This is a genomic window from Brenneria salicis ATCC 15712 = DSM 30166, assembly GCF_003315515.1.
In the GTDB taxonomy this organism is placed as follows: domain Bacteria; phylum Pseudomonadota; class Gammaproteobacteria; order Enterobacterales; family Enterobacteriaceae; genus Brenneria; species Brenneria salicis.
This window is the reverse complement of the sequence record NZ_QNRY01000006.1, coordinates 57672-114132: the sequence shown is the minus strand read 5'-3', so window position 1 is coordinate 114132 and position 56461 is coordinate 57672. Positions and strand designations below refer to the sequence as shown.

62 protein-coding genes and 2 pseudogenes (1 of these 64 running past the window's edge) are annotated in these 56461 nt (G+C 51.7%); 54 read left to right on the top strand and 10 right to left on the bottom strand.

What is annotated here, in order from left to right; translation table 11 throughout:
• Window positions 1-104 precede the first annotated feature (104 nt).
• Together DES54_RS05075 and DES54_RS05070 are read right to left on the bottom strand one after the other, a co-directional pair.
• Window positions 105-476, bottom strand: coding sequence for a hypothetical protein (locus DES54_RS05075; RefSeq protein WP_113865512.1), 372 nt, complete (start codon window positions 474-476; stop codon window positions 105-107).
• 7 nt (window positions 477-483) lie between these two features.
• On the bottom strand, window positions 484-984 hold the full coding sequence (locus DES54_RS05070; RefSeq protein ID WP_169050414.1) for a helix-turn-helix domain-containing protein: 501 nt from the start codon (window positions 982-984) through the stop codon (window positions 484-486).
• A gap of 148 nt (window positions 985-1132) precedes the next feature.
• On the opposite strand from DES54_RS05070, the gene DES54_RS05065 reads away from it, so the two are divergent.
• From DES54_RS05065 to DES54_RS04840, 46 genes and pseudogenes are all read left to right on the top strand, one after another.
• Window positions 1133-1342, top strand: a complete 210-nt coding sequence (locus DES54_RS05065) for a helix-turn-helix domain-containing protein (protein WP_113865510.1) — start codon at window positions 1133-1135, stop codon at window positions 1340-1342.
• A 23-nt stretch (window positions 1343-1365) separates the two neighbouring features.
• Window positions 1366-3336: a transposase domain-containing protein gene (locus DES54_RS05060; RefSeq protein ID WP_113865509.1), complete on the top strand. Its 1971-nt coding sequence runs from the start codon at window positions 1366-1368 to the stop codon at window positions 3334-3336.
• A 12-nt stretch (window positions 3337-3348) separates the two neighbouring features.
• Entirely contained in the window at window positions 3349-3807 is a 459-nt protein-coding gene (locus tag DES54_RS18845) for a TniB family NTP-binding protein (protein WP_240634936.1), read from the top strand.
• Between the two features lie 3 nt (window positions 3808-3810).
• Complete coding sequence (locus DES54_RS18840; RefSeq protein ID WP_240634935.1) at window positions 3811-4305, top strand: AAA family ATPase; 495 nt, start codon at window positions 3811-3813, stop codon at window positions 4303-4305.
• A complete protein-coding gene (locus DES54_RS05050; RefSeq protein WP_113865508.1) occupies window positions 4302-4499 on the top strand; it encodes a Kil protein family in 198 nt (65 codons plus the stop codon). The genes DES54_RS18840 and DES54_RS05050 overlap by 4 nt, the downstream gene beginning before the upstream one ends.
• A 258-nt stretch (window positions 4500-4757) precedes the next feature.
• The gene (locus tag DES54_RS05045) at window positions 4758-4994 is read left to right on the top strand and encodes a hypothetical protein (protein WP_113865507.1); all 237 of its coding nucleotides are present in this window, start codon (window positions 4758-4760) and stop codon (window positions 4992-4994) included.
• 7 nt (window positions 4995-5001) lie between these two features.
• Complete coding sequence (locus tag DES54_RS05040; protein ID WP_113865506.1) at window positions 5002-5211, top strand: hypothetical protein; 210 nt, start codon at window positions 5002-5004, stop codon at window positions 5209-5211.
• An 8-nt stretch (window positions 5212-5219) separates the two neighbouring features.
• Window positions 5220-5663: a hypothetical protein gene (locus DES54_RS05035; protein ID WP_113865505.1), complete on the top strand. Its 444-nt coding sequence runs from the start codon at window positions 5220-5222 to the stop codon at window positions 5661-5663.
• Window positions 5660-6274, top strand: a complete 615-nt coding sequence (locus DES54_RS05030; protein WP_113865504.1) for a DUF3164 family protein — start codon at window positions 5660-5662, stop codon at window positions 6272-6274. Before DES54_RS05035 ends, DES54_RS05030 begins: the two co-directional genes overlap by 4 nt.
• 2 nt (window positions 6275-6276) lie before the next feature.
• A complete protein-coding gene (locus DES54_RS05025; protein ID WP_113865503.1) occupies window positions 6277-6471 on the top strand; it encodes a hypothetical protein in 195 nt (64 codons plus the stop codon).
• A gap of 86 nt (window positions 6472-6557) precedes the next feature.
• The gene (locus DES54_RS05020) at window positions 6558-7085 is read left to right on the top strand and encodes a gp16 family protein (RefSeq protein ID WP_113865502.1); all 528 of its coding nucleotides are present in this window, start codon (window positions 6558-6560) and stop codon (window positions 7083-7085) included.
• Entirely contained in the window at window positions 7082-7612 is a 531-nt protein-coding gene (locus DES54_RS05015; protein WP_113865501.1) for an HI_1489 N-terminal domain-containing protein, read from the top strand. Before DES54_RS05020 ends, DES54_RS05015 begins: the two co-directional genes overlap by 4 nt.
• Window positions 7602-7994 carry a Mor transcription activator family protein gene (locus DES54_RS05010; protein WP_113865500.1) on the top strand — a complete coding sequence of 131 codons (393 nt, stop codon included), beginning with the start codon at window positions 7602-7604 and terminating at the stop codon, window positions 7992-7994. Before DES54_RS05015 ends, DES54_RS05010 begins: the two co-directional genes overlap by 11 nt.
• Before the next feature lie 9 nt (window positions 7995-8003).
• Window positions 8004-8492, top strand: coding sequence for a hypothetical protein (locus tag DES54_RS05005; RefSeq protein ID WP_113865499.1), 489 nt, complete (start codon window positions 8004-8006; stop codon window positions 8490-8492).
• Between the two features lie 113 nt (window positions 8493-8605).
• The gene (locus tag DES54_RS05000) at window positions 8606-9187 is read left to right on the top strand and encodes a glycoside hydrolase family 108 protein (protein WP_113865498.1); all 582 of its coding nucleotides are present in this window, start codon (window positions 8606-8608) and stop codon (window positions 9185-9187) included.
• Between the two features lie 2 nt (window positions 9188-9189).
• Entirely contained in the window at window positions 9190-9426 is a 237-nt protein-coding gene (locus tag DES54_RS04995) for a hypothetical protein (RefSeq protein WP_113865497.1), read from the top strand.
• Window positions 9401-9775, top strand: coding sequence for a hypothetical protein (locus DES54_RS04990; protein WP_113865496.1), 375 nt, complete (start codon window positions 9401-9403; stop codon window positions 9773-9775). The genes DES54_RS04995 and DES54_RS04990 overlap by 26 nt, the downstream gene beginning before the upstream one ends.
• Complete coding sequence (locus tag DES54_RS04985) at window positions 9763-10365, top strand: hypothetical protein (protein WP_113865495.1); 603 nt, start codon at window positions 9763-9765, stop codon at window positions 10363-10365. Before DES54_RS04990 ends, DES54_RS04985 begins: the two co-directional genes overlap by 13 nt.
• Window positions 10365-10595, top strand: coding sequence for a TraR/DksA family transcriptional regulator (locus DES54_RS04980; protein ID WP_211185867.1), 231 nt, complete (start codon window positions 10365-10367; stop codon window positions 10593-10595). Before DES54_RS04985 ends, DES54_RS04980 begins: the two co-directional genes overlap by 1 nt.
• Window positions 10576-10878, top strand: coding sequence for a DUF2730 family protein (locus tag DES54_RS04975; RefSeq protein WP_113865493.1), 303 nt, complete (start codon window positions 10576-10578; stop codon window positions 10876-10878). Before DES54_RS04980 ends, DES54_RS04975 begins: the two co-directional genes overlap by 20 nt.
• Before the next feature lie 10 nt (window positions 10879-10888).
• Window positions 10889-11176, top strand: coding sequence for a VpaChn25_0724 family phage protein (locus DES54_RS04970; RefSeq protein ID WP_113865521.1), 288 nt, complete (start codon window positions 10889-10891; stop codon window positions 11174-11176).
• A gap of 2 nt (window positions 11177-11178) precedes the next feature.
• Window positions 11179-11766, top strand: coding sequence for a DUF3486 family protein (locus DES54_RS04965; protein ID WP_113865492.1), 588 nt, complete (start codon window positions 11179-11181; stop codon window positions 11764-11766).
• Window positions 11766-13337, top strand: a complete 1572-nt coding sequence (locus tag DES54_RS04960; protein ID WP_113865491.1) for a terminase large subunit domain-containing protein — start codon at window positions 11766-11768, stop codon at window positions 13335-13337. The genes DES54_RS04965 and DES54_RS04960 overlap by 1 nt, the downstream gene beginning before the upstream one ends.
• Window positions 13337-14917: a DUF935 domain-containing protein gene (locus DES54_RS04955; RefSeq protein WP_113865490.1), complete on the top strand. Its 1581-nt coding sequence runs from the start codon at window positions 13337-13339 to the stop codon at window positions 14915-14917. Before DES54_RS04960 ends, DES54_RS04955 begins: the two co-directional genes overlap by 1 nt.
• Window positions 14918-15112: 195 nt before the next feature.
• Window positions 15113-15556 (top strand): hypothetical protein, encoded by a 444-nt coding sequence (locus DES54_RS04945; RefSeq protein WP_240634934.1) that lies wholly within the window; start codon window positions 15113-15115, stop codon window positions 15554-15556.
• Window positions 15557-15660: 104 nt separating this feature from the next.
• Window positions 15661-16503 carry a phage head morphogenesis protein gene (locus tag DES54_RS04940; RefSeq protein WP_113865488.1) on the top strand — a complete coding sequence of 281 codons (843 nt, stop codon included), beginning with the start codon at window positions 15661-15663 and terminating at the stop codon, window positions 16501-16503.
• A 212-nt stretch (window positions 16504-16715) separates the two neighbouring features.
• On the top strand, window positions 16716-17681 hold the full coding sequence (locus DES54_RS04935; RefSeq protein ID WP_240634933.1) for a phage protease: 966 nt from the start codon (window positions 16716-16718) through the stop codon (window positions 17679-17681).
• Window positions 17681-18595, top strand: a complete 915-nt coding sequence (locus tag DES54_RS04930) for a Mu-like prophage major head subunit gpT family protein (protein WP_113865486.1) — start codon at window positions 17681-17683, stop codon at window positions 18593-18595. Before DES54_RS04935 ends, DES54_RS04930 begins: the two co-directional genes overlap by 1 nt.
• A gap of 80 nt (window positions 18596-18675) precedes the next feature.
• Window positions 18676-19161 (top strand): hypothetical protein, encoded by a 486-nt coding sequence (locus DES54_RS04925; protein ID WP_113865485.1) that lies wholly within the window; start codon window positions 18676-18678, stop codon window positions 19159-19161.
• Window positions 19161-19595: a gp436 family protein gene (locus DES54_RS04920; RefSeq protein WP_211185864.1), complete on the top strand. Its 435-nt coding sequence runs from the start codon at window positions 19161-19163 to the stop codon at window positions 19593-19595. The genes DES54_RS04925 and DES54_RS04920 overlap by 1 nt, the downstream gene beginning before the upstream one ends.
• Window positions 19595-20137 carry a phage virion morphogenesis protein gene (locus DES54_RS04915; RefSeq protein WP_113865483.1) on the top strand — a complete coding sequence of 181 codons (543 nt, stop codon included), beginning with the start codon at window positions 19595-19597 and terminating at the stop codon, window positions 20135-20137. The genes DES54_RS04920 and DES54_RS04915 overlap by 1 nt, the downstream gene beginning before the upstream one ends.
• Window positions 20134-20754, top strand: a complete 621-nt coding sequence (locus tag DES54_RS04910; RefSeq protein ID WP_113865482.1) for a hypothetical protein — start codon at window positions 20134-20136, stop codon at window positions 20752-20754. The genes DES54_RS04915 and DES54_RS04910 overlap by 4 nt, the downstream gene beginning before the upstream one ends.
• Complete coding sequence (locus DES54_RS04905) at window positions 20735-20923, top strand: DUF2635 domain-containing protein (protein ID WP_113865481.1); 189 nt, start codon at window positions 20735-20737, stop codon at window positions 20921-20923. Before DES54_RS04910 ends, DES54_RS04905 begins: the two co-directional genes overlap by 20 nt.
• Before the next feature lie 2 nt (window positions 20924-20925).
• Window positions 20926-22404, top strand: coding sequence for a phage tail sheath subtilisin-like domain-containing protein (locus DES54_RS04900; protein WP_113865480.1), 1479 nt, complete (start codon window positions 20926-20928; stop codon window positions 22402-22404).
• A 9-nt stretch (window positions 22405-22413) separates the two neighbouring features.
• The gene (locus DES54_RS04895; protein WP_095835522.1) at window positions 22414-22764 is read left to right on the top strand and encodes a phage tail tube protein; all 351 of its coding nucleotides are present in this window, start codon (window positions 22414-22416) and stop codon (window positions 22762-22764) included.
• Window positions 22765-22766: 2 nt separating this feature from the next.
• On the top strand, window positions 22767-23150 hold the full coding sequence (locus DES54_RS04890) for a phage tail assembly protein (RefSeq protein ID WP_113865479.1): 384 nt from the start codon (window positions 22767-22769) through the stop codon (window positions 23148-23150).
• Between the two features lie 98 nt (window positions 23151-23248).
• Window positions 23249-25030 (top strand): phage tail tape measure protein, encoded by a 1782-nt coding sequence (locus DES54_RS04885; protein WP_113865478.1) that lies wholly within the window; start codon window positions 23249-23251, stop codon window positions 25028-25030.
• On the top strand, window positions 25030-26289 hold the full coding sequence (locus DES54_RS04880; protein ID WP_113865477.1) for a DNA circularization protein: 1260 nt from the start codon (window positions 25030-25032) through the stop codon (window positions 26287-26289). Before DES54_RS04885 ends, DES54_RS04880 begins: the two co-directional genes overlap by 1 nt.
• A complete protein-coding gene (locus DES54_RS04875; RefSeq protein ID WP_113865476.1) occupies window positions 26282-27364 on the top strand; it encodes a phage baseplate assembly protein in 1083 nt (360 codons plus the stop codon). The genes DES54_RS04880 and DES54_RS04875 overlap by 8 nt, the downstream gene beginning before the upstream one ends.
• Window positions 27355-27894 (top strand): phage baseplate assembly protein V, encoded by a 540-nt coding sequence (locus DES54_RS04870; protein WP_113865475.1) that lies wholly within the window; start codon window positions 27355-27357, stop codon window positions 27892-27894. Before DES54_RS04875 ends, DES54_RS04870 begins: the two co-directional genes overlap by 10 nt.
• Window positions 27891-28340 carry a phage GP46 family protein gene (locus tag DES54_RS04865; protein WP_113865474.1) on the top strand — a complete coding sequence of 150 codons (450 nt, stop codon included), beginning with the start codon at window positions 27891-27893 and terminating at the stop codon, window positions 28338-28340. The genes DES54_RS04870 and DES54_RS04865 overlap by 4 nt, the downstream gene beginning before the upstream one ends.
• Window positions 28330-29403, top strand: a complete 1074-nt coding sequence (locus DES54_RS04860; RefSeq protein WP_113865473.1) for a baseplate J/gp47 family protein — start codon at window positions 28330-28332, stop codon at window positions 29401-29403. The genes DES54_RS04865 and DES54_RS04860 overlap by 11 nt, the downstream gene beginning before the upstream one ends.
• The gene (locus DES54_RS04855) at window positions 29388-29972 is read left to right on the top strand and encodes a YmfQ family protein (protein ID WP_113865472.1); all 585 of its coding nucleotides are present in this window, start codon (window positions 29388-29390) and stop codon (window positions 29970-29972) included. The genes DES54_RS04860 and DES54_RS04855 overlap by 16 nt, the downstream gene beginning before the upstream one ends.
• Before the next feature lie 2 nt (window positions 29973-29974).
• A complete protein-coding gene (locus DES54_RS04850) occupies window positions 29975-30733 on the top strand; it encodes a tail fiber protein (RefSeq protein WP_113865471.1) in 759 nt (252 codons plus the stop codon).
• Window positions 30733-31614: a tail fiber assembly protein gene (locus DES54_RS04845; protein ID WP_113865470.1), complete on the top strand. Its 882-nt coding sequence runs from the start codon at window positions 30733-30735 to the stop codon at window positions 31612-31614. Before DES54_RS04850 ends, DES54_RS04845 begins: the two co-directional genes overlap by 1 nt.
• Before the next feature lie 9 nt (window positions 31615-31623).
• A pseudogene (locus DES54_RS04840) lies at window positions 31624-31845 on the top strand (hypothetical protein); the annotation flags it as partial.
• A gap of 2247 nt (window positions 31846-34092) precedes the next feature.
• Here DES54_RS04840 and DES54_RS04835 read toward each other — a convergent pair.
• The 7 genes from DES54_RS04835 to DES54_RS04805 all read right to left on the bottom strand — a co-directional run bounded on the left by DES54_RS04835 (window position 34093) and on the right by DES54_RS04805 (window position 41886).
• Window positions 34093-36297: a LamG-like jellyroll fold domain-containing protein gene (locus DES54_RS04835; RefSeq protein ID WP_205680178.1), complete on the bottom strand. Its 2205-nt coding sequence runs from the start codon at window positions 36295-36297 to the stop codon at window positions 34093-34095.
• A gap of 142 nt (window positions 36298-36439) precedes the next feature.
• Entirely contained in the window at window positions 36440-37210 is a 771-nt protein-coding gene (locus DES54_RS04830; protein ID WP_113865469.1) for a DedA family protein, read from the bottom strand.
• Between the two features lie 120 nt (window positions 37211-37330).
• Window positions 37331-38026 carry an ABC transporter ATP-binding protein gene (locus DES54_RS04825; protein ID WP_113865468.1) on the bottom strand — a complete coding sequence of 232 codons (696 nt, stop codon included), beginning with the start codon at window positions 38024-38026 and terminating at the stop codon, window positions 37331-37333.
• The gene (locus tag DES54_RS04820) at window positions 38019-38798 is read right to left on the bottom strand and encodes an ABC transporter ATP-binding protein (RefSeq protein WP_113865467.1); all 780 of its coding nucleotides are present in this window, start codon (window positions 38796-38798) and stop codon (window positions 38019-38021) included. The genes DES54_RS04825 and DES54_RS04820 overlap by 8 nt, the downstream gene beginning before the upstream one ends.
• Complete coding sequence (locus tag DES54_RS04815) at window positions 38788-39831, bottom strand: branched-chain amino acid ABC transporter permease (RefSeq protein WP_113865466.1); 1044 nt, start codon at window positions 39829-39831, stop codon at window positions 38788-38790. Before DES54_RS04815 ends, DES54_RS04820 begins: the two co-directional genes overlap by 11 nt.
• Window positions 39831-40730, bottom strand: coding sequence for a branched-chain amino acid ABC transporter permease (locus DES54_RS04810; protein WP_113865465.1), 900 nt, complete (start codon window positions 40728-40730; stop codon window positions 39831-39833). Before DES54_RS04810 ends, DES54_RS04815 begins: the two co-directional genes overlap by 1 nt.
• A 19-nt stretch (window positions 40731-40749) precedes the next feature.
• Window positions 40750-41886 (bottom strand): ABC transporter substrate-binding protein, encoded by a 1137-nt coding sequence (locus DES54_RS04805; RefSeq protein ID WP_113865519.1) that lies wholly within the window; start codon window positions 41884-41886, stop codon window positions 40750-40752.
• A 609-nt stretch (window positions 41887-42495) separates the two neighbouring features.
• Between DES54_RS04805 and DES54_RS04795 the strand changes: the two are divergent.
• From DES54_RS04795 to rluA, 4 genes and pseudogenes are all read left to right on the top strand, one after another.
• Window positions 42496-44080 (top strand): annotated as a pseudogene (locus tag DES54_RS04795) (sensor domain-containing diguanylate cyclase).
• Between the two features lie 165 nt (window positions 44081-44245).
• Window positions 44246-46612 (top strand): DNA polymerase II, encoded by a 2367-nt coding sequence (locus DES54_RS04790; protein WP_113865463.1) that lies wholly within the window; start codon window positions 44246-44248, stop codon window positions 46610-46612.
• Between the two features lie 125 nt (window positions 46613-46737).
• Window positions 46738-49641, top strand: coding sequence for an RNA polymerase-associated protein RapA (gene rapA / locus DES54_RS04785; protein WP_113865462.1), 2904 nt, complete (start codon window positions 46738-46740; stop codon window positions 49639-49641).
• Window positions 49642-49719: 78 nt separating this feature from the next.
• Window positions 49720-50373 carry a bifunctional tRNA pseudouridine(32) synthase/23S rRNA pseudouridine(746) synthase RluA gene (gene rluA / locus DES54_RS04780; protein WP_113865461.1) on the top strand — a complete coding sequence of 218 codons (654 nt, stop codon included), beginning with the start codon at window positions 49720-49722 and terminating at the stop codon, window positions 50371-50373.
• 121 nt (window positions 50374-50494) lie between these two features.
• Here the strand turns inward: rluA and djlA are convergent, their stop codons facing one another.
• Complete coding sequence (gene djlA / locus DES54_RS04775; RefSeq protein WP_113865460.1) at window positions 50495-51367, bottom strand: co-chaperone DjlA; 873 nt, start codon at window positions 51365-51367, stop codon at window positions 50495-50497.
• Between the two features lie 150 nt (window positions 51368-51517).
• Between djlA and lptD the strand changes: the two genes are divergently transcribed.
• From lptD to rsmA, 4 genes are all read left to right on the top strand, one after another.
• Window positions 51518-53914, top strand: a complete 2397-nt coding sequence (lptD, locus tag DES54_RS04770) for an LPS assembly protein LptD (protein WP_205680177.1) — start codon at window positions 51518-51520, stop codon at window positions 53912-53914.
• Window positions 53915-54010: 96 nt separating this feature from the next.
• The gene (gene surA, locus DES54_RS04765) at window positions 54011-55303 is read left to right on the top strand and encodes a peptidylprolyl isomerase SurA (RefSeq protein ID WP_113865459.1); all 1293 of its coding nucleotides are present in this window, start codon (window positions 54011-54013) and stop codon (window positions 55301-55303) included.
• Window positions 55303-56304 carry a 4-hydroxythreonine-4-phosphate dehydrogenase PdxA gene (gene pdxA / locus DES54_RS04760; RefSeq protein ID WP_113865458.1) on the top strand — a complete coding sequence of 334 codons (1002 nt, stop codon included), beginning with the start codon at window positions 55303-55305 and terminating at the stop codon, window positions 56302-56304. The genes surA and pdxA overlap by 1 nt, the downstream gene beginning before the upstream one ends.
• A protein-coding gene (gene rsmA, locus DES54_RS04755; RefSeq protein ID WP_113865457.1) for a 16S rRNA (adenine(1518)-N(6)/adenine(1519)-N(6))-dimethyltransferase RsmA crosses the window boundary here: on the top strand, window positions 56297-56461 show its 5' portion. Its footprint extends 654 nt past the window's final position; 165 of the gene's 819 nt are visible here — the first part of the coding sequence; its start codon is at window positions 56297-56299; its stop codon lies beyond the right edge, outside the window. Before pdxA ends, rsmA begins: the two co-directional genes overlap by 8 nt.

Here is a 56461-nt window from a genome sequence, read left to right as displayed (position 1 = left end):
TGAATGCTATGATCGGCATAACTCAGTCCGGTTGGTGATTTGTTTTGATTTGGCGATTGATCAGATCGCTCAAACCGGATTGAGTTCCCTTCAGTGATCTACTATTAGGCGCAGTTATTTAGATGTCGCGGGATTAGGTGATAACTGGGAACGCTATACCGGGATTTAAGAACACCATACCATTTAGCAAAACCTCGTTGAATGCTCATGCCCGATGCAGTTTCTTTTTCAGCCAAACTTTTCACTATTTCTTGAATTTTTCTTGCTTGGGCCGATGTTATATGTTCTTCCGTCGGGGTTATTTTATTAATGCTTCTTTGCGGTGAGTTAAAGTTTAATATAACGTCCTTACTATCATTAATAACAAAATTCTTATTACCTACAACATGGACATTGTTTTTAGATTGTCCAGTGGTTGGTGTTGTGTGTTCTTTAAATAAACGGATTATTTTTTCTTTATCATCGCTGTGCGTCATTTTTCACCTATCCTATTGATTTGAATAGCTTTAATATAACATCTCTTCTTTTGTCTTTTTGGTTGTTTACTTCTAATTCATAAATGGCAGAAATTAATTCAGCCTTTTTTGATGAATCCATGATTCTCCCTGTGGCAATAAGAGCTTCATCCAATAACTCAATGGATCTGCGTAAAGATTCAATATCAATTGGGGTGTCTGTTTTTTTTACGATACCTGTTAAATCGTCCTTGCTTTCAGAATCCTCACCTGTCGCTAACCAATTAATAGATACCCCGGCAGCTCTAGCCATTGCGACGAGGCGTCCGACTGTTGGTTCAGTCTCGCCTTTTACGTACTTTCTTACGACACCTTCCGAGACGCCAGAACGTTTAGCGAAAGATAGTACGGACTCATCGCCAATAGACTCCCATAATCTGTCTGCAAAACTTGTCATTGTGGAATCAATAATGCCAAGTTTTTTTGCATTCGTGTCAACATCTTTGCATTCCTTTCTACTACCCGTCATTCGCGGCCTCATGAAAAATAATGGCGAAATATGATTCGCAACAAAGTAAAGAGAGCAGCTTGACATTCGTCATATATTACGAAATACTTTATTTACACGCTCCGATAAACGGCAAAGATTATCGGCCATAACCGCAAAGGATCACATAATGACGGTAAACAAGCAAGATTGGCACCCGGCTGACATCCGGGCCGCTTTGTCAAAGAAAGGTACGAATTTACGCCAAATATCTAGAAAAGCAGGATTGGCGCCTGACACTTTAAGAAATGCATTGGTTCGTCCTTGGCCAAAAGGTGAGCGTTTGATTGCTCAAGTGATTGGTGTAGATCCTGCATCAATATGGCCCAGCCGTTATTAAGCGCCAAGACGGAGGAATACAACATGTGGCTTTCGGTAAAAGAATGTGTTGGTTTACCTGATCTTCCTGATACGCGACAGGGAGTTTTTTACAAGGCTAACACTGAAAAATGGCAGAGGAGAAGTCGTTCATCGGGTAAAGGATATGAATATCATATATCTAGCCTTCCATTGAAAGCTCGTGCTTTTGTTATAAAACAACGCGGTGAAATTCAAATCGCTGGAGCTGTATACAAAGTTCCACGAAAATCTCTCACAGAAAGCTATTGTCGCGAAGCGCTCTGGTATCACTGGGATGCCGCAACTGAGAAACAGCGCCAATCTGCTAAGAAAAAGACAGAAGCAGTACAGGCAATCTCTGCATTAGTCGATACCAACGTTGATGTTGTAACTGCATTTAATGCTGTTGCTGAGACACATAGTACGTCCGTTGCATCAGCCCGGCGCTGGTATTACGCCACTCGTAACTATGACCGAACTGATTGGCCTGCTGTGCTGTTGGGTCAGTACGGCAAGAGTCTCGAAACCCGCCGTAAAAAGGAGGCCGATTGCGATCCCGTCGCATGGGATTTCTTCTGTGCTGACTACCTGCGGCCGGAACGTCCGGCGCTCAGAACCGCTTACGCTCGTCTTGAGGAAGCCGCTGCCGCCAATGGTTGGGCTATTCCCAGCCTGTCATCCGTTCGTCGCAAACTTGAACGTGAGATACCCGTAGAACAGCGCGTGTTGTTGCGCGAGGGTGAACACGCCGCTATGCGTTTGTTCCCGTCACAAGAGCGTACTGTCGAAGACTTAGCCGCGATGGAATGGGTGAACGGCGACGGCTATCAACATAACGTGTTCGTGCGCTGGTTTAACGGTGAAATTCTGCGTCCAAAAACATGGATTTGGCAGGATATCCGCACCCGCAAGATATTGGCCTGGCGTACTGACGTCAGCGAAAACAGTGATTCGATCCGCCTGTCTCTGTCAGACATGATTGAGCGCTACGGCATTCCTCGCAAGCTGACCATCGATAACACAATGGCGGCGGCAAACAAGTGGACAACCGGCGGCGTTCCTAACCGTTACCGCTTCAAAGTTAAAGAAGATGACCCGAAAGGCATCATTCCCTTGCTGGGCATCGAGCTGCATTGGACGAGCGTGATGTTTGGGCGCGGTCATGGCCAGGCGAAACCTATTGAACGTGCATTCTCTCATGGTGGCCTGGGGGAAACGGTAGATAAACACCCTGCGTTAGCCGGTGCCCATACAGGCCCGAACCCGATGGATAAGCCGGATAATTACGGTGACCGGGTTATCGAGGCTGAGGATTTTTTAAAGGTATTGGCCGAGGGGATCGCCTTCTGGAACCGCCGTCCTAACCGCAAAACCGAAGTGTGCCGGGGGATGTTGTCGTTCGACCAGGCGTTTGAAGAAAGCTATCAGCAAGCCGCTATTCGCAAGGCGACCCCAGAGCAGCGCCGGTTGTTACTGCTGCCTGCCGAAGCGGTACGCATCAGTGAATCCGGTACGTTTGTGATGGAAGCGGGCGGCAAAGTTCAGGCGCGTAAAAACCGGTACTTTAACGAGCGTTTACTGGGGCTTAAACCTAACAAGGTTGTGGTGCGTTTCGACCCGCAAAACCTGCATCAAAGTGTGCTGTGTTACACGTTGGATGGTCGCTTTATCTGTGAAGCGACTTGTATTGAGAAAACCGGCTTTGGCGATACTCAGGCGGCACGTGAGCATAAGCGTAACCGCACACAATTTGTTAAACGTACCAAAGAAGCCGCAACCGCTGCCCGTCGTATGTCGGCGCTGGAAGCGGCCGAGCTGATGCCCGATACCGTCCCACCGGCTCCACCTGAATCACGGGTTGTTGAAATCCTGCGCCCTGCGGGAAATACCCTGCGGCGGCATATTGTTGAAGAGGATATTGATGACGAATCAGACGATGCCTTTGGCAATGCTGTGAGTGAATTCTATAGCGTATTTCAAAATAAGCAGATTTAACGGAGATAAATTATGAATAACGTAATTGATTTAGACCAGCAGCAAGAAAAAATTAACGATATTCGTGCAACTGTTCGTAATGTCGTTGAAAACTCTAATGTGACCTATGCAGCGGTAGCGCGTGAAATTGGTGTATCCAGCGGCCAGCTTTCACAGTTTATTAATGATGGCTATCGTGGTGATAATAATTCACTCGCTAATAAGCTAACGGTTTGGCTTGATAACCGTTCACGTCGCACTAATGAAATGCCGATAGCCCCGGATTTTATCGCTACCCGCACGGTGAAACAAATCTGGAATGCGCTGCAATATGCACAACTTGCGCAGTGCATCACCGTTATTTACGGTAATTCTGGTGTTGGTAAAACTCGCGCCCTGCAACAGTTCGCAATTGAACGGCCAAACGTCTGGCTTATTACCGTTTCCCCGTCGCGCTCCAGCCTGAGCGAATGCCTGTATGAGCTGGCGTGAGAGTTGGGGATCGGCGATGCGCCGCGCCGTTCTGGTCAGTTGGGCCGTGCTATTCGTCGGAAGCTGCGTGGCACCAACGGCATTGTGCTGATTGATGAAGCCGATCACCTGGATTATTCCGTTCTTGAGGAACTACGCATTTTGCAGGAAGAAACCGGCGTTGGCCTGGCGCTGGTTGGAAATCATCAGGTTTACGGGAAATTAACCGGCGGTAATAGCCGCAATATGGATTTTGCCCGGTTATTTAGCCGTATCGCTAAAAAAGTTTCCATTCTAAAAACCAAAAAGGCGGATGTTGACGCGATAGCCGATGCCTGGGGTTTAAATAAAAACGCTGAACGTGAATTAATTCATGCGTTATCAGAGAAGCCAGGCGCATTAAGAACGATATCGCATACGTTGCGGCTGGCTGCGATGTTTGCGCACGGTAAAAACGAACCGTTATCCGACGGCCATATTCGTGAGGCCATTAAAGATTTAGAGGGGTTTTCATCATGATCAACCCAACGAAATTGGTTAATGCACTCGGCTGGCTGCAACGCCGCAATATTGAAGTCAAGCATGTCAACGTCAGCCGTTCGCGCCCTATCGTTGAAGTGTTTGCGCCCGATGCCGACCTGATGCGCAAGGCGCACCATTATCATGTGGTTTCGGCGGCGACGATCCAGGACTGCATTATCTATTGGAGATAGACAACGTGTTAATTGCCTATGCGTGGGCAAGTGGTGTTATTGAATTTGGAAATAATCTACCCGATTACGCAACCTTAATTTTAGCGGGGGAACCCAACAAATTACGTAAGGCGGTAAATAGCCACGCCAGAAAGTTAAATAGCGGTGTGCTATTGGTTCCAGGCATGGCTGAATCTAATAACAGGCATTCGGCGTATAGCGAATTGCACTGTTTCTCTAAACAAGTGAAACAAATTTACAAATGCAATGGGAGTTAGGATGGCTAATAAACAAGTGCAAGTTATGAAATTGAATATGATTATCACCTCCACACCGGATGGTATGGCCACAAGTATCGATATTGAGGGTGATTCAGTATTTCATGATTTTATCCACAAATATAAGGAACTGCTGGAAGGGTTTCATACTCATGCAGTCGATATTTGTGTTGATCATGCCAATACACAGAATCTAATCGAAATCCCGATTAATCAAAAGCCACGGTATTGGAACTGAGGCCGCTATGAATAAGGACAGGAAAAAGAAATTATCTGATTTATTTCAGAAGATAGAAAAGATTAAAGGCGACTTAGAAGATATCTGCGCCGCCGAACAAGCCGATGTTGATGCTTTCATGGCTGATATCAGTGACGGCGTTCTTGATATAGAAGAGTCGTGTGATGCATTGGAACGTGCTTGTGACAACTTAAACGAAGTTATTTTATTTAACTGAGGTTAATTATGAATAAAAGATTGGAAAACTCACCGCTGCCGTGGCGTATTCGTCTGCCTAAAGGCGCGTATGGTTGGGATATCGTCAGCGATTCAATGACGGTATGTATGATGTCAAATCACCCGTCTCATCAAAAGAGGGCAGAGGCGGACGCCAGGCGCATTATCGCCTGCGTCAATGCTTGCGACGGAATTAGTACCGAAAATCTAATTGATAACGTTCCATTAAAGCAGGGTCTTTCTGGACTGAACCAACGCATTCGGGATGCTGAAAAACAAAGGGACGACGCATTACAGCGTGTTGCTCAGTTAGAACAGGTTCTGGATGGTTTACCTCAAGATGCCATCGCTGGCGGATGGACTGCTAAGGGCATCAGTGAGTATGCAAAGAATCTTGAAGAGAAACTTGCCAATCAGCAGGCCAACGTAAATAAAAATGGCGGTGAAAAATGAATAAAGAAACTATACCAGCAGGCTACCGCATGAATTCCCTTGGCCATCTGGTGCCGGAGGAATTAATCAAGCCTATCGATAAGCTGCGCGATGATGTTGTGCTTAATATCGTTAATAAGGCGAAGGAACAGCGCCAGGCAATGGCTGAATTCAAGATTGAGTCGATGGCTGAAATCGCCGACTTTGTTGATCTGTCTGCCAGTGAGTACGGTGTAGAGTACGGCGGGGCCAAAGGGAACGTGCTGTTGAGCAGTTTTGACGGCCGTTATCAAGTACGCCGAGCCGTTGGCGATCATCGCGTCTTTGATGAGCGCATCCAGGCGGCAAAAAAGATTCTGGATGATTTGGTTATTCGCTGGGGAGCCGATGCCGATCCTAAAATAAAAGCGATCATCAACCATGCTTTCCGCGTGAACAAACAAGGTCGGATTGATGTTAATCAGGTGCTTAGCTTGCGCCAGATTGATATCGATGATCCAGAATGGCAATCCGCTATGTCTGCTATCGCTGACTCTATACAGGTATCCGGCACCAGCCAGTATCTGCGCATTTATGAGCGCAAACAGGATGGCCAGTATCAACAAATCAGCCTCGATATTGCAAAGGTGTGATGATGAACGCAAAAGAGTTTAACCGGAAATATTCTGTCGGTTCACGTTTTATCTATCTTACCGGCCCGGCTTATTTGGGCGGCAAGGTAGTAAGAACCAAAGATATCGCACGGGATTTTGAAAAGTCCGGGGCAATTGTGGAAATTAGTCTGGCTCCTTTTTTTGTGAAGTTGTCTTCACTGAAACCGGCCGATTAATTAACTAAATACTTTCATTCTGATTTATATGGCGTAAACCCGTCGGCATCGGCTTACGCCAAAATCAATATATTACGAGGTGAACTATGGATAAGCCGCAATTAATCAGGCTGATTCACGTCGCAAAAGGAAAGCTGAAAATTGACGATGAAACCTACCGAACATTATTAGCCAATATCGCCAACGGTAAAACCAGTTGCAGCGAAATGAACCACAAAGAATTAGAAAGTGTTTATTCCGCACTGCGTGAAAAAGGGTTTAAACGCAGTTTTAAAAAGACGCCAGCGAAAGTTAAAACGGCGGAAATAGCGAAAATCCGCGCCATCTGGATCACCATGCATCGGCACGGTTTCGTTAAAAATGGCGATGACGCGGCGCTTAATGCTTATGTAAAGCGTATGACTGCGGCGCTAAATAACGGCCAGGGCGTAGAGGAATTGAGTTGGTTAAGTTACTCATTGGCGTATCGCGTTCTTGAGAGCATCAAACAATGGCATATCCGGCTGATGCTTAAAGACCTGGCCGCAAAGCAGATCCCCCGCCCGTTAAACAAATATGGTGAAGAAGCGCGTGATTACGACGTGATTGCCAATGCATATGAGGCCCGCAAATGAAAATTGCACGTTGCCCGGTTTGCCATTCCGACCTGCATCTTGATGCCATCATGGAAGACGATGCGGCGCGGGAACTGCTTACCGTATTAACGAAATTACCCGGCGGCGCGGCCAAAGCCATGGTTGCCTATATCGGCTTGTTCCGCCCGGAAAAGTCGAATCTGTCAAATTCCCGCGCGGTAAAGCTGGTTAACGAAGTGCTGGAGCAACACCAGCCCGGCCGCGTTCTGACGCATGCATTGAGCGAAACCGTTGAACGGATTCGGGCCAAGCGCAATAACGGGGATAGAAAGCCGCTCAGCAATCACAGTTATTTACGTGAGGTTTATCGCACGTCTGAGCAGTTGTTTGCGCAGAGCAGCAATGTGGCGGCGCGGGAGAAAGATGCAAACAACCGGGTTATAGACCAGGAGAAAAGCCGGGATGATTATTTATCGCATATGCACAGCCTTGGCCAGGATGTTTCGAAACTTCCGGGCGGCATTGAGTGGCTGGAACGTAACGGAGGCGCGCATCATGGCGGATAATCTGGATATGTTTGATGATAAACAGGATGATAGCATCCTCGATCATCTTGATGATGATAGCGAACGTTCCCGTTTCCCTGCATTGCTGGCTGAACTGAATGCGTTGCTGCGCCTTGAACTGGAACGGCTGGGCTGTGACCCGCGCTACTCGCTGGAACTGGTGGTTGCCATCAGCAAGCAGATCGGCGGTATGCAAGTCTATTTCCCGCGTGGCCAGGTGCTGGAATTCCTTGTTCGGGACATGAAAATTTGGCGAGATTTTGACGGCCACAATGTGCCGGAACTGGTTGAACGCTACCAGGTGACCTATAAAACGGTGTATAAAGCTATCAAACGGATGCGTAGGATTGAGCATCGCAAGCATCAGATGCCACTTTTCTAAGGATATAACATGCGGAAAATACTTCTTGGATTATTACTGTGTTCAACACTGCCGACAATGGCGTTTGCGAAAGATCTAACGTCGGTAGATGAAATGATCCGCCAGTTGAATTCATCTCAAATGACGGATGATGAGCTATGGAAGGACGATGTAAGTCCTAATGGTGCAAAGATAAAGATTGCTAAAAAAGATGGTAATATCTTTACAGTTGGTACTAATTTTCTTGAAGTGATGCAGGTTCTTGACGCAGTAAAATATAATTCTGAATATTTAGTTCTTAAGTCAAATTTGATTTGTATCATGATATCAAGTGCGGCGATTGGTGGTGAACTAGGAAAGAAAGGACAAAGTAAGGTTATTGACACTGTATCTTCAGCTGCAAAAGTATCACCTGTTGGAACCTTTAATATAGTAGATGGTTTTGAGTTTTATAGCTCAATAAAGACAGAGGATAACACTCCCATAATTACATGCGGGATTATGAAAAGACCTATTTAATTTCTCAATAAATCCCATTTCCAATGAAGCCGGTTAATCCGGCTTTTTTTATGCCTGCCGCACTATGAACACTACTGATTTTTTTATCCAGCGAGTGTCTCAGAGGTGCAACAGTGAGCCAATTTATTCCCACTCCCGCCTTTACTCATGCCGTTACTTTTGTGCTCGGCAAAGAAGGCGGCTATGTCAACGACCCCACTGATAAAGGCGGCGAAACCAAGTTCGGCGTTTCCGACCTGCGCGACGGTGTCGCAGACGGCATGACGGACATTGACGGCGATAAAAAGCCCGACGTCCGTATTAAAGATTTAACCCTCGAACAAGCCAGCCAGATTTATTACCGCGACTACTGGTATCCGGCGTACTGCAATGACTGGCCGGATGGCATTTCCCTGATCGTCTTTGATTCCGCCGTGCAGCATGGCGTAAAAAAGGCGCTGCAATTGTTGCAAGACGCGGCGGGCGTAACGGCTGACGGCATTGTCGGACCGAAGACCACAGCGGCGGTTATCAGTGCCGACCCGGAATGGTTGCTGACCCGCTATCTGTTACGCCGTGCGCGTTATTACGCGGACATCATCAAGTCGAATACCTCCCAGGGTAAATACCTTAACGGCTGGTTCAACCGCCTCGACAGCGTCACTAACGCCGCCAGGGAAGTTGTCGGCGGCTCTGAGTCTGTATCGAGAGCCTAACCATGGGTAAGGGCTGGGAGTCTTCTATGCGCCGTGGCCGTCGTGATCGCCTCACCCGTGAGGTGCTTCACAGAATGGCCAACGGCCCAAAACCAGAGCCAACGGATTACCGGGGCTGTGACGGCACCCATGCCAGTTATTACATGAAGGGTTGGAACTCTGTAGACCTGCGCGACATTGTTTTTCAATGCCAGCGTTACAAGGAAATACAACGTGAACGTGAACAAAATATTCAGTAGCAAATGGTTTTGGGCCGCCTGTTCAGCATTAGTGATTGCTGTCGCGGTGAGCGGCATCATCTTCTACGGGCTAGCGGGCGGTTTGATAACCACCCTTTGCTTTATTGGCTCAATCATCCTTTTCTATCATCGCGGCCACCCGGCGTTTTTGCCTGATAAAGAGCCGTTCATCTTCATGTATCAAATCGCGCTGGGCGTTGTCGGTTGCGGTACATTCTGCGTCGCCTGGCTTTTGTGCCTAGCTTATGTCGGTATCGAATACGGCTCCTTGTTTTTCCTGGTCGCAGGCTTTACCTACCTGGTTTTACATAGAACGGCAAAAGTGTGGGGAGTCCCATGGATCCGATAACCATTTCATCTATCGCCGGTGTTTTGCTGAAAGCTGGCCCGTCCGTTCTGCGCACCGTCGGCGGCTGGTTCGGCAGCGATGCAGCTAAAACAGCCGATTCCGTCGCCGGGATCGTTGAAAGTGTTAACAGCGCCGTTAACCCGCAAGACCAACAGCGTGTGTTAGAGAACGCTCTGGCTAATCTTCCCGCTGAGCAACTGGTTCAGCTTGAGTCCCTGAAAGTCCAGTTGCAGCAAATCCAGCTTGAACGGGAAAAAGCTACGTTGGCAGATCAGCAGGCCGCGCAGCACGAACAGCAGGAAACCATCAGGAACGGGGATAACGCAACAGACGAATATGTCCGCCAGACCCGCCCGAAAATGGCGAGGCTCTCGCTGTATAGCTCAATCGGCTATGTGCTGTTAATGACGCTGGGGCAGCAAGCCGGTGCCATCGCTTCCGCCGCTGGTCATGCGATAAGTATGCCCGCCCCGGATTGGGATATTGCGCTGATGCTATGTACCCCGGCGCTGGGCTATCTGGGATTCCGAACGCTTGACGGCTTTGCCCGTTTCAGCAAATCCAGCAAAGACAAGGTATCGATTAAATAATGGATGATTTTGATCGCGCCAGTTCGCTGGGAATTGATGAGCGGGAACGGGTGTTAAATGCCCATTTAAACCGTATTAAAGAAGCGCCGATTGAATACGGCTTTTGTAATGACTGTGGGGATGATATTCCCGCCGACCGGCTGGCCGCGTCCCCCGATGCCGTTTGCTGTGTGACGTGTCAGGAAATCAGAGAATTGCGGGAGGCACAGCGTGGAGTGGCAAAGCATTAAAGAGTATTGGGGCATGATTTGGGCGCTGGTGATGACGGCCGTAAACCTGGTGATGTTCCTGTTAGCGAAAACCTACGCCAAGCGCGAAGAGATGGATTCATTAACCCACCGGGTATCAGCGATGGAAACCGTTATTGCATCAATGCCGAATCAAAAAGAGCTTCATGCGCTTCAGTTGGAAATGAGTAACTTGCGGGGTGACTTGAAAGCACTGGCCCCAAAGCTGGCGCAAGTTCAACGGATTAGCGATTTGTTACTGGAAAATGAGTTAAAGGAAAAGTGAGGCTATGGCCATGCGTGAAATTCTTGATAGCGATCAGCGGTTAGTTATCTTGCGCTCACTGCTTGATGCGGGCGATAGCGCCAACGAATCGGTGCTGCAAACCTGCTTGTTGGCCTACGGCCACCGCGTTTCCCGTGATGCGGTGCGCACTCATTTAAGCTGGCTGTCCGAACAAGGGCTTATCGACCTTGACGACGTCGCCGGGTGTTTCGTTGCAGCAATCACCGGGCGCGGTGACGATGTGGCGCGCGGGCTTTCCGTGGTGCCGGGCGTTAAAAAACCACGGGCGCGGGGGTAACTATGGCCGATGAACGCCCGACCCGTGGCCGTCCTTCCAAGATTGATTTGTTGCCGCCCGTTATCCGCGATGCCCTGCATCAGATGCTGCGAGATAAACAGTACACGCAAGAACAGATCCGCGAGGCGATCAACGAACTGATTGACGAGCACAATCTACCTGACGATATGCAGCTTAGCCGCACCGGCCTGAACCGCTACGCCAGCCGGATGGAAAAGATTGGTTCGCGCATTCGCGCATCGCGGGAAATGGCAGATGTGTGGGTTGCCCGGCTGGGAACGTCACCGACCACCGACGTCGGTAAATTGTTGATGGAGTTTGTGAAGACGCTGGCGTTTGAGACGTCTATGACCCTTGCCGAAGAGTCAGAAGAAGGCAAGAAAGCCGTTGAACCAAAAGCCTTGGGACAATTGGCGCTTGTCGCTCAACGCCTGGAATCCGCAGCGATGGCCAGCCATAAACGCGAAAAAGAGATCCGCCAGGCGTTTGCAGAAGAAGCGGCGGCGCAGACGGAGAAAATCGTCTCACAAGCAGGGCTATCGGCGGACAAAGTCGCCGATATAAAGAAACAAATATTGGGGATCGCCTGATGCTACTAGCCAGTTTAAACGCCGTTGCCAACGGCATTATCGGCGGGGAGGACTTCAATGAAAATGAAGTCCTCCTCGGTTATCAGCGCCGATGGATTGCCGACGAGTCGCCGCTCAAGATTGCGCAAAAGTCGCGACGGACGGGTATCACCTGGGCGGAAGCCGCCGATGCGTCACTGACCGCCGCTAAAGCAAAGTCGGCGGGCGGCACTAACCATTTCTATGTCGGCTCAAATAAAGAAATGGCCCGTGAGTTTATTGACGCGGCGGCGATGTGGGCCAAAGCCTATGACCTGGCGGCTGAAGACGTTTGTGAAGAAGTCTTGAAGGACGGTGATAAAGACATACTGACCTTTGTCATTTACTTTGCCAGCGGTTTCAAAGTTCAGGCGCTATCAAGTAAACCCAGTAACTTACGTGGTATGCAGGGTAACGTCACCATTGATGAAGCCGCATTCCATGAACGTCTGGCCGAAGCGCTTAAAGCCGCGCTGGCGCTGACGATGTGGGGGGCGAAAGTCCGGCTTATCAGCACACACAACGGCGTTGAAAACCTGTTTAATGAGCTGATACAGGACAGTCTTGCCGGGAAGAAACGCTATTCCGTTCATACAATCACGCTTGATGATGCGTGTAACGATGGCCTGTATAAGCGCATTTGCCAGGTGAAAGGTCTGGTGTGGAGTCAGGAAGCGGAAGACCAGTGGAAAGCCGATTTGCTGCGCGATACCGCCACCCAGGAAGATGCCCTTGAAGAATACTATTGCGTTCCCAAAAACGGCGGCGGCACCTATTTACCGCGCTCCATCCGGGAGCGGGCAGCGCGTGGCACTGGCCCCGTGCTGCGCTTTACCGGCACGGCGGAATACAACGCCCTCCCCGAATCCTTCCGCGCACTGGATATGCAGGAGTGGCTAGAGCAAACCGTATTGCCGGTGCTCAACCAGTTACCTGTCACCCTGCGCCATGCGCTGGGTGAGGACTTTGCCCGATCCGGTCACCTCACTGTGTTCGCGCCCATTACCGTCAACGAGAACACCACCCGCACGGTGCCGTTCCTGGTCGAGTTGGCCAACGTACCTTACAAGCAGCAGGAACAGGCGCTTTACTTCATCTGTGACCGTCTGCCACGTCGTGATGGCATCAAGCTCGATGGCCGGGGCAATGGTAACTATCTGGCGGAGCAAGCCGCCGAACGCTACGGCAATGAAGTGGAAGTGGTAATGCCGTCCGTCGCCCACTACCGGGAGAACATGCCGCGCTTCAAAGCAGCGTTCGAAGACGATGAATTGGTGGTGCCGAAGCATGAGGATGTGGTTAACGACCTGGGCCAGATTGTGGTGTTGCGCGGTGTTCCGGGCATTGACGACAAAGAGAATAAAGGGAGCGATGGGCATAAGCGGCATGGTGATAGCGCTTATGCCATCTTCCTGGCGTTCCTCGCCAGCAAAGAAGATTGCCGCCGCTACGAGCTGCATCGACTAAATAAACCCGAACGGCCGGACGAACGTGAAGAGCGCCGCCAGATACGGATCACCCGTGGGCTGAAAAATCAACGAGGGCTTCTGTAATGTTAAATAAAGTCACCGGGGCAATCCGTAAGTTGCTCCACCCGGACACCGGGGAGTCGGTAAACGTCAGCAAAGAGGAATTGCAGCAGGAACAGACCCGCGCCCATTCTACCGGTATGCGTCGGGCTAATGCCGGTATCAGCGTCGCCAGTACACTTACCCCCCAGCGCCTGGCCGGAGTATTGCGTAACGCAGCGGATGGCTCTGCGCTGGATTATTTTATCCTGGCGGAAGAGATGGAAGAGCGCGACCTACATTATTCCAGCGTTCTACGTACCCGCAAGCTGACCGTGGCCGGTCTCCATCCAACGGTAGAAGCCGCATCCGATGATGAAAACGACGTCAAACTGGCTGATGCGGTGCGCGTCATGATGGAACGGCCGCAAATCCCTGAACTGTTATTCGACCTGTTGGATGGCCTGGGGAAAGGTATCGCGGTAGCGGAAATCCTATGGGATACGTCAACGGTTCCCTGGATGCCGCGCGACTATTCATGGGTTGATCCGCGCTTCCTCAAAATGGACGCCGATACGTTGCGCCAGGTGCATGTGTTAACCGAGGCGGAGCCGTTCAATGGCGAACCGCTGACGGCGTATAAGTACATCATTCACCAGCCCCGTCTGAAGTCCGGCTTGCCGTTGCGTAACGGCCTTGCTCGCCTGGTCGCCGTTATGTACATGCTGAAGTCATTCACCGTTAGGGACTGGTGGGCATTCGGCGAGAAGTTCGGCTTACCGATTGTCATCGGTAAATACGGCCCGAACGCCAGCCCGGAAGACATTAAGACACTGCTGAATGCTATCGCGTCGCTGGCGTCGGATGCGGGTTGCGCGATCCCGTCTTCCATGCTGGTCGATATGGTTGAAACCGCCAGCCGCCAGGGCGGAGGCGATCTGTTCGAGGGTATGGCGGAATGGTGTGATGCGCAGACCAGTAAAGCAGTGCTGGGCCAGACCATGACAACGGACGACGGCAGCAGCCAGAGCCAGGCAACCGTACATAATCAGGTGCGTATGGACATTGCAAAATGGGATGCGCGTCAGCTTGAGAACACGCTGAACGAATTCCTTATCCGCCCGTTCATCATGCTCAACTACGGCGTACAGGAAAATTACCCGCGCGTTTGTTTACGCATCAATGAACCGGAAGACCTGAAGGCGCTGGTTGAGTCGCTGGCTCCGCTGATTGACCGGGGCATGAAAGTGCAGATGTCGGAGCTGCGCGACAAGTTCGGCCTGGCCGAACCCGAAGAAGGCGCGGAAATCCTTCAACCAGCTAGTACCGCCGCAAACAGTTATGCCATGTTGCCTGCGCTGAACCGGGAGCAAATCGCGCTCAACCGCACATCGCCCCCGGACGATATCGACCAGCTAACCGCCGCCGCCATCGGCGACTGGCAGCGCGTCGGCACAGCGTTTACTAATCCTGTGTTAGCGCTGGCAAATGAAGTGGATAGCTATGAATCGTTTCTTGCCCGGTTGCCGGAGCTGCAAGACAGCCTTGACGCCGGTGAATTTGTTGATCAACTGGCGCGGCTCTGTTTCCAGGCGCGCGGATTGGGGGATGTGAGTGATGTTTAAGAAGATTAAATCCCGTCGTTGCCGCATATATCATAAATATCAATTTGCGCGGGCATTTTTTAAAAACGCACGCCCAGGGGTTGTGATGGGCGTTATTGCTGGACGTCAGCAAGTGAATCAATACATGTCCGGTGAATGGTGGGATAAGGATCCTGTCGCTACAGCCCGAAATATCCATAGACATTGGGGGTGCTTGTGAACGCCATCACAAAAGACCAATGGGCGAAGATTGGCGAAGAGCTTCAGAGCTATTTCGTTAGTGTTGAATTCAAGTACCAGGATACGGTGATTACCGTCCACCGTGAGCGTTCCGGTGAAAGCCGTACCGTCTTATCTGTTTATTTTGATGGAAAAATCTGTCTGGGGTGGGGTTTTGAAAGCCTCGATAGTTATAACCCTATAACCAAACTTTTCTGGTGCGAGAAGAAACAACGCTATTACTCACCCAAACGTGTCGCAGAGATTGAGAAGGCATTCGGTAAACGGGCCGCTAAGAAATACTATCCTAAGCTGCATGAATCTAAGTCTTACCGTACTCCTTGCTTTTCCAGTTCAACCAGCCTTATCCGGCAGTTCAAAAAAGTCGATGGGCTGAGTTGGATTAGCGAGACGATAAAGGATACCGCCGATGCGAACTAAATATGTACGCCGTGAGCGGCTGGATTTCCATCGGCCCGAATACTGGCCGGTGAAACACCATACTTATTTTGCTCAAGTCCATGGCTATTATTACGGTAGAAAGCATGTCTAATAAAATCCCCGACATCATCCCCAAAGAGTCCCTTGCCTGGTTCAAAGCCAAAAAGCTGAAACCAGGCTTTGACTATCGTGACGTCTGGCTCGAAGAGCATAGCTCCGCGTTCACCGTCGCCAAGATGACAAACTTGGATTTGCTGAGCGACGTGAAAGAGCTGCTGACCCAGGCACTCGAAGAAGGCCAAACCTTCCGGGAGTTCCAGAAAGCATTAGAGCCTAAGCTGGTGAAGAGAGGTTGGTGGGGTGTTCGTGAGATGGTTGACCCGCTGACGGGTGAAAACAAAACGGTGCAACTCGGCAGCGACCAGCGGCTGCGTACCATCTACGACACCAATATGCGCACCGCCCGCGCCGCTGGCCAGTGGCAACGCATCGAGCGAACCAAACGCGCCATGCCGTATCTGCTGTATACACTAGGGCCGTCGCGTGAGCATCGTGTTGATCATCTTAAATGGGCGAATACCTGTTTACCCGTTGATGATCCGTTCTGGCTGACGCATTCCGGGCCGAACGGCTGGGGCTGTAAATGCGGCGTTCGCCAGGTGAGCAAGTACGAGTATGACGAGATGGTGAAGAATGGCGTCACGTCAACCGAACCGGTTTATGAAGACGGCCAACCAACCGGCCAGGTCACGCGTACTAAGGTGCCGCTGAAGACCCAGGCACCGCCGGTTAAAAATGTGAAATGGCTGAACAAGCGAACGGGTGAAGAAGAACTGATTCCCAAAGGCATTGATCCGGGTTGGAACTATAACCCCGGCATCAGCCGCCGGACTGCGCTTGAGCATCAGCTTAATGTCAAACAACAGGCATTCGATGCCGACCAATAACCTTATCTGTTAGTCTTCATAAAACCGCCGTGGTGACGTTATCGCCGTCTGTGATACGATGGCGCAAGGAAATTTTGTTAAACGTTTCTGTGCGTTTTTAAACATGGTTTAAACGCGGTTCCTCCCCCCAGTTAGAGTGAAGGCGGTTAATCCGCCTTTCTTCCCCTCGCAACGCACACTGTCCGTCAGTATTCCTGATTACGGACGACATGATGAATCCCCAGCTTGAACTGTTGGCTCTGTGCTTTGAATTGCCGCAGTTGGATAACGACAAACTCCCGGAATGGCTTCCCGTTATTCCCGCAGGTCAATTCACTGGCCGTGATGGCCGTGTTTGGGTGACCACCAATCCCGATGATGTGATTGCGTCTTCTTTCCGCTATCCGAAATTGCCGATTGATATTGAGCACGCTACAGAGCTGAAAGGCCCGAAGGGTGATGAAGCCCCGGCATATGGTTGGATTGATGCCTTGCGCTCTGGTGCTGACGGCAGTATTGAGGCGCACGTTGAATGGACGGCCGATGGCGAAGCCCTGATTCGTGGCAAAAAATACCTGTTTTACAGCCCCGCTTTTTTCTTTACCGCCGATGGCCAGGTGACTCGCTTGTCCAGCGTCGGACTCACTAACAAGCCAAACCTGGCTTTTCCCGCTCTTAACTCGGAGAACACCGATATGACCATCCCTGTCCAGCTTGTGACAGTGCTGGGACTGTCTGCCACCGCGTCAGTTGATGACGCTGTGAAAGCCATCCAGCAAATCAAAACCAGTGAACAGGTGGCGCTGAACCGTGCCGAAAATCCTGATTTGACAAAGTTCATTCCCGTTGAGACGCATCGACTAGCGTTGAACCGAGCGACTGAAGCCGAAGGCAAACTGAAGGCGCAGGCTGATAAGGAAGCCGAAGCTCTGGTGGATTTGGCGATCAAGGAAGGGAAAGTGGCCCCGGCCAACAAGGATATGTATCTGGCGACGTGCCGCAGCGAAGAAGGCCGCAAGCAGTTTACCGAGTTCGTCAAAGTTGCGCCTGTGATTGCCAGTGGCGACCCGACCAAAAAACCGAATCCGGCCAAAACCAACCAGGAACTGACCGATGTGGAGCTGGCGACGTGCCGCGCTATGGGCATCAGCAAAGAACAGTTCCTGGCAGCAAAAGCTAAACAAGAGGAACAGCAATAATGGCGACTCCATCAGCAGAAGTTTTACACGCGCTCACCACCTCGCTGAGCGCAGCCTATACCGCAGGGCTTGCCGGTGTTAAGCCGCAATACCTGCGTATCGCCACTGAAGTCCCGTCTAGCACTGCATCTAATACCTATGGCTGGTTGTCCGATCTGCCGGGAATTGTGGAATGGATTGGTGAACGTCAGCTCGCGGTGTTGAGCCAACGTGGTTACACCATTTCCAACAAAACGTGGGAAAGCTCAATTCGTGTAAAACGGGAAAGCATTGAAGACGACCAGATTGGGCAATACAGCATCATTGCTCAGGGGTACGGTCGCAAAGTCGGCATTTTCCCGGATACGCTGGCATTCAAGTTGCTGTCCGAAGGGTTCACCACGCAGTGCTTTGACGACCAGTATTTCTTTGATACCGACCATCCGATGGCGGGCGGCACCTACAGCAATGTCGTGGGCGATATCACTACAGATACGGGAGAACCCTGGTTCCTGATTGATGAATCTCAGGTTCTGAAACCCATTCTGTACCAGAACCGCCGTCCATTTAAATTCACGTCTTTGGATGATCTCGACAACGAACACACGTTCAAGAATAACGAATTCCTGTACGGGGTTGATGGCCGTAGCAACGTCGGCTATGGCTTCTGGCAGACCGCCGTAGGTTCGCGAGCGCCGCTGACGGTAGCGAACTACGAAAAAGCCGTGGAAATCCTCCAAGGGATGAAACGCGATGACGGTGAACCATTGGGTATCACCCCGACCACGCTGGTTGTGGGCCGCCAAAATCGGGCGGCAGCAAAAAAGGTTATTGATGCGCAGTTGATCGATGGCGGGGATTCCAACATCTACTACAAGGATGTTGACATCGTAAACAGCCCGTTCATCACGACCCCAGTGGCCGCTGGCGGCTAAGCCGCTTAATCAATTCACTATTAACCTGATTTTATCGGGCGTTTAAACGCCCGATAAATAGACGCTAAAGAGGATGGAAAATGAGTGGAGCGAAAAACAAAACAGCGAGCCAGCAAAAGGCTACGGATAGCACTGTCACGGTTCCAGCGCCGGAAGTGGCACCGCTTACTGAAGGCAACAGTGACGGACATGAACCGGCAATCGTATTGCCAGGGCATTACATCCCGGTGGGTTCGCAATCCATCGTCGTCACAGGCAATGACCCCGTAGCTGATCCGGTGCTGTCAGCATCCGACGCCGCCAACGTAATGGGGGTAGAAGTGCTGTTGGTGCAAGCTGTATCAAAGGAAGGCTTCTATCGTTGCGGCCGCTTCTGGCCGTTCGACGGCGTGCATGTGTTCGTCAGTGACGATCCGGACAGCGATAACGCCGAAAGCGTTGCCGACGATGGTACGCCGGTTCAGCCCTTTATTAGCCGTGCCGTTGCAGAACGGCTGAAGGGTGAGCCGCAATTGCGCGTTACTGTCGTGCAAACCACCGACGAACCAGCGACCGAGGATAAGTGATGCACTACGCCACCCGTGAAGATTTGCTGGTCGCCGATGGCTCTTATGTCTGGAACGTGGCGATCAACAGGGAAACCAATGAACTGGATGAAGCCGCAATTGCGCAAGCGCTGGAAGACACCGACGAGGAAATTAATTCGTTGCTGTCGCGCCGGTACAAGCTGCCGCTGGAAACCACGGTTCCCCGCATTCTGAACCGGGTGGCCGTATCCATCGCTTTTTATTGGCTGGCTGACCGCGACAACGTGGCCACCGAGCTGGTGCGCAAGCGCTATGAAGATGCCATCAAAACGCTGAAGGAAATCGCCAGCGGTCAGCGCGATATCGGCCTGCCGACGCTGGAACAGCCTACCGAGGGGGAAAGCGGCAAAGTGTTCATGACCGGCGAAAACCCGCGATTGTTCACCCGCAACAACCTGAAAGGCGTCCTGTAATGGGGATCCAGGTCGAAGTGATGGGGGCGGAAAAGCTCGCGCAGATCCGCCAGGCAATGGAGAAATTGGCCGATAGCAGCCTACGGGCTGAACTGCTGGAAAGCATCGGTGCCGTTGCTGAATCCCAGACCCGCCGCCGCATCACTGATGAGAAAGAATCGCCCGGCGGTACGGCATGGCAAGACTGGTCTGAAGGCTATGCCAAGACCCGCCACGGCAATCAGAGCCTGTTGCAAGGCAATGGCGATCTGCTTGATAGCGTGATCTCCATCGTTGAACGCAACCAAGTACGTGTCGGCTCCCCGTTGCGGTATGCGGGCGTCCATCAGGACGGGTACAGCGGCAGCGTTGCGATTAGTGCGCATCAGCGCTTGATTAAGAAGGCTTTCGGCCGGGTACTCAAACATCCGGTATGGCAAAGCGTGAAGGCGCATAGCCGCATGATGAACATCCCCCAGCGTGAATGGCTGGGGCTGTCAAACAGCAATAGCGAAGAGCTGTTGCACGTTATTGGCGACTTCTGGAAGGAGGTATTGCCGTGAGTGAACGCCCTAACCTGGTCACACTTGGCAGCACAATATCCGCCGCTGAACGGATTGTTGCCTGGCTTCAGCCGGTTCTACAAGGGAACAATCCCGACCAGGTGCCGGTGGTTGAGCGTCATATAGGCCAGTTCAATACCCCTGAAGAGGTCAAGCGTCACCTATCCGACAAGAACGGCAGCATCCGCATCGCCGCTTTGCGCGCCCGCGACATTCATCACCAGGCGGGCGGAGTGATCGGCACCGTCACCTGGTGCGCTTATGTGATGGCCACCGATTACTGGGGCTATGGCCGCGATCTGCGTGCCGAAGTTATGGTCGCCAGGCTGGTCAAGCGCATCGCCAGCCCACTGGCAGCAAAGGAAATGGGCGCGGAGCGCAAAGCGGACACGATATCAGCGGACAACATCTACAGCGGCAGTCTCGACAATCTGGGGCTGACCATGTGGGCGGTGATGTGGAGTCAGGAATTCAAACTGGATGAAGAAACGGATATCAGCGAATTGCCTGATTTCCTCAGACTGGGGATGACAGCCACGCCACGCGGCGGTGTCCCTGTAATTGAAGCCGTGATCCCCGTAAGAGGACAGGAAAACAATGAAGACCAAACACCTTAAGCCCAAGGGCGGCGTCAAAGTACGTAAGCCGGCCGGCACTTACTTAAAAGACGACGGCGAAGATTTACCGCTGTCATCCTACTGGTTGCGGCGCATCGCCGAAGGTGACCTTGAAGTCACTGACGTCGTCACCGTCCCGGCCACCAAATCAACCAAGGCGGAGAAATAACCATGGCGTTAGGCACTATTCCCAATGATATCCGGGTGCCGCTGGTCTATATCGAAATCGATAATTCCATGGCGCTCGACAGCGCCCCGGCGCAGCAACACAAGATTCTGGTGATCGGCCAGCAACTGGCTACCGGCACAGCCGCGCCGTTGACGCAGAACCGCATCACCAGCGACAGCACGGCCGACAATCTATATGGTCGCGGATCCATGCTGGCGGAAATGCTGAAGACGTTGCGCAAGGGCAACAGCTATACCGAAACCTGGGCTATGGGTATTGAAGACCTGGCGGCAGGCAACGCGGCCAGCGCTGAAATTGTGGTGACCGGCCCGGCAACCGCTGCCGGTACACTGGCGCTGTTAGTGTGTGGCGTAACAGTGCAGGTCGGCGTCAGTGCGGCGGATACCGCTGAAACGGTGGCGGCGGCGATTGTGTCCGCTGTCAATGCGGTGGTGACATTACCGGTCACAGCCGCCGTGAAAGCCGATGCAGCAGGTACGGTGGTGCTCACGGCAAAATGGAAAGGCCAGACGACCAATGACCTCGACGTGCGCGTCAATTACTACGTCGGCGAGCAGACACCGGCCGGGCTAAGTGTAACGACGACGGCGTTTACCGGCGGCACCGGCACCCCGGATATTGCGGCGGTGGTTGCGTCTCTGGGAGATGAGTGGTTTAACCATATCGTTTGCCCGTTTAACGATGTGGCCAGCCTGAACACCCTGCGCGATGAATTGCTCAATCGCTGGGGGCCGTTGAAGATGATTGAAGCCATCGCCTACACCGCCGTTCGTGGCACTCATGCCGCCACCGGCACCTGGGGCGGCAATCGTAACGACTTCCTGATCACATCGATGGGAACCAACATTTCCCCGCAACCCGCTTATTTGTGGGCTGCCGCTTACGCGGGTATTGCGGCGTATTACCTGGCGATTGACCCGGCGCGGCCGCTTCAGACGCTGGCCTTGCCTGGCATTCTTGCCCCGGCAAAGGAAGTGCGCTGGGATATGGTCGAGCGCAATCTTCATCTGTTCGATGGCGTAGCGACTCATTACGTCGATGCGGGCGGAAATGTCTGCATCGAGCGGGAAATTACGACCTATCGCGTGAACAGCTTTGGCGATGCGGATACGTCCTATCTGGATATCACGTCCCCGGCAACGCTGGGCCATATTCGTTACGTCATCAAGAACCGGTTCACTAATCGCTATCCCCGCCACAAGCTCGCCGATGATGATGTGCTGGACGTACTGGAACCCGGTCAGCCGGTCATGACGCCCAAACTGTGTACGCAGGAGCTGATTGATATATTCCTTACAGAACTGGAGCCAGCCGGGTTAGTCGAGGATTTTGACGACTACAAAGAAACGCTATCCGTGGTGCGTGATACCGCAGACCGCAACCGTCTAAATTTTATTATCCATCCGAACATTGTTAACCAGTTGCGGGTTCTGGCTGGTCTGATTCAGTTCAAGCTCTAAGGGGGCAGCATGATTTTAGGCGAAGCAGCCATTCGCGTGAATGGCCGGGAAATAAAGACCAAAGGCACGTCAACGCTGAACCCTGGCGGCTACGCCCGCACTGCGCATAACGGCGCGGGTAAGACCTGGGGCATGTCCCGCAAGCGTGTTAACCCGTCTGTGCAACTTACTATCGCGGCAGCGGAAGATATGGACGTGATCGAGATCAGCGGCTGGGAAGAAGTGACGGTGATGTTTGAAGGCGATAACGGACTGAGCTACATGATGACCGGCGCGGCGGCGGAAAACCCCAGCGAACTGTCCGAGTCTGACGGGCAAATTTCAGTCACATTTATCGGCGCCAAGTGCGTGAAGGTGTAAGCATGGCAAAGATGACGGTAACGCTGATTCATGGTCTGGTGACAGGCAAAGGCACGGCAGATGAAGCCCGGCATATGGTTGTAGATCTGCGCGAACTGGATACCAAGGATGTGATTGACTCCCAGCTCGCCAGTGAGCGCGTGGTTATCGGCGAGAACGGCAAAGCTCATGCCTATTGCTCCGAAGTGATGATGGGGCTGGAAATGCTGCGCCGCCAGATTGCGTCTATCGGGGATATCCCCGGCCCGTTGAGTCTGAAGCAGCTTTATCAACTTCACCCCAAGGATTTGGATTTGCTGACGGAAAAGGCATCCGATATGGACGACCTGCTGACGGAGGTAAGCAACCGGGGGCGAACTGATGCCGCTGGCGGCGGCGCTGACTAACCTACTCGTTAACCTTTCCACACGATTCAGTGTGTCATACCTGGAACAGTTGCCATTGCGGCAACTGTTCCGCATCACCGAACAACTGAGGAAGCAGCATGGCCAAGCGCCTCGACACTGAAATCATCATCAACCTGGCGGGCAATCTTACCGCCAAAGCCCGCCAGTACGGGGCCAATATGTCGGAGTTCGCACGCCGGAACGAACGGGCAATGTCCGTTGTTAAGGCCACCAGTGCGGCGGCTGGGCGCGGGCTGGATATGCTGGGAAACCGCTATACCGGCATGATTGCGGGATTTGCGGGCGGTGCTATGTTGAACAATTATAAGCAGTTAGATCGCCGTCTGACACGAATGGGCATTACAGCTGGTAAAACTCGGGAAGAAATAGCCGAGATATTTAATCTTTCTCAAGATGTCGCTATTAAATTCAGAGTCGATACCAGTGAGATCCAAGGGGCCAGCGAGGTGATTAATACTCGAACTGGAGATTTGGATTTTGCGTTAAAAAACAGGGAAAACATCGGTATGGCTATCGCTGGTTCAGGCGCATCAGGCGAGGATATCGGTGGCCTTATTGCTGAATATAAGAAGTTACTTATTCTTACTGAAAAGGAAGTAGGAAAGGCTCTGGGTGGCATGAATGAACTTGGAAAAACCGGGGCATTTGAACTAAACAATGCTGCAAAACTATTGCCTCCAGCAATATCTATGTACTCAGCCGCTGGGGCCAGTGGCATTGACGCTGCTATGGAAGTGATGGCCGTTGCTGAAGCGGCAATGGACTTACGAGCAAATGACGTTTTAGCAGCATCAACGGTAACAGCTTTTATTCGAGATCTTCAATCCCCAAACGTATTGAAATCGCTGAAAGCTAACGGTATTAGAGTTTTTGATAAAGATGGAAAAATTCGTTCTTTACCGCAGATTCTTGATGAAACAGCACAGCGATCATCCCGAAACGGTGTGGAGAAGCAAGGTGGTTATCTATCTGGTGCAGGTTTTGGACAAGAAAGTATGGACTTGATCAAAGCTGTTAGTGGTCAAACAGGTAGGGAAAAACTGAAAGCATATATGGGCGTTGTTCCTGACGAAAAAAGTCTATTAGAAGATGCCAAATATGCTGCCCAAGACTTCACCTCCGCTTTGCAAAGTATGACTACCACCTGGGAGAAATTTGCTAATAGCCAGCTTGCCGCGCCCGTGCAAGATCTGGCCGACGCACTTAACTCGGTAGACCAGGAAACAGTCCAGAACTGGCTGGAGATTGGCAAGAACGTGGCGTTGGCTACAGGTGGATTCCTTGCAGCTCGCAAGGCATTTCAAATCGGTAAAGGCGCTTATGACTTCCTGCGTCCGGGTAAGAAAGGCATTCCCGCAGGAGTGGCCGACGTATTTGGATCCGGTGTTATGCCGGTCTATGTCACCAATATGGGCGTGGGCGGCATGGGGAATGGTGGGCCGGGTGTCCCAGACTTACCAGGTAGTAACAAAAGTAAGTACGACAAGGGCGGCGTGCTCGGCATGGCCATCAATACCGCATCAGAAATCACCTCATTGGTTCCTTTCCCAAAGAATGATGAAGAACGTGCCGCTCTCATCAAACGGGCGCAGGATAACAGCAACCGCAAAACAATGTGGGATGACATTAAGAAATGGCTGACAGCGCCGCCGGTGCCGCCGTCATCACCACAGTGGGATGCATTGCACCCCAACATGATGGGAACCTATCCCTATATTCCCCAGCCGCTTCAACAGCTACAGGGTGAAATCGAGGTCACGGTTAAAGATGACCGAGTGCAGGTCAGCAAGGTCAAAATCAATACGCCTGGCGTAACCATGAGTGCGCAAACCGGCATCAGTAATGTGGAGCAAGACTAATGGCCACAACAAAATGGGAAGACCTGCGCGATGCATCGTTTCGTAACGTTCCTTTTTACTTTGTCGATGTTGAAGGCACGGGCGGCCGTCGAGCTATTCCCCATGCTTACCCCAAGAAAGAAGTCGGTTGGACGGAAGACCACGGCGCGGTACTGACACAGCAGCAGATTAACGCCATCCTGCTGGGCAGTGACTATCAAACCCAGCTTAATCGCTTGCTGTCAGCGTTGAATACGGCTGGGCCGGGTGAGCTGGTGCATCCGTGGTTCGGAGCACAACAGGTACAAATCGGCAAGGTAACGCACAAGCTCAGTACCGAACAAGGCGGCATTGCGTATGTGTCGTTTGAGGTATTCGAAGCCGGTGAACAGCTTTTTCCCACGCAGACCGAAGACACAACGGCCACGGCGTTGAGTGCGTCCGACAGCGTCAAAGAAGCCCTGGCCAACGGCGATTACTTTGCAGCGCTGGATGGCGTCGGCAACATGGTAGATACGCTACTGGATGACCTGGACGGCTTTGTCACTAATCTGCCCTCTATCCCGGATGCGGTGAACGAATGGATGGATAGGCTGAACCGCTTTAAAGACCAGGCGGGCATTATCGCCGCCGCGCCAGGCGAGTTAATCCGCGACGTAACCGGCATCATTAGCGATATAAAAGACCTGGTCACAGAGCCGCCATGGGCGTTGAGCGTTTATGACCAATTGCGCGACAAGTGGGACGGTGAACGGGCTGCCCAGGCGGCGACTAAATCCCTGGCAGATAACATCGTGGTCAACGTTGAAACCGGCTTTGCCAGCAGCGTTACCCGTTCCTCGACCATCGAAATTTCAGATGCAATGCAAACCAATATCGATGAGTTCCAGCGATTGGTGATTGTCTCTTCCCTGGTATCCCAGGCGGAAACCGTGGCCAGCATGACATTTGAAACCAGCCAGGACGCTGAAAATACTGGCGACGCACTGGCGGAACGGCTGGGTGAGCAAGCAATAGATGCCGTTGAATCCGGCCAGCGCGAGCTTTGGCGTAGCCTGCGCGATCTGCGATTTGCCGTCGTTAACGACGTGCGTATTCGTAGCATCCAGCTCCCGGAGCTAAGGCGCATATCGACTACGCAGACGACGCCGGTGATGCTGTTAGCCTGGCGCGAACTGGGCGATGCCGAACAGAGCGATGCGCTGGTCACGCGTAACCGCCTGCGCCATCCGTCATTTATTCTTCCTTCTCAGGTTATAGAGGTCATTGATAGTGAGTGAAGAGCTGACACTGAACGTGGACGGTAAAATCTGGGGCGGCTGGACGGAAATGACGATTAACCGCTCGCTTGAAAGCATTGCCGGTGAGTTTGATCTTACTATCACCGCGCGATGGTCTGCCGCCGCGCCGCGCTCTATCAAGCCGGGGATGGTGTGTTATGTCTCTATCGGCAGTGACCGCGTGATGACGGGATACATCGACGACTTCATCCCCAGCTATGACGCGGAAAATGTTTCGTTGCGCGTGCTGGGGCGAGACAAGACCGGCGATCTGGTCGATAGCTCAGTGGTTGATACGTCTGGTCAGTGGCGTGGACAGACGCTTGGCCAACTGGCGGCGACCATCTGCAAGCCCTATGGTATCGAGGTTATCAACGAAACCGACACCGGCGAAGCCTTTGGCAGCATCACGCTCGAACAAGGTGAAACCGGGTTCGAACTGCTTGACCGGCTGGCGAAACAGCGCGGCGTGTTGATAACGTCTGATGCATGGGGTCGGCTGGTTATCACCCGCGCATCAACGACCCGCGCCGGTGTTTCTCTGGTACTGGGTGACAATATACTGGCCGCGCGCGGCCGCTTCAGTTGGCGCGAACGGGCCAGCCAATACATTGTTAAAGGCTCCGCCGCTGCCGGTGGCGCAACCTGGGACGATCAGCCTGTCAAAGTAGTCGGAGGCCGCCAGGTCATCGTCACCGATTCAGAGATAACCCGCTATCGCCCTAAAATCCTTGTGAATGAAGATAACCTCACTGTTGGCGGGGCCAGCGCCCGTGGTGAGTGGTACAAAACCCGGATGTTGGGCGAAGCCAATACAACTGAAATCACTGTGGCGGGCTGGCGGGAGAACGGCGCAACCGGCCCGTTGTGGCAGGTAAACCGGCTGATCCCCGTCAAAGACGTTATTCAACAAATGGACGTGACATGGCTGATTAAAACCGTGTCATTTATGGAGAGCGATAACGGCCGTCAGACGGTGTTAACGCTGGTGCCGCCTGAATCCATGGATATGCCGCGCCAGAATGCCAAGAAGAAGAAAGGGAAAAAATCCAGCGTGGGGATGACATGGGACTGAAAGAAGGCAATTTTTCCCGCTCTATCAGCGCTATCGGTCGGCGTCTGCGCCTGATGGTTGACCGGGCCGTGGTGCGTATCGTGACCGATAGCCTGGGGCGGCAGAATCTACAGGTTCAGAGCCTGGCAGATGAAACCAATGACAACGTAGAGCGATTCCAGAATTATGGCCTGTCGTCCGTGCCACCTGCCGGTTCTGAAGCGGTGGTGGTGGCTATCGGTGGTCGCCGTTCCGGCATGGTGGCCATCGCCGTCGAGGATAAAACCTGTCGGCCGAAAGGGCTGGATCCCGGTGACGTTTGCGTGTATCACAGTGAGGGCCACACCATTACCCTCAAGCAAGACGGCGTCATAGAGATAAGGGGGAAAAAGGTTAATCTGGTTGCTGAAGAGTCCTGTGACATTGTTAGTCCACTGATTAATGTCACCGGCCCCACCCACTTCAGTGAAGATATTACGGTTAGCGGAAAAAGTTTCCTCGACCACACTCATTTGGATGGTGAAGGTGCGCAAACAACGACACCGATATGACCATCAGAGTAAATTGGCACTTGCCCGCTGGCGGCGATATTGAAATAGAACACAATGGCCTTTCGTCTGACGAGGGCCTTGTTTCTTTAGTGCTGATTTGCTTATTCACCGATGCCCGCGCGGCAGACAGCGACGAATTATCCGACGGTACAGATGACCGTCGCGGCTGGCCCGGCGATTCTTATAGTGATTTTCCATGGGGTTCAAAGCTCTGGCTGATTGAGCGAGAAAAGCTCACAGAAGCCGTGCGCCTGCGTGCGGAAAACTATGCCAACCTTTCGATGCAACCATTAATCAACTTCGGCTATGCGCGTACCGCGACGGTAATTGCCACTATTCCGCGCATGAATTGGTTGGCGCTGAGTATTGTGCTGACTCGGCCAGATAAATCCGCGCTGACAGTAGAAATAAAGAAACGCTGGGAGGCGATATCCAATGGCGTATAACGTCCCGACCACTCGCCAGCTTATTCGCACCGGTATTCAAGACTTAGAGATTGAATTAAATCAGCAGTTGCCGATTGTCGGTGTTGAACGCGCATTAAATACGGCATTCAGTGGCGCATTGCGTGATTTATATGACCATCAAACGTGGATTAAAAATCAAATTATTCCGTCTGATAAATCAGATGACGAAACTATTGTTGATACCGCAAGAAATGAAGGCGTTATTCGTAAAGCGGCGGAGTATGCATCCGGCCCTGTAATATTCACCGGCACTAATCCGTTGCCGCTGGATACAGAAATGCAAACGGATGACGGCATTGTTTATTACGTTACGGCTACTGAAGACCCAGCGAACGGTCAGGTGCGCGTAACGGTACAAGCGGAAGATGTCGGCACTGGCGGCAATCTGGCTAGCGGTGAAGTGCTGACGTTGATATCGCCTGTCTCTGGCGTTAACAGTGAAGGCACGGTGGCGTCAGAGGGCGTGAGCGGTGGCGCGGATATTGAAACCATCAGCGAATTACTCACCCGTCTGTTATACCGCAAGCGCAACCCCCCACTGGGCGGCGCACTGCATGATTACGTTATCTGGGCCACGGAGACGGCGGGCGTTAGCCGCGCCTGGGCGTTTGATAGTTGGCACGGACTAAGTACCGTTGGTCTGGCATGGGTTTATGACCAGCGCGAAGACATCATCCCGACTGAAACGGACAGAAATACTATGTTCGCCTATCTGTACCGGCATCAGGATCCAGCCACCGGCGACTGGGTGGGCAAGCCTGGTGGGATTGAAGTCTGGCCAATTCCGTTAACGCTAAAGCCCGTCGATATGGAAATCCGCATCGTGCCGGATACGGAAGCCACTCGCAACGCGACACAAAGCAATCTAACGGCGTTGTTCCGCTCTGTCTCGCCGGGCGACACATTGCTGCTTTCTTCCATTCGTACCGCCATCGGCTCGGCTACGGGCGTGACGGACTACGAGCTAGACCTTACGACAAATCAGAGCAGTGAAAACTATGAGCTGATTACGATGGGGGCGATCACATGGCGCATAGTGTAGACGAATGGCATGACGTTCTTCAGCAGTTGATGCCGCGCGGCAAAGCATGGCCACGCGACCAGACAGCCGCTTTAACCTCGCTTTTAAGGGGCTTTAGCGCCCGTTTACAGGCGGCTGAAGCCAATGCCGACTTGCTGCTTAACGAGATGCGGCCGGAAACAACAGAATTAATGTTGGAAGAGTGGGAAGACTATTTAGGCTTGCCGGAATGTAATGCCATTCCTGATGGCTTTGAACGCCGTCGTGATGTTGTGGTTGAGAAATATCACAGAAAAGGCGGATTAGCGCCCTGGCAGATTGAACAGGCAGTTAAAGATGCGTTGGGATTTACTATCCAGGTAACGGAAATATTACCGCATCATTGCCTGCGAAATATTATGTACCCCATTTATTCACGTAAATATCGATTCATTATGCAGGTCACGGTAACGGATATGCCGATGATTCGATTTAAAACCATCAGTAATGTGTTAACGCCGTTAATAAGTTATCAGGCTCAAATTCTGGAATGTTTCTTAAGACGCTATCGCCTGGGCGGTCACGATTATGATTTTCAGTACGAGGTTTAATTATGTATCACTTGGATAATGATTCCAGCGTTGTCGATATGCCTCAGACGGCCCCTGTCTTATTTACCGAGCGCCGTTGGTTTACCGAGGGCGGCGATGGTATTCAGCCGAGCTACCCCGGCGCTGATTGGTTTAATATTATTCAGATGGAAATGTTAAACGTCTTGGCGCTTGCCGGTATTACACCGGATAAAAATCAGCATGACCAGTTCGCCCAGGCTATACGCTTTTTTTCATCTGATTATATGTTGATGCCAGGTATTCCATTACCCTGGAGCCGTCCCTCCATTCCCGCCCGGTATGGAGATCGGTATGCTTTTATGGTCGGGCAATCATTTAGTGGAACGGCGTTCCCGCTATTGGCAGAAGCCTACCCGGATTTAATTATTCCTGACATGCGCGCGATGACGATAAAAGGTACGCCGATATCAGGCCGTGAGGTATTGAGCTATGAAGCGGATGGCGTAATTAGTCACGCCCACGGCGTTGAAATTGATGAAACTGATTTAGGCACTAAAACGACGTCAGAAAACGGCGCACACGTTCATACATTCGGTATAACCGGTGATAGTTTTTCTATTGATAACATATATAGGGAAACAATCACGGGAGGAAATAATAGGTCAACAAACTCATCCGGTGCCCATATACATAATATCGTGCTGGGTGCTCACAAACACGTTGCCACAATTCTGGCGACAGGCAATACCGAAAACACGGTAAAAAACCGGGCGTTTAACTATATTGTGAGGTTGTATTAATGGCTAAGTTTGAATTCTCTGGGGATCCACGCGTCTTGTGGGTTTATTCATATGATGAAAATGGTGTCTATGTGGGGAATAGTTTTTATTTTATCCCTCCATATACCGGCTTGCCTGCTAATACAACTAACATCCCATGTGAACCCGGTTCCGGTAAAACCGGTGTGTTTAATGGTGAGTCATGGGAATACGTTGATGATAATCGCGGTACGCAATACTGGAACGCTCGCGGCCGTGGCTTTGTTATTTCCACTATTCAGGAATTATTGCCAGTTTGGGCGATTATGACTCCGCCGCCAGTACCGGATGATGGCTATGTATTATTGTTTGTTGATGGGGAATGGACGCAAGTTGAAGACAAAACCGGCCAGGCATATTACGACAGCAACGGTAATAAAAACCTTGTTCCCAATGCCTATTTTACGCTCCCTGATGGCTATACGTTCGCGGCTCCGCCAGATGCTAAGCCCACGTTCGTCCCGCAATGGGACGGTAACGAATGGGTTTATGTAAAAGACTTGCGCGGTCAGATTGCCTACACAACTGAAACAAAAGAAGCGATGGTTATTGCCGAACTGGGTTCATTACCCGCTGGTTATACGCTATTAGTCCCAGGTCAGTTTGATGAATGGGACGGCGTCGCCTGGGTTAAAAATGAAGAAAGCGAACATGCTTATTATGTTGACCTAGCCGAACGTCAAAAGGTCAAGTTATTAACCACCGCCACCGAACAAATATCTATTCTGACGTATGCCGTTAATAACGGGATCGCATCAGAAAGCGAAACAACCGCATTGCAATTATGGGAGACGTACCGCGTCGAATTAAATCGCGTTGATACGTCAACCGCCCCTGATATCACCTGGCCGGAAAAACCTTAAGGAGTCGCCATGTTTCATTTAGATAATCAAAGCGGCGTTCCCGAAATGCCTGAAGTGAATCAATTACAAAGCAATACACCGCGATGGTTCGGTGAGAGTGATGAACAAGGCGGGATTAGCTGGCCAGGTGCAGACTGGTTTAATATTGTTCAGGCTGAATTATTAAATATTCTGGCTGAAGCGGAAATCGCTCCTGATAAACAGAATCAATCGCAATTGCTTTTTGCAATTATTAAACTGGCAGGAAAGGTTCTGGACGATGGTTTAAAATCACCTGATGTAGACAAATTGCTGGGAACTCGTGGAGACATTCCGCAACGATATCGTAACGATGCAGTTAAAGATATCCGCGATTTTAAAGGGATTGATGACTGGGATGGTTCTAATGGCACCAATAACCACGCGGCGTTTGTTGCCGCTACTGCTGTTCGCCCTTGCAAAGTATATTTGCCAAAAACAAAAACTGGTATTTATTACCTAAATGGCTCATCGGAATTGACGAATGTTGATGGAGTTGAATATATCGCTGACCCAGGGGTAAGTATCTATACGTCAGCTGATAATATCAATAACATCATTAGAAAACCGGGCGCTAAATCAAATAGGGATTTACCGGTTGAGGTCGACGGCGCATCACGATTCACGCATCGCCTCGGCTCACAGATGTTCAAATATCCGTCAGATCGGGATTTGATTGATATGGGTAATGTCGGTGATATTTACATACCGGAGAAATTAACGTTTTCTGCGCATGATCCACAATACTTTGCTCTGTCTGACTCATGGCCGACTGCTGATATTAGTTTTTCTTCTAATCCATCTGATTTCGGCATCTCACTTACAAATTCAACAGCAAACTCAATCCGTTTTTCTGTCCCTGCATCATCATTTATTGGCGTGATGTTCTCTGCGGTTCCCGGAGATTTTTTGCAAGCGTCTTGTCGCGATGGGGGAAATTTCCCCGCCATCGCAATTGAGATAGAGGGCGGTTGGATTATAGTACGCCAGGCGTCAAGTAATTCCGTTATCGCTGTCAATGAACGCTGGAGTACGACATACCAAAAAGAAACTGAATATCCGACGAAAAATCTTGATATAGCGCCGTATAGATTTGGCAATTCAAGCCTGGGTATTGTTATTTTTGACAGCCAGTGTTTCGGTATCATCGTTAACGGCGTCGTCGTGTGCAGACATAATACCGTACGTCCAATTTTGTCGGCGGGCTGGGCCTGTGGTTATGAAAATAGCACTAGTAACGGCGGCATATGTACAATCCAATATCCAACTCGAATTCGGGGCAAAAAACAGTTTGGTATCCCCCCTGTTAAATTGGTTACTGTTGGCGATAGTACAGGGGATCGTAATGTGACAATGCAGTCACAGTTTGAATTTGCTGCGCAATATCTAGCTGGAGTTGGAGGGTGCCAAGTTACTGATTTACTAAATTTGGCTGTACGTGGCGAGACAGCAGCACAACAAGCAACTCGGCTCTTGGAAACAACTATTTCAGGATATGATTTTTGCTTGATACAGGTCGGCATTAACGATATTCAGACGCAGTCCGGCTATGATTCATTTGCTGAAACGGTCTTGAGTATGGTTAATTACTGCAAATCGCATAGTGTAATTCCGATTGTCGGTATTCCAGCTATGTTCTATATCCGCGCAGATATCACTACAACAGGTATTATGACTGACCATATCGGGCAGGACGCTGCCAATTCCCATCGCGGCACGCTGTATCGTTTGAAATTGATGCAATTATTAGGGGAACAAGGGGTGTTTTTCAATTTAATGAGCCATGATGCGTATGGATTAGTTACCCCTCGTCTGCTGGTAGATGCTCGGCGTTTTGTTGACCCGGTTATGATGGATAATATTCATCAAACCACGTTTGGTTCGATGCTCATGGGAATGTCGTGGGCGCGGTCAATCGCTGCGTTTTTCACAAAATCTAACCGGGATGGTTTACGAAAGTCTGCTGTTGTTGGTGCAGGGACAACAGGTTATTTGCGGTTGCCACCACGTTATTTCAATGACGGAATGGGAGCTACATCCACGCCGATTTATACAGTTCATGATGATGGACATAGTGTGACGTTGTCATATTATCTTTCACGGGATAATGTTGAATGGACAGCAGATCAGTTGCTGGGCTCATTCCCGGAACGGCTACGACCAGTTACCGACCAGTCATTTACGGTTCAACCACGAGACATAACCTTAGCTCCCATTTCTAATGCTATCGCGACGGTTTCCATTCTAAAAGAGGGAACAGTTAAAGTGCTCGGAGCTCCTAGCACTTCTATCGAAACTGTGTTTCTACCTTTCAGTATCACATACGCGATTTGATTCGTTTAAAATTATAATTTTCAACGGCGCTTCACATTATCAAAGTACATGAAGCGCTTTTCCATTTTCCGCGACGCGCTACAATCGTCCCGTCACGGCCTGATGTGATTAGATCCGATTAAAGCGTTATTTGCTGCCTGCGCTCAACGCGGCAATCTCATCATGGCTAAGCGCGCCATGCCAGACCTTAAAATAGTCATAACGCCCTGCGGTGTAGGGATCTGCTTGATATTGCGAACGTCCGAGGTAGGCGTCATTCCCCGGCCCCAGATGATAGGGCGCCAGCATAAACGTGTCATTGCTGCCCACCACCACGCCATCGATATACAGGGTGCAGCGGTTTCCCGCCACCGTAACAGCAAGATGAACCCATTGACCCAGCGGCATGTCCACATTCGACACCACACGCTGCGTGTTATAACTATGAACCGTCGTGATACCAAACTCCGGCCTGCCCTCGCCGCCTTCCAACGTTAACATCATCCACCGGCGCGGGCCTGAGCCAATATCGAACACTCTCGCCCATCTTCTGCGCTCATCCGCGTAAAATCGCGTTTCAATCGTTAAGTCGGCCAGCGAGACAAACAGATCTTGCGGCAGACGAATATAACCATCAACGCCATTGAGCACCACGGCACTGCCGCTCACGCCGCTTCCCCATCCCGCTCCGCCGATCAGTTCGCCATTCCCCGCGTTTTCACTACGGTTCACCGCAACCTGGCCGGATGCCTCATCAAAATCAAGCTGGAAAATCGTCTTCGCTTTTGTGCCGACACCGACAATTTCTGAAGCGGCGCTTTCCACGCCATCGATGATGGCGGTCACCGCATAAAAATATTCAGGCGCATTTGCAATATCCGTATCTTCATAGGTCAGCAGATCTGCGATATCGTCGGCTATCGTCACAAAATCGCCATCAATCGCGGTGGCCTGTTTAACCTGATAGAGTTGCGCATCAACCACGCCCCACCAGGATAACACCACGCGATCGCCGCGCAGGTAGGCCGTCAGCCCTGAAGGAGAAGGAGAAGACGTCTGCTGTTCACGCGAAAATAGCAGCGTGCCGAAACCAAGCTGATCGCCGTTGCGATTGTTGGTTTCCGGATACATCCGTTTAGCCTGCTGAGCGACATAGGGCGCGGCGATGCCTTTACGCATCGCGTAGTGATGGTAAACGCACGCCCAGGTCGGTCGTGCGCTGCCCAGCCCGGCGGGAGAAACGCCTACCGCCAATCCGTGCCGATTGCGATAGTCGAGCCACGGCATAGTATAAAACTCGCCGCTCTCATCTTGCAGATTAGATTTGGCGACATATTCCGCCCCAGCCAGAAAACGGTTATTGTCGTAGCCGTACATATCATCGCCCTGATTCCAGGCCATTTCGCAGAATGCGGCGGCAAGGCTGATCCCCAGCGTACAATGCCCCTGATCGCGCCCGCTCTCCTGCCACTGCCCCAGATAACCAGAGTGGACATGATAAACCGCCTGTAGCGCCGCGCCATTGCCTTGTCCGTATTTATAATAATTCAGCGCCTCTTCATAGATATCCTGCCTGTCGCACAAGATGCCTGTCGCCAGAATGCAGGCGAGTGCGCTCTGGTCCCAATTCGCCCAGTAGTTAGTAATTTCCGCATCATTATGTTCACGAAGAAAACGTGACGAAAGCGGGTAGAAGATGGTAAGCAGCATGTCCTGAAAGCGCGTCAATTCGGCGGACGACCACCCCTGATAGGTACGCATAATTTCACCGACATTGGCGAACTGATAACCGTAGATGCCCGCCGCCAGATAGCGGTCGGCATTACCGGTGAGGGTCTTTAGCGTGGATGACCAGGCATTGAGGTAAGCAATCGCCTGATCCCCGTAGCGTGCGTCCTGAGAGATTTTCCAGCGGAGCGCCAGTTGATAAGCCCGTTGAATATCGATATACAGTTGCGCGGAATTGCTGCCGCTGCCGCCGCGAACCACCGTTTCCAGTGGTCGTGGCGCGCGATCAGTCTGAGAGAAGCCGTCCGAGAGTAACGCGTTCCAACCATCCGGCCAGGGTTGTGCGGAAACCGCGATTTTCTTTCGGATTAGCGCAAAATCATCTTCCGTGTGCAGCAGACCGGGGTGAACGAAAGTCCGTTCAGCCGCGGCAGCTTGCGCGCTGGAAAGCGCAAAGGCGAGACTGCCTGTCGGTAAGATCCGTCCGTACAGCGTTCCCATCAACGCGGCGGAAATGCCGCCTTTCAAAAGCTGCCGACGACGAGGCATAGTAACGGCGTCCGCTTTCTGAGGTTCATCCCGATCGCTGACATGAGTCCGAAAATCCTTTTCTATCACAATCATTATCTCCATTAACCAGGATGGCGGCGCTGTCGCCGACCATCGCTTGATTATCGATGTTTTCCCAACGGTGTCGCTGCGAACGCTTTGCTTGCGCCATCCTGTGAGTAAAACATTTCCCTTTTTACATTTCCTTTTTTACCTGTCACCCATTCAGCACCTGCCACAACAGGTGACGATAAATCGGCATCAGTGGATGCATGATCAGCATTGCCAGTGAAAGCCCCATCGCCGCCAGCGTCAATGGAGCGGCCCAGCGCAAACGGCTAAGCGGCAACCTCGTGCTGAACCAGTCACGTTTTTTGCGCCTGTCGCCGCGCCACCAGCGCCAGCTTAACCACGCCCCGGTCCACACCAGCAATGCGGTCACCAACAGCAACCCTTTAAAACCGGCGCTGGCGACGCCCGCCGGAATATCAATGGCGACGCCTGCCAGAATACCCGGCAAAAAATACACCGGCGGCCACAACAGACAACCGATAATATTCGGCACGGCAAACCGGTAAGGCGGCAATCCCAGCATACCGGCGACCATCGGGATCAGCGGACGCGTCGGGCCGACGAATCGTCCGATCAACACCGTAGGTATAGGGTGTTGATGCAACGCATGCTCTGTTTTACTGAGCAGCGTTTGATGCTTTTTCAGGAAAGACCAGCGGTGCAATGGCCGTTTAAATCGTCTGCCGATGAAATAGGAAATCCAGTCTCCAAGCAAACAACCGACAACCCCCGCGGCCCACGCGGAATATAATCCCATCTGACCGCTGCCGATCAGCGCGCCCAACGTTGCCATCAAGAGCGTACCCGGCAGCAACAGACCAACCAGTGCAAGCGATTCCAGAAAGGCAACCAGCATAACGGCGATCAGCGCGTACGCTAATGATTGGGTCACCAGATGATCCAGCCACGCTTCCATAAATCCTTACTCAACGTTGGTAAAAGATGGATTGTCTGGATCTTAGCAGAAACCGTCAACTGGTCATTTTCAGATTGCTATATCCCCTTTTACATAGTTGCAGGGAATAAGCGAAAAAATCTAGCCCCCCAAATACATCTTCTTCACTTCCGGGTTAGCCAGAATATCCTGCGCCTGGCCCTGTAGCACAATCTTGCCGTTTTCCAGCACATAAGCGCGATCAGCGATTTTCAGCGCGGCCGTGGCATTTTGCTCAACAAGCAGAATAGTGATATTTTCCTTCTGTAACTGTTTAATAATATTAAACATTTCTCCCACTATCTTTGGCGCCAACCCCAGACTGGGCTCGTCCAACATCAATAACACCGGCTCGCTCATTAATGCTCTGGCTATCGCCAGCATTTGCTGTTCGCCACCGCTCATGGTACCGGCCAACTGGCTGCGCCGTTCTTTCAAGCGCGGAAACAACGCGTACATTTTCTCTTTCAGGAACTCGAAATTAACCGGGTTGTTGTAGGCCCCCATGCGCAGGTTTTCTTCAATGGTCAAATTGGTGAAAACTTTGCGTCCTTCCGGAACCAACGCCAGACCTTTGCGCACAATTTGATGGGTCAGGCTGTTGGAAATATCTTCGTTCAGGAAATTGACGTTGCCGGTCGATTTCACCAGATTGATAATGCCGTTCAACGTTGAGGTTTTCCCCGCGCCATTACTGCCGATCAGCGTAACGATTTCGCTGTTGTTCACCTCAATGTCGATGCCTTTTAACCCCTGAATCAATCCATAAAATACCTGTAGATCATTGGCTTTAAGCATAATCCACATCTCCAAGATAGGCGGCAATCACCTCTTTATTATTAATTGCCTCATGAGTGGTGCCACTGAACAGTGGCTTGCCGTAATCCAGAACCAGCACGCGTTCGCACAAGGCATTAACGAATGACATATCATGCTCAATCAATAACACCGTTAACTGATAATCCTTACGCATTTTAAAAATCAGTTGCGCCAGTTCATTGGTTTCTCTGGGGTTCATCCCGGCGGCCGGTTCATCCAGCAATAATAATGCCGGCGACGTCGCCAACGCGCGGGCGATTTCCACTTTACGCTGGTTGCCATAACTCAGGTTGGTCGCCAGTGAATCGGCATGTTCGGCAATGCCGATATAGTCCAGAATTTCCATAGCCTGCGCTTTTGCCTTTTTCTCAGCGGAGAAAAAGCGACCCATATGCAACGCGGCCTCAATAAACGAATAATGAATGGCGCGATCAAATCCAATGAGTACATTTTCCAGTACCGTCATGGAATTAAATAAACGAATATTCTGGAAAGTCCGGGCAATACCACGGTTCACCACCTGATTCGGTTTCAAACCGGTAATGGTTTCCCGCCCCAACATCACTTTTCCTGAGGTGGGTTTGTAATTCGAGGTGATAACATTAAATAAGGTGGTTTTCCCAGCCCCATTCGGCCCGATCAGGCCAAATATTTCCGCCTGCTGGAGAGAAAAACTGACGCCGTCAATCGCCCGTAATCCGCCGAATTGCATGACGATATTCTCGACGCTGAGAATCGCTTTATTTTCCATAACGGCGCTTCCTGTTAACGTCCCAAATTTCCTGCTTGCCTAATAACCCTTCGCGGGCAAATAGCATAATAATCAGCAGAACCAGTGAAAAAACAACCATCCGCAAACCCGGATAAGATCCCAGATCCTGACCGAATAAATTCAACGGCTGATCGAGAAAACGCAACCATTCTCCGCTGCCGACCACCACAATCGTACCGAGGATCGCGCCAGTGGTGCTGCCCAATCCGCCCAGAACGATAATGATGAGCAATTGGAACGTCAGCATGAAATCAAACAGATCCGGCGAAATAATGGTCAGCAGAGACGCTAATAACCCACCGCCAATACCTTCAAAAAAAGCGCTGGTGGCAAACGCGTAGGTTTTGATTTTGAAAGTATTAATCCCCATCGCAATGGCCGCGTCCTCATCATCGCGCACCGCTTTCATGGCCCGGCCATATTTCGAATAGACGATTTGCAGAATAAACACCACGGCAATCAACGCGATAAAACCGCACCAGTACAGCATATTACTTGCCTGCGGAATTTCATTTATCCCAATCGCGCCGTTGGTGATCTGCGGGTTATTAATCGCCAGGATTTTGATGATAAATCCGAATCCCAGCGTCACGATGGCCAGATAATCCCCCCGTACCCGGAATACCGGAAATGCCAGACAGACCGCCACTATCGCGGCACAGACACCGCTGATAATCAATGCGGGCAGGAAAGCGGTATGCAAGGCCAGCACCAGAGCACTGGGCGACGCCATCTCATACATTTCCAGTTTGGTATCCGCGCTCAATAACAAAATGGCGGTGATGTAAGCGCCAATCGCCACAAAACCGTTAGGCTCCAAGGATAATTGTCCGGTAACGCCATTAATCAGGTTATAGCTCACCGCCAGAATCATAAAAATGAAAACATTGCAGATAATTCGAATGACGTAGTCATTTAATGATGACTGCAAAATAAATAGCGCCAGCAAGGTAACCGCAAATAGCGCCACATAACCGGTTAGCAGCGAAAATGAATTTGTGGGCATTCTCATCAGAAACGGCTCCTTTCCAGTCTTTCATCACCCATAATGCCTACCGGTCTGAATAACAGAACCAAAATCAGGAACATAAATGCGAACGCATCCTTATAACCGCCGAGCTCAGGGAATACCGCGACGGCCACCACTTCGGTAAAACCGAGAATAAAGCCGCCAATCACCGCGCCCGTGACGCTGCCGATGCCCCCCAATATCGCCGCGGCAAACGCTTTAAGCCCGATTAACACGCCCATCAGCGGATCGATCGTCGGGTAGCTGGTGGCGTAAAAAATACCGCCCAGCGCAGCCAGAGAACTGCCGAGCGCGAAGACGAAGGCGATAATATGATTGGCGTCAATACCCATTAAGCAAACGGTATTTACGTCAAATGCCACGGCGCGGATCGCCATTCCTTGTCGGGTGCGATAGAGAATAAAGAGAATACCCGCCAGCAACGTCAGCGTGACCAGTGGCACCAGCCAGGCGACGTTGGTAATAATAATGCCGCCGAAAGTTACCGTCTCATTAAAGAACGCCGGTGACGCAAAGTAACGCGGACTGCCGCCAAAGATAACGTTAAACAGATTCTCTAAAAAAAAGCTCACGCCAATCGCGGTAATCAGCATGGAGATTTTAGAAGCCTGACGTAATGGACGATAGGCAATCTGATCGATGCACACGCCCAATAACGCAGAAAAGAGAACCGCGAATAAAATAGCTGCCCCGAAAGGCAGCTCGAATGTCGTTGATCCAAACAGGGCAAGAAACGCCCCGACCATCATAATATCGGCATGGGCAAAGTTGATGAGTCGTAATACGCCGTACACCATGGTGTAGCCAATGGCGATCAGCGCATACATACTCCCCAGACTCATGCCGTTTACCACTTGCTGGAAGAAAATGGCAGCATCCATCATTCAATCCTTATTTGCCTTATGGATTAACAACGGTTTTAAAGGCTAATTGTCCGTCTTTGACTTCATTAATGACGGCGCTGCGGATTGCATCCCCATCCTTTAATGTCAGCGTCCCGGTAATGCCGGAAAAATCCGTGGTGGCGCGAATTTTTTCATTCACGCATACCCGATCTTTAGGATCGCTGCATTGATTCATGGCATTCACGATCATTTTGTAAGCATCGCCGGTCATCGCGCCCCAGGTATGCGTCGGCTCTTTATATTTCTCTTCCCATGCCTTGATGAATTTCTCACCTTCCGGCGTCTGCTCTTTGGCATTCGGCGAGTAGTAATCCGTCGTCATGTAACCTTCCACCGCATCCTGTCCCAGTTTGAAGAATACCGGGTCGGCCGCCAGACCATCGCCGCCGACAACCGGCACTTTCAATCCCAGTTGTTTCGCCTGCACCGCAATCAACGCCCCTTCGGTGTAGTAGATCGGCATATAAATCATGTCGACATTTTTAGCCTTGATGGAGGAAAGCTGAGCTTTAAAGTCTTTGCTGCCGCCAGGCGCCTGAACTTCAATCGGGATGGTGCCGCCGTTTTTGAGGAATTGATTGCGGAAAGCTCTTGCCAGACCGACAGAATAGTCATTACTGCTGTCGAACATGATGGCGGCCGTTTTTGCGCCTAAGTCTCTGGAAGCCAGGTTAGCGCCGACAATGCCTTGAAAACTATCGGAAAAGCAAACACGGCTGACATATTGACGATTGCGGGTTACCCGGTCGTTGGTCGCAGTCGGCGATACCAGCGGCGTTTTGGTATCTTCGGCGATTTTGGTCATCGCCAGCGTATTGGTGGAAGTGACTTCGCCGATGACGGCGTCCACTTTGTCGCTGGAAACCAGACGCTGCATGGCGTTCGCCGCTTCAACCTTATCACTCTTGTCATCAATGATGACCAGTTTGATCGTATCGCCATTCTTTAATGTTGGCTCCATGCTGTTCACCAACTCAACGCCTTTTTGAGAAGGCTGTCCATAACCGCTCAGCGGTCCGCTCAACGGTAAAACCACGCCAATTTTCACTTCCGCCGCCATCACGCTTGTGGCGCTAACCGCTGAAGAAACCAATGCTGCCGCTAATGTAATTCTGACAAATTTGTTATTCATGATCGCCTCTTTGATAATGAGAGATTCCAATTCCAGTAGTGGAATACAACCGTCCTGCCTGACAATGCGAGTCTGAAAATGCCGCAGGGATATATCCTGCTGACGGAATTCAAATCAGCAATAAATATGCCAGAACATAAAATTTGTTATTAATTAATTAATAACAAATAAAAAAATGAATTTATTATCAGAGAAGCAATCATAGGAGAAAGAGATAATGAACCAGAATGCACCAAAACGTTTCGCTGTTGCTTTTAAAAAGTGCGCGCACCGTTACGGGCAGTTTCTTTAAGCAAATCAGTATCTGGCTGGAAATAAACCGCTGTTATTTTTATAACTATTATGAGGTCTATCCCCCGCCTTCTTTTTTATCGTTGGAAACTATTTTTCAGTTATTATTCCTGCGATATCAAATTTCACGATGTTTTATGCTATAAAAAGAATAGTCATTAGATGTTTGGATAACGGAGTAGATATGGCGATCTCTATGCGAAATGCGGCGGAAAAAAATAATTTTTCAAACGCTCATTTTTACGACAATAATTTTACAGTCCCTACCTCAACACTTATGATGTGGGCCGTTTTCCTTACCGCGCCTGCCAATCCACTATGCTATTTAAACTTTTCAATAACTTCGGATTAAGACGCCTAATCATACTGCTGGCAATCATGAGCGCGTTGGTCACGCTGGCTAACAGTTTTTATGCCAGTTACCGCGTACAGCGTCAGCTTCTGGTTGATAACACCCTCGAAGCCAATCAGGTGTACGCCACTAAACTGGCCTCCATGACGGCGATCTTTTTTAAATCCTCGCTACAGCAGTTAACCTATAGCGCCAACAGGGTTTCGTCACAGATGGATGACAGCATTAGTCTGAGTAATGAAGTGGATCGCATTCGGTTACAGACGAACAATTTCGACTCTGTCGCCATTGTCGATGAGCAAGGCGTTGTACAGGCGGTCACGCCCGATACCTTTCAACTGATGGGGAAGAAGCTCTCCACGCCCGGTACAATGGAAGCGTTGCAAAAAAACAGCCGCTTATCAGTCAGCCTTTTGTTTCCTCAGCCAATAATTTCATCGTGCTGATATCCGTACCCATATTTACCCGTGACGGTCGTTACAAAGGGTTTATCGCCGGTTCCATCTATCTGAAAAAGCCCAACATTCTCAGTGCGTTGCTTGATGAACATTACTACCGCGACGGCTCCTACATCTATGTCACCGATCAGGATGGTCAGATTCTCTATCACAAAGATACCAACCGTATTGGCAAGATGGGATCAATCCTCTGAAGCCCAGCCCCCACCAACTCAACAGTGAGAGTAACGGCAGCCGGCAGACACTCAATCTTGCGGGTCAAAAGATGCTGGCGGGATATGCCTTTGAGCCGACGTCGCAGTGGACAATCATCGCCTTGCGTCCGACAGCCGCGACATTGAAACCACTAGACAGTCTGATGCTTAATGTCTTGCGCTATACCTTACCGCTGGCCGTTCTGACGATACTTTGTGTCTGGATACTTGCCTGGTTAATCGCTCAGCCGCTCTGGTTGCTGGCCCGCAGCGCTAACAAAATGGACGCATTGAATGTTTCTGATGACATCAGGAAAATTCATTCATGGTATTTCGAAGCCACGCAACTCAAGCAGGCGATGCTGCTGGGCATTGATTTGTTGCAACGAAAGATCGGTAGGCTACGTACAGAGGCGCACTCGGATCCCATGACCGGCCTGCTTAACCGCCGGGGTCTGGAGAATGTTCTGCGCTATTGGCTGTTGGGACAAAAAAACTTTTCCATCATTTCGCTGGATATTGACTATTTCAAACGTATTAACGACACCCACGGACACGACGTGGGCGACGAGGCGATTAACGCGCTCGCGCAATTGATTCGCGCCACCTCGCGTGATACCGATATTTTATGTCGCAACGGCGGAGAAGAGTTTCTGATACTGTTGCCTGAAACCCCGCTGGAAGTCGCGATTAATATTGCCGAGCGGCTACGGCAACGCGTACAGGAAACCACTATTCCGATCGTCGGCAATATCACCATTTCCCTTGGTGTGGCGCAATGGTCGCCGAAAATCAATGCGACAACCATCGAACAGGCGTTTAAAGAAGCGGATCAAGCATTGTATGAAGCCAAGCAGGGAGGGCGCAACCGGGTAGTCGCCACGTCTGATAAGACTTAATGCACCACAACAGTGCGCACTGTGGCGATAGCTTTTGTGATTTCCCCGTGGCTAAGTCGGTAAACACCTGGACATTAGCTGTATAAATAACCATTCTTATCTCTGATCTTCATCGGTTATGACTGACCATTAATACTACCTTCGTTGAATGAAAAGGCCGCTTTCGTGACGCAGACTCGTCAGGGTTTTCTGCTTACCCGCCACTGGCACGACACACCTGCCGGGATACAGGTGGAATTCTGGCTGGCTAGCGATGACGGCCCCGTACTGGCGCGTCTCCCTGTCCAACAGGCGGTAGCGTTCATTCCCGCCTCACAAGCATCGCTGGCCCGCGTAGTCTTAAGTCAGGAGAAGCACTGGCAACTGCGTCCGCTGGCGTTGCAGGATTTCCATCATCAATCGCTGCTGGGACTCTATTGCCCTCAATATCGCCAGTTGCTGCGGTTGGAAAAACGACTACGGGAAGGCGGCGTTCAGATCTACGAAGCCGATATTCGTCCGCCTGATCGCTTTCTCATGGAACGTTTTATTACCGCGCCAGTATGGTTCCACGGCGAAACCGCGTCGTCCGGCCTGCTGACGCAGGTTCGCATGAAGCCGAATGCCGACTATCGTCCCAACCTGAAGCTGGTTTCGCTGGATATCGAAACCAACCGTCACGGCGAACTGTATTGCATCGGGCTGGAAGGCTGTGGGCAGCGTCAGGTTTACATGCTCGGTCCGGCGAACGGCAATTCCGTCGATGCGGATGATTTCACGCTGGAATACGTCGCAAGTCGGCCCCAATTGCTGGAAAAGTTGAATTACTGGCTGCAACAGCACGATCCCGACGCCATTATCGGCTGGAATCTGGTGCAGTTTGATCTGCGCGTATTACAAAAACACGCCGAACGTTATCGTATTCCGCTGCGTTTGGGTCGCAACGGCAGCGAACTGGAATGGCGCGAACACGGTTTCAAACAAGGACACTTCTTTGCCGCCGCCGCGGGTCGGTTGATTATTGATGGCATTGAAGCCCTGAAATCCGCCACCTGGAACTTTGCATCGTTCAGTCTGGAGTTTGTCGCCCAAACATTGCTGGGAGAAGGGAAAGCCATTGATACGCCTTACCAACGCATGGATGAAATCGATCGCCGTTTTGCCGAAGACAAACCCGCCCTCGCCCGCTATAACCTGCAAGACTGCCAACTGGTCACCCGCATCTTCGCAAAAACCGAATTACTGCCTTTCCTGCTGGAACGCGCCAACGTGACAGGTCTGGCCGCCGATCGCAGCGGAGGCTCCGTCGCCGCCTTTACCCATCTCTATCTGCCGCGCATGCATCGGGTTGGCTACATCGCGCCGAATTTGGGAGAGGTCGCGCTGGAGGCCAGTCCCGGCGGGTTTGTCATGGACTCGCGCCCCGGCTTGTATGATTCGGTGCTGGTGCTCGATTATAAAAGTTTGTATCCCTCGATCATCCGCACCTTCCTTATCGATCCGGTGGGGCTCGCCGTCGGGATGCAACACCCGGATGAACAACACGCCGTCGCTGGGTATCGCGGCGCCTGGTTCTCCCGCGCGACCCACTGTCTGCCCGCCATTGTCGATCAGATCTGGCAAGGGCGCGAAGCCGCCAAACGCGCCAACAATAAACCGCTGTCGCAGGCGTTGAAAATCATCATGAATGCTTTTTACGGCGTGCTGGGCGCCGCCGGTTGCCGTTTTTTTGATCCGCGCCTCGCTTCATCCATTACGCTGCGTGGTCACGACATCATGCGTAAAACCCGTGAACTGATTGAAGAACAGGGTTATGAGGTTATTTATGGCGATACGGATTCCACCTTCGTGTGGCTTAAACGCGCTCATACAGAAGAAGAAGCGGCGCAAATTGGCAATGCGCTGGTGCGGCACGTTAATCATTGGTGGCGGGAGCATTTACAACAAACCCAACGGTTGACCAGCGCGCTGGAACTGGAATTCGAAATCCATTTCTGTCGTTTCCTGATGCCGACCATTCGTGGCGCGGAACAAGGCAGTAAAAAACGTTACGCGGGGATGATCGCCACGCCGCAAGGCGAAAAAATGGTGTTTAAAGGTCTGGAAACGGTGCGCACCGACTGGACGCCGCTGGCCCAGCAATTCCAGCAGCAACTTTATTTACGCATTTTCCAGCAAAAACCTTATCAGGCGTGGCTGCGCGAGTACGTGAGCAAAACCCTCAACGGCGGGTTTGATGACCTGCTGATCTACCGCAAGCGGCTACGCCGTCGTCTAGATGATTATCAACGCAATGTCCCGCCACATGCCCGGGCCGCCAAAATCGCCGATGACTATAACCGGCAACAGGGTAGACCGTTGCAATACCAGAACGGCGGCTGGATCAATTACGTCATTACCATCAATGGGCCGGAACCGTTGGAAACTCGGCATTCGCCGCTGGATTATCAGCATTATGTCGAGCGTCAGTTACAACCCGTCGCCGATGCGATTCTTCCTTTCCTGCATGACGATTTTGCTACACTGGTTACCGGCCAGATGGGATTATTTTAATTACCGCCGTCCGCCCAGGACGTATGAGCAGGTGACGAATGCGCCGCCTTCCATTACCATAGCGCCCTTTCTGCAAACACGACGTAACACTCTCCCGACACAGACAAAAATCGAGCTAACAATTTATGCCTTTTACACTTGGTCAACGCTGGATCAGCGATACGGAAAGCGAACTGGGATTAGGTACGGTGGTTGCCATCGATAAACGGATGATAACACTGCTATTTCCGGCCAGCGGTGAAAACCGGCTTTATTCCCGCAGCGATGCGCCCATCACGCGCGTGATATTCAACCCCGGTGATACGGTGACCAGTCATGAAGGCTGGCAGATGAAAGTTGAGGACGTGCGCGAAGAAAAAGGTCTGCTGGTGTACTGCGGTCTACGTCTGGACAATGAATCACCAACGGAATTACGTGAAGTCCTGCTGGATAGCAAGCTGACCTTCAATAAACCACAAGATCGGTTATTCGCCGGTCAGATTGACCGGATGGATCGCTTTGCCCTGCGTTATCGCGCCCGTAAGCATCAGAATGAACAGGCGCGGCAGCAATGGGGAGGTCTGCGCGGCATGCGCGCCAGCCTGATCCCTCATCAGTTGCACATTGCCTACGAAGTGGGACAGCGCCATGCGCCGCGCGTGCTGTTGGCGGATGAAGTCGGTCTGGGCAAAACCATTGAAGCCGGGATGATCATCCACCAGCAGTTGCTTGCCGGCCGTGCGGAAAGAGTGTTGATCATTGTGCCGGAAACCCTGCAACATCAGTGGCTGGTGGAGATGCTGCGACGCTTTAATCTGCTGTTCTCGCTATTTGATGATGAACGCTACGCAGAAGCCAAACTGGACAGCAGCAATCCCTTTGAAACCGAGCAGTTGGTCATCTGTTCGCTCGATTTCGTGCAACGCGACGCCCAGCGCTTCGAGCAGTTGGTTAACGCCAACTGGGGCCTGCTGGTGGTGGATGAAGCGCATCATCTGGCATGGAGTGAAGATAACCCAAGCCTTGAGTATCAGGCCGTGGAACAGTTGGCCCGCATTATCCCCGCCGTGCTGCTGCTAACCGCCACGCCGGAACAGTTAGGCCAGCAGAGTCACTTTGCCCGTCTGCGTCTGCTCGATCCCAACCGCTTTCATAACTATCAGGAATTCGTTGCCGAACAACGGCAATACCGCCCGGTTGCCGATGCGGTTACCCTGCTGCTGGCGGGAGAAAAAGCGCAAACCGCCGAACTTAACGCATTGAGCGACCTGCTGGGCGAACAGGATATCGAGCCGCTGCTCAAAGCGATCAACAGCGACAGCGACGACAACCTGCGGGCGCGTCAGGAACTGATCACTATGCTGATGGATCGCCACGGCACCAGCCGCGTGCTGTTCCGTAATACCCGTCAGGGGGTGAAAGGCTTCCCGCAGCGTATTCTGCACCAGATTCGTCTGCCGTTACCGGCACAGTACCAAACCGCGCTCAAAGTCTCCGGCATCATGGGGGCCGGCAAACAGCCCGAAGCCCGCGCGCGCGATATGCTGTACCCGGAGCAGATTTATCAGCAGTTGGAAGGCGACGACGCCACCTGGTGGAATTTTGACCCGCGTGTGGAGTGGCTGCTTAATTACCTGACGGCGCATCGTGATGAAAAAGTGTTGGTGATCTGCGCGCAGGCCGCCACCGCCCTGCAACTGGAGCAGGTGCTGCGTACCCGCGAAGCCATCCGTGCCGCGGTTTTCCACGAAGGGCTATCCATCCTTGAACGCGATCGCGCCGCCGCCTATTTCGCCTCCGAGGAAGATGGCGCTCAGGTTCTGATCTGTTCCGAGATCGGTTCCGAAGGGCGTAACTTCCAGTTTGCCAGCCACTTGATCATGTTTGATCTGCCGTTCAATCCGGATCTGCTGGAACAGCGGATCGGTCGTCTGGATCGTATTGGTCAGTCGCAGCAGATTCAGATCCTGATCCCGTATCTGGAGAACACCGCGCAAGCCATACTGGTGCGCTGGTATCACGAAGGGCTGGATGCGTTTGAACACACCTGCCCGACCGGACGCACCATCTATGACGCCCACTATACGCAACTGATCGATCGATTGCAGACGCCCGACGAACAACAGGATCTGGATGCGTTCATCCATACCTGTCGACAACAGCATGAGCAATTAAAACAACAGCTTGAGCAAGGGCGAGACCGTTTGCTGGAAATGCACTCCAACGGCGGCGAACAGGCCCAGATGCTGGCGCAGGGCATCGCCGAGCAGGATAATGATGTCAATCTGGTGACATTTGCTCTGAACCTGTTTGATATCGTGGGTATTAATCAGGAAGATCGCAGTGATAATCTGATTGTGCTGACGCCATCCGATCATATGCTGGTGCCGGATTTTCCTGGGTTATCGCAGGACGGCTGCACCATCACGTTTGATCGCGAGCAGGCTCTGTCCCGTGAAGACGCCCAGTTTATTAGTTGGGAACATCCGCTTATCCGTAATGGTCTTGACCTGATTCTGTCCGGCGATATCGGCAGTTGCGCCGTATCGCTGCTGAAAAACAAAGCCCTGCCGGTAGGCACGCTGCTGGCTGAACTGATTTATGTGGTGGAAGCGCAAGCGCCGAAACATCTGCAACTGACGCGTTTTCTGCCGCCGACCCCGGTTCGTTTGCTGATGGATCGCAAAGGCGTCAACCTCGCCGCACAGGTTGAATTCGAGAGCTTCAACCGGCAGCTAAACGCCGTCAACCGCCATACTTCCAGCAAGCTGGTGAATGCGGTGCAGGCGGATGTCCACGCCATGCTGCAACAGGCCGAATCGCTGGTCGAAGAACAGGCGAGTCAGTTGATTGCCGATGCGCAACATCAGGCTGATCAACAGTTGCGTCGCGAACTGGAACGTCTGGAAGCGTTGAAGGCCGTCAACCCGAATATTCGTGATGATGAACTGCAAGCATTGGAAACGCAGCGTGAGCAGGTGCTGAGCAATCTGCATCAAGCAAATTGGCGGTTGGATGCCATTCGTCTGGTAGTCGTCACGCATCAGTAGTCGTATTTATCCCTCCCGGCCTTCTCCTTTTCAGCAGGCCGGGGCCGTTAGCGGTAGAGTCTGAAAAAGGCGCGATAGATGGAACCTTACCATCCCCCGACCGATCCCTGGTTACATATTCTGTATCAGGATCAACATATTATGGTGGTAAATAAGCCCAGCGGCTTGCTGTCTGTTCCCGGTCGCGCGCCGGAACACCACGACAGCGTGATGAGTCGTATTCAGGCCGATTATCCTGCGGCGCAGTGCGTACACCGTCTGGATATGGCGACCAGCGGAGTGATTGTCGTGGCGCTGACAAAGGCGGCGGAACGGGAGTTGAAGCGGCAGTTCCGCGAACGGGAGCCGAAAAAATCCTATCTGGCCCACGTGTGGGGATGGATGGAACACGATGAAGGGCTTATCGATCTGCCATTGATTTGTGACTGGCCGAACCGCCCAAAACAGAAAGTCTGTTTTGAACAGGGTAAACCCGCGCAGACCGAATATCAGGTGTTGTCCCGCGATAGCGATAACACCACCAGAGTCAGGCTGATGCCGAAAACAGGCCGTTCCCACCAACTCCGGGTTCATCTGCTGGCGCTCGGCCACCCCATTCTTGGCGATGGTTTTTACGCGCATCCACAGGCAAAAGCGCTGGCGCCGCGCCTGCTGCTGCACGCGCAAGAGCTCGCCATCACCCATCCTGAATTCAACACGCCGATGCACTTTCGTTGTGAAGCGGATTTTTGAAGACCAGTTAATTTGAAGATTAGTTGATTGGCTGCGACGCCATAATGAAAAAACTAACGCGCAGTGATAGAAGAGAAAAATTACAGGCAGGAAAATCAAAGGCGAGCAAGAATAGATGACCTTATTTCACATGATTCTTACTTTTCAGTAGCTCATAAGCGGCCTGAATATCCTGCGCTTTCCGCTTGGCCATATCCATCATCCGTGGCGATAACCCTTTGGCCACCAGTTTATCGGGATGGTGTTCACTCATCAGTTTGCGGTAAGCCCGTTTAATGGTCGCCGCGTCATCGCCGCTACGTACGCCAAGCGTGCGGCAGGCGCTCTCCAGCGTTGGTCCGCGTGGCGCCGTAAAAGGCCGCTGATCGCCATAAGAGTGTCCGCCGGATGACTGATGACTACGACGCTGATAGGATTTATTACCCTGTTTCGCCCCGCCTTGTCTGGACTGACTGGCGTTACTTTCCATGTTGCGCAGGAAAAACTCGAATTGCTCGCGGGTCACGCCCAGTTCATCGGCAATCACATACAACACGCGCCTTTCGTTCGGGTGCAACACGCCATTGACAAACGCCACTTGCAGTTGAATTTCCAGAAACATCTTAATCAAATCAAAACGGCCAAGGCAGGCATCGCGCAGCTTGCGTAATTTGATGCGCAAAGGGAAATGGCTGGCCTTTCCTTCACGGAATGCCTGCTGAGCCGCATTTCGCGCTTCGCCAAACAATTCCAGACGATCCATCATTCTGGTCGCAATCTGAATATCGGCTTCCGTTACCCGGCCCTTGGACTTGGTAAGGTGTCCCATCGCCTGAAACGTCGTGAGGAAGAATAGCGACTGACGGGTGGATTGGGCGGAAAAAAAGTCACGCCGACGCGATGCCCTGGCCTTGTCGACCAGATGCCCCATCAGCAATCCCATAATCATTCCCCAGATGCCGCCGCTCGACATAATTCCCAGCGCAAGCCCCAGCAACTTTCCCCAATACCGCATATACTCATCAAATCCTCATGCCGTCGGCCAAAAATTGCTTTATCATACCCGTCATTTATCTTTGAACCTAACGGCAGTGCGTATAAAGCTGTGGGGATTTAACACTAGCGCAACGCTGACGAGTGATATAGTCTCTGACCGTTTGCCGGCATGACGCCTCTGATGACGGAACACCTGATACCGCGTATGAAAAAAAGCTTCCCAACCCTGCTGGCCACCCTGATTTGGTCGGCGCTTTATAGCCAGCATGCGCTGGCTGATCTGGCCGCACAGTGCATGCTGGGTGTGCCTACGTACAACAGACCGCTGGTAACGGGCGATCCTAATCAATTGCCAGTCCATATTCAGGCCGATAAAACGGAGGCTAATTACCCCGCTAACGCCCGCTTCATCGGCAATGTCAACATTCAGCAAGGCAACAGCGTTCTGACTGCCGAGCAGGTGGAGCTTAATCAGATCGAGGCGGCCGGCGCCGACCCCACCCGTACCGTTACCGCAACGGGCAATGTGCACTATGATGACGATCAGGTCATTTTGAAAGGCCCCAAAGCGTGGTCGAACCTCAACACCAAAGATACGGATGTTTATGACGGCAACTATCAGATGGTTGGCCGTCAGGGTCGCGGTACTGCCGACAAGATGAAAATGCGCGACGGCAATCGCTATACCATTTTGGAAAACGGCTCTTTTACCTCTTGTCTGCCGGGCGATGATAGTTGGAGCATCGTCGGTTCGGAAGTCATTCAGGACAGAGAAGAACAGATTGCCGAAATCTGGAACGCACGCGTCAAAATCGGCAACGTTCCCGTGTTCTACAGCCCGTACCTGCAATTACCGATTGGCGACAAACGCCGCTCAGGTTTCCTGATCCCGAATGCCAAATTCGGCAGCAATAACGGCTTTGAATTACTGACGCCATACTACTGGAATATCGCACCAAACTTTGATGCGACGATCACACCCCACCTGCAAACCAAGCGCGGCATGCAGTGGCAAAACGAGTTCCGCTATCTCACCGCGCCGGGTCTGGGCGCCCTTCAGTTCGACTGGTTGCCCAGCGACAATGAATACGCCAAGGTCGCGCCGCAGGACGATAACGCCACACGCTGGCTGTTCCACTGGGGCCACAGTGGTGTGATGGATCAGGTGTGGCGGTTTAACGCCGATTACACCAGAGTCAGCGACGATCGTTACTTTACCGACCTGGACTCGCAGTACGGCTCAACCACGGATGGTTACGTCACCCAGAAATTCAGCGCGGGTTACGCGAATGAAAACTGGAACGCCACGCTGTCCACCAAACAATTCCAGGTGTTTTCCAACGTCAACAGCCGCGATGTCTACCGGGCCGAACCGCAATTCGACATCAATTATTATCAGAATGATATCGGCCCGGTTGATCTGCATCTTTATGGCCAGGCGGTAAAATTTACCAACATTAACGAGAACCGTCCTGAAGCGACGCGTCTGCATATTGAACCCGCGCTCAACTTGCCGCTGGCCAATCGCTGGGGCAGCCTGTCGACGGAAACTCGTCTGCTGGCGACGCATTATCAGCAGAGTAATCTGGATCGTTACCGTGCCGATACCAGCATCAGCGATACCAATAAAAACGCGCTGAAAGAGTCGGTCAACCGCGTCATGCCGCAGTACAAGGTCGATGGCAAACTGGTGTTCGAACGTGAGATGGACTGGTCGCAAGGCTATACCCAGACGCTGGAGCCTCGGGCGCAATATCTGTATGTGCCTTACCGCAATCAAAACAATATCCATACTTATGATTCGACGCTGCTGCAAGCCGACTATTCCGGTCTGTTCCGTGAACGAACCTATAGCGGCCTGGATCGTATCGCTTCAGCCAACCAGTTGGCGACCGGGATGACATCGCGTATTTATGATGATGAACTGGTTGAACGTTTTAATGCTTCCATAGGTCAAATCTATTACTTTGATCGTCCGCGCACTGGCGACAACAATACCGCGCTCGATCAAAGTAAAGACAACGGCAGCCTGGTATGGGCTGGTGACAGCTACCTGAAAATCGATGATAACTGGGGGCTGCGCGGCGGCTTGCAGTACGATAACCGCCTGAGCGAAGTCGCATTGGGTGATGCCGTGCTGGAATACCGCAGAGATGCCGAGCGTCTGGTGCAATTAAATTATCGCTACGCCAGCCCAGAGTACATTCAGGCGATGTTGCCCAGTGTACAGAATCCTGGCTTCCAACAGGGCATTTCGCAAATAGGCCTGACGGCCAGTTGGCCGATTGTCGATCGTTGGGCCGTTGTTGGCGCGTATTATTACGATACCAAAGCCAATCAGCCTGCCAGCCAGATGGTTGGCGTGCAATATAATACCTGTTGCTGGGCGGTCAGCGTCGGTTATGAACGTAAAATCACCGACTGGAACTCGACCAGCCGCAGCAGTGAATATGACAACAAAGTATCGTTTAATATCGAATTACGTGGTTTGAGCAATAATTACAGCCTCGGTTCTGAGAAGATGCTGCGTTCCGGTATTTTGCCTTACCAGCGCGCCTTCGAATGACAGCCGTACAGCGCGTATGCGTCGGTGTGGATGCAACAGACCAGTTGTATCAATGAAACTTTTAACCCGCCTTGCGGATGAGATAATGGGAAAGGTATGAATAACTGGAGAACGCTTATTCTCGGAGTGGCGCTGAGTGCCTCTACCGCGTTCGCAGCACCACAGGTGGTCGATAAAGTCGCGGCGGTAGTGGATAACAGCGTCGTGTTGGAAAGTGACGTCAACAGCCTCTTTCAGTCGGTGAAGTTGAATGCTCAACAGGCAGGACAACAACTGCCGGATGACGCGACATTGCGCCATCAAATCACCGAGCGCCTGATCATGGATAACATCATTCTGCAAATGGCGCAGCGCATGGGCATTCAAGTTACGGATGAACAGTTGGAGCGGTCTATCGCCAACATTGCGGCGCAGAACCGGCTGACGGTTGATCAGTTAAAAAGCCAGTTGGCTTACGAAGGACTGAACTACAACACGTACCGCAACCAGATCCGCAAAGAGATGCTGATTGCGGAAGTTCGCAATAATGAAGTTCGTCGTCGCGTCACGGTTTTACCGCAGGAAGTGGATACGCTGTCTAAGCAGATTGCCAACCAGACCGGTGTGGACGATGAGTTAAACCTGAGCCATATCCTACTCCCTTTGCCGGAAAATCCCAGCCAGCAGCAGGTGGATGAAGCGGAAACGCTGGCTGATTCACTGGTAAAACAACTCAATGAAGGCGCCGACTTCGGCAAACTGGCGATCACCTACTCCGCTGACTCTCAGGCGCTGCAAGGCGGACAAATGGGATGGGGCAAGTTGCAGGAAATCCCGACGCTGTTTGCTGACAGACTGACTCAGGCGCAGAAAGGTCAGATCATCGGCCCGATCCGCTCAGGCGTGGGTTTCCATATTCTACGGGTTAACGATATTCGCGGCAGCGATAAAACCGTGTCAGTCACGGAAATGCATGTCCGTCATATCCTGCTGAGACCTTCGGTGGTGATGACCGACATCCAGGCCAAGGCCAGACTGGAAGAGGTGGCGCAGCAGATCAAGAGCGGCGCGACGGACTTCGCCAACCAAGCTAAACAGCTTTCACAAGATCCCGGTTCCGCCAATCAGGGCGGCGATCTTGGCTGGGCATCGCCGGATATGTACGATCCCGCGTTTCGTGATGCATTGTTGAAGCTGCAAAAAGGCGAAATCAGTCAACCGGTGCATTCCTCTTTCGGCTGGCATTTGATCCAGTTGCTGGATGCCCGCCAGGTCGATAAAACCGATGCGGCCCAAAAAGAACAGGCATACCGGATGATCTTTAATCGTAAATTCGCCGAAGAAGCGCAAACCTGGATGCAGGAGCAGCGTGCTGCGGCTTACGTGAAAATCATTAATGGCGCAAACTGATGCAGACAGAGAGCGATATCCCGCGCATCGTGATCACTCCCGGCGAACCCGCCGGGATTGGCCCCGATTTGGTCATTGCCCTGGCGCAACAGTCATGGCCGGCTGAATTGGTGGTGTGCGCCGATCCTGATCTGTTGTTAAGCCGTGCATTACAATTAAGTTTGCCGCTCACCTTGCATCACTACCAGCCGGCACAATCTGCCGTAAGACAAGCGGCGGGAAGTTTAACCATCCTGCCGGTTACCACACCGGCAACGGCGATTGCAGGCCAACTTAACGTCAACAACAGCGGCTACGTTATTGAGACGCTGGCGCGGGCATGCGATGGTTGTCTGAGCGGCGAATTTGCGGCGCTGGTTACCGGGCCGGTGCATAAAGGCATTATTAACGATACCGGCATAACGTTTAGCGGTCATACCGAATTTTTCGCCGAACGCAGTGCTTGTGAGCGGGTTGTCATGATGCTGGCGACGGAAGAATTACGGGTCGCGCTGGCGACAACCCATTTGCCGTTATCTGAAGTTTCAGGCGCGATTACCCGGCAAAGTCTGCATGAAGTCATCACTATTTTGCATCGCGACCTGCAAGCCAGGTTTGGGCTGGCTCAGCCGCGGATTTATGTATGCGGCCTGAATCCGCATGCCGGCGAAGGCGGTCACATGGGCCGTGAAGAATTAGATATCATTACCCCCGCGCTGGACGAACTGCGCCGACAGGGTATGACGCTCATTGGTCCGCTGCCTGCGGACACGCTCTTCCAGCCAAAATATCTGCAACATGCGGATGCGGTACTGGCGATGTATCACGATCAGGGCCTGCCGGTGCTGAAATATCAGGGCTTTGGCCGCGCGGTCAATATTACGCTGGGGCTGCCGTTTATCCGCACCTCAGTCGATCATGGCACGGCGCTTGAGCTTGCCGCCACGGGCCGCGCCGATCACGGCAGCTTTACCACGGCATTAAATCTTGCCATCAAAATGATAAAACATATTAATGAATAATCGAGTACACCAAGGTCACTTCGCCCGTAAACGCTTTGGGCAAAACTTTTTAAGCGATCATTTCGTGATCGACAGTATAGTTTCCGCCATTCATCCGCAGCGCGGAGAGGCCATCGTGGAGATCGGCCCCGGTCTCGGCGCGCTGACGGCGCCAGTT

Excerpts from the sequence above, each read along its gene's own strand:
- DES54_RS04915 (WP_113865483.1), top strand. The coding sequence starts at position 19,595 with ATGGGGATCCAGGTCGAAGTGATGGGGGCGGAAAAGCTCGCGCAGATC.
- DES54_RS04885 (WP_113865478.1), top strand. The coding sequence starts at position 23,249 with ATGGCCAAGCGCCTCGACACTGAAATCATCATCAACCTGGCGGGCAAT.
- DES54_RS04925 (WP_113865485.1), top strand. The coding sequence starts at position 18,676 with ATGAGTGGAGCGAAAAACAAAACAGCGAGCCAGCAAAAGGCTACGGAT.
- DES54_RS05060 (WP_113865509.1), top strand. The coding sequence starts at position 1,366 with ATGTGGCTTTCGGTAAAAGAATGTGTTGGTTTACCTGATCTTCCTGAT.
- DES54_RS04980 (WP_211185867.1), top strand. The coding sequence starts at position 10,365 with ATGGATGATTTTGATCGCGCCAGTTCGCTGGGAATTGATGAGCGGGAA.
- rluA (WP_113865461.1), top strand. The coding sequence starts at position 49,720 with ATGGAACCTTACCATCCCCCGACCGATCCCTGGTTACATATTCTGTAT.
- DES54_RS04825 (WP_113865468.1), bottom strand. The coding sequence starts at position 38,026 with ATGCTTAAAGCCAATGATCTACAGGTATTTTATGGATTGATTCAGGGG.
- DES54_RS04995 (WP_113865497.1), top strand. The coding sequence starts at position 9,190 with ATGGGTAAGGGCTGGGAGTCTTCTATGCGCCGTGGCCGTCGTGATCGC.
- DES54_RS04900 (WP_113865480.1), top strand. The coding sequence starts at position 20,926 with ATGGCGTTAGGCACTATTCCCAATGATATCCGGGTGCCGCTGGTCTAT.
- djlA (WP_113865460.1), bottom strand. The coding sequence starts at position 51,367 with ATGCGGTATTGGGGAAAGTTGCTGGGGCTTGCGCTGGGAATTATGTCG.
- DES54_RS04860 (WP_113865473.1), top strand. The coding sequence starts at position 28,330 with ATGGCGTATAACGTCCCGACCACTCGCCAGCTTATTCGCACCGGTATT.
- DES54_RS05065 (WP_113865510.1), top strand. The coding sequence starts at position 1,133 with ATGACGGTAAACAAGCAAGATTGGCACCCGGCTGACATCCGGGCCGCT.
- DES54_RS04930 (WP_113865486.1), top strand. The coding sequence starts at position 17,681 with ATGGCGACTCCATCAGCAGAAGTTTTACACGCGCTCACCACCTCGCTG.
- DES54_RS04820 (WP_113865467.1), bottom strand. The coding sequence starts at position 38,798 with ATGGAAAATAAAGCGATTCTCAGCGTCGAGAATATCGTCATGCAATTC.
- DES54_RS04855 (WP_113865472.1), top strand. The coding sequence starts at position 29,388 with ATGGCGCATAGTGTAGACGAATGGCATGACGTTCTTCAGCAGTTGATG.
- DES54_RS04960 (WP_113865491.1), top strand. The coding sequence starts at position 11,766 with ATGCTACTAGCCAGTTTAAACGCCGTTGCCAACGGCATTATCGGCGGG.
- DES54_RS04955 (WP_113865490.1), top strand. The coding sequence starts at position 13,337 with ATGTTAAATAAAGTCACCGGGGCAATCCGTAAGTTGCTCCACCCGGAC.
- DES54_RS05005 (WP_113865499.1), top strand. The coding sequence starts at position 8,004 with ATGCGGAAAATACTTCTTGGATTATTACTGTGTTCAACACTGCCGACA.
- DES54_RS18845 (WP_240634936.1), top strand. The coding sequence starts at position 3,349 with ATGAATAACGTAATTGATTTAGACCAGCAGCAAGAAAAAATTAACGAT.
- rapA (WP_113865462.1), top strand. The coding sequence starts at position 46,738 with ATGCCTTTTACACTTGGTCAACGCTGGATCAGCGATACGGAAAGCGAA.
- DES54_RS04805 (WP_113865519.1), bottom strand. The coding sequence starts at position 41,886 with ATGAATAACAAATTTGTCAGAATTACATTAGCGGCAGCATTGGTTTCT.
- DES54_RS04890 (WP_113865479.1), top strand. The coding sequence starts at position 22,767 with ATGGCAAAGATGACGGTAACGCTGATTCATGGTCTGGTGACAGGCAAA.
- DES54_RS05020 (WP_113865502.1), top strand. The coding sequence starts at position 6,558 with ATGGATAAGCCGCAATTAATCAGGCTGATTCACGTCGCAAAAGGAAAG.
- DES54_RS04830 (WP_113865469.1), bottom strand. The coding sequence starts at position 37,210 with ATGGAAGCGTGGCTGGATCATCTGGTGACCCAATCATTAGCGTACGCG.
- DES54_RS04895 (WP_095835522.1), top strand. The coding sequence starts at position 22,414 with ATGATTTTAGGCGAAGCAGCCATTCGCGTGAATGGCCGGGAAATAAAG.
- DES54_RS04940 (WP_113865488.1), top strand. The coding sequence starts at position 15,661 with ATGTCTAATAAAATCCCCGACATCATCCCCAAAGAGTCCCTTGCCTGG.
- DES54_RS05045 (WP_113865507.1), top strand. The coding sequence starts at position 4,758 with ATGGCTAATAAACAAGTGCAAGTTATGAAATTGAATATGATTATCACC.
- DES54_RS05010 (WP_113865500.1), top strand. The coding sequence starts at position 7,602 with ATGGCGGATAATCTGGATATGTTTGATGATAAACAGGATGATAGCATC.
- DES54_RS04850 (WP_113865471.1), top strand. The coding sequence starts at position 29,975 with ATGTATCACTTGGATAATGATTCCAGCGTTGTCGATATGCCTCAGACG.
- DES54_RS04965 (WP_113865492.1), top strand. The coding sequence starts at position 11,179 with ATGGCCGATGAACGCCCGACCCGTGGCCGTCCTTCCAAGATTGATTTG.
- DES54_RS04835 (WP_205680178.1), bottom strand. The coding sequence starts at position 36,297 with ATGATTGTGATAGAAAAGGATTTTCGGACTCATGTCAGCGATCGGGAT.
- DES54_RS04985 (WP_113865495.1), top strand. The coding sequence starts at position 9,763 with ATGGATCCGATAACCATTTCATCTATCGCCGGTGTTTTGCTGAAAGCT.
- surA (WP_113865459.1), top strand. The coding sequence starts at position 54,011 with ATGAATAACTGGAGAACGCTTATTCTCGGAGTGGCGCTGAGTGCCTCT.
- DES54_RS04810 (WP_113865465.1), bottom strand. The coding sequence starts at position 40,730 with ATGGATGCTGCCATTTTCTTCCAGCAAGTGGTAAACGGCATGAGTCTG.
- pdxA (WP_113865458.1), top strand. The coding sequence starts at position 55,303 with ATGCAGACAGAGAGCGATATCCCGCGCATCGTGATCACTCCCGGCGAA.
- DES54_RS04905 (WP_113865481.1), top strand. The coding sequence starts at position 20,735 with ATGAAGACCAAACACCTTAAGCCCAAGGGCGGCGTCAAAGTACGTAAG.
- DES54_RS05015 (WP_113865501.1), top strand. The coding sequence starts at position 7,082 with ATGAAAATTGCACGTTGCCCGGTTTGCCATTCCGACCTGCATCTTGAT.
- DES54_RS04880 (WP_113865477.1), top strand. The coding sequence starts at position 25,030 with ATGGCCACAACAAAATGGGAAGACCTGCGCGATGCATCGTTTCGTAAC.
- lptD (WP_205680177.1), top strand. The coding sequence starts at position 51,518 with ATGACGCCTCTGATGACGGAACACCTGATACCGCGTATGAAAAAAAGC.
- DES54_RS05075 (WP_113865512.1), bottom strand. The coding sequence starts at position 476 with ATGACGCACAGCGATGATAAAGAAAAAATAATCCGTTTATTTAAAGAA.
- DES54_RS05035 (WP_113865505.1), top strand. The coding sequence starts at position 5,220 with ATGAATAAAAGATTGGAAAACTCACCGCTGCCGTGGCGTATTCGTCTG.
- DES54_RS05040 (WP_113865506.1), top strand. The coding sequence starts at position 5,002 with ATGAATAAGGACAGGAAAAAGAAATTATCTGATTTATTTCAGAAGATA.
- DES54_RS04920 (WP_211185864.1), top strand. The coding sequence starts at position 19,161 with ATGCACTACGCCACCCGTGAAGATTTGCTGGTCGCCGATGGCTCTTAT.
- DES54_RS05050 (WP_113865508.1), top strand. The coding sequence starts at position 4,302 with ATGATCAACCCAACGAAATTGGTTAATGCACTCGGCTGGCTGCAACGC.
- DES54_RS04870 (WP_113865475.1), top strand. The coding sequence starts at position 27,355 with ATGGGACTGAAAGAAGGCAATTTTTCCCGCTCTATCAGCGCTATCGGT.
- DES54_RS05030 (WP_113865504.1), top strand. The coding sequence starts at position 5,660 with ATGAATAAAGAAACTATACCAGCAGGCTACCGCATGAATTCCCTTGGC.
- DES54_RS05070 (WP_169050414.1), bottom strand. The coding sequence starts at position 984 with ATGACGGGTAGTAGAAAGGAATGCAAAGATGTTGACACGAATGCAAAA.
- DES54_RS04865 (WP_113865474.1), top strand. The coding sequence starts at position 27,891 with ATGACCATCAGAGTAAATTGGCACTTGCCCGCTGGCGGCGATATTGAA.
- DES54_RS05025 (WP_113865503.1), top strand. The coding sequence starts at position 6,277 with ATGAACGCAAAAGAGTTTAACCGGAAATATTCTGTCGGTTCACGTTTT.
- DES54_RS04935 (WP_240634933.1), top strand. The coding sequence starts at position 16,716 with ATGAATCCCCAGCTTGAACTGTTGGCTCTGTGCTTTGAATTGCCGCAG.
- DES54_RS04845 (WP_113865470.1), top strand. The coding sequence starts at position 30,733 with ATGGCTAAGTTTGAATTCTCTGGGGATCCACGCGTCTTGTGGGTTTAT.
- DES54_RS04815 (WP_113865466.1), bottom strand. The coding sequence starts at position 39,831 with ATGAGAATGCCCACAAATTCATTTTCGCTGCTAACCGGTTATGTGGCG.
- DES54_RS04970 (WP_113865521.1), top strand. The coding sequence starts at position 10,889 with ATGCGTGAAATTCTTGATAGCGATCAGCGGTTAGTTATCTTGCGCTCA.